The organism is Paraniabella hibiscisoli, assembly GCF_022512515.1.
In the GTDB taxonomy this organism is placed as follows: Bacteria; Bacteroidota; Bacteroidia; order Chitinophagales; family Chitinophagaceae; genus Niabella; species Niabella hibiscisoli.
In genome coordinates, this window is the sequence record NZ_JAKWBK010000001.1 from 674,532 (window position 1) to 730,724 (window position 56,193).

65 protein-coding genes and 3 pseudogenes (1 of these 68 cut by a window edge) are annotated in these 56,193 nt (G+C 42.1%); 23 read left to right on the forward strand and 45 right to left on the reverse strand.

The window, feature by feature from the left end; all coding sequences use genetic code 11:
• From MKP07_RS04370 to MKP07_RS04380, 3 genes are all read right to left on the reverse strand, one after another.
• Nucleotides 1-256, reverse strand: partial view of a GntR family transcriptional regulator gene (locus MKP07_RS04370; RefSeq protein ID WP_240845241.1) — the 5' portion only. The gene continues 116 nt to the left of window position 1, outside the view; the window shows 256 of its 372 coding nt (coding positions 1-256); it begins with the start codon at nt 254-256; the stop codon falls past the left edge of the window.
• Between the two features lie 205 nt (nt 257-461).
• Nucleotides 462-1,088, reverse strand: a complete 627-nt coding sequence (locus MKP07_RS04375) for a hypothetical protein (RefSeq protein WP_240845243.1) — start codon at nt 1,086-1,088, stop codon at nt 462-464.
• Between the two features lie 14 nt (nt 1,089-1,102).
• Nucleotides 1,103-1,942 (reverse strand): ABC transporter ATP-binding protein, encoded by an 840-nt coding sequence (locus MKP07_RS04380; protein WP_240845245.1) that lies wholly within the window; start codon nt 1,940-1,942, stop codon nt 1,103-1,105.
• Between the two features lie 143 nt (nt 1,943-2,085).
• On the opposite strand from MKP07_RS04380, the gene MKP07_RS04385 reads away from it, so the two are divergent.
• Nucleotides 2,086-2,919 carry a serine O-acetyltransferase gene (locus MKP07_RS04385; protein WP_240845247.1) on the forward strand — a complete coding sequence of 278 codons (834 nt, stop codon included), beginning with the start codon at nt 2,086-2,088 and terminating at the stop codon, nt 2,917-2,919.
• A gap of 80 nt (nt 2,920-2,999) precedes the next feature.
• Nucleotides 3,000-3,911 carry a cysteine synthase A gene (gene cysK / locus MKP07_RS04390; protein WP_240845249.1) on the forward strand — a complete coding sequence of 304 codons (912 nt, stop codon included), beginning with the start codon at nt 3,000-3,002 and terminating at the stop codon, nt 3,909-3,911.
• Between the two features lie 116 nt (nt 3,912-4,027).
• Here the strand turns inward: cysK and MKP07_RS04395 are convergent, their stop codons facing one another.
• Together MKP07_RS04395 and MKP07_RS04400 are read right to left on the reverse strand one after the other, a co-directional pair.
• Nucleotides 4,028-5,104, reverse strand: a complete 1,077-nt coding sequence (locus MKP07_RS04395) for an ABC transporter permease (RefSeq protein WP_240845251.1) — start codon at nt 5,102-5,104, stop codon at nt 4,028-4,030.
• 337 nt (nt 5,105-5,441) lie between these two features.
• A complete protein-coding gene (locus tag MKP07_RS04400; protein WP_240845253.1) occupies nt 5,442-6,509 on the reverse strand; it encodes a glycosyltransferase in 1,068 nt (355 codons plus the stop codon).
• A gap of 301 nt (nt 6,510-6,810) precedes the next feature.
• Here MKP07_RS04400 and MKP07_RS04405 point away from each other — a divergent pair, with 301 nt between their 5' ends.
• The 8 genes from MKP07_RS04405 (at nt 6,811) to MKP07_RS04440 (ending at nt 14,272) form a co-directional block, all read left to right on the forward strand.
• Nucleotides 6,811-7,146 (forward strand): MarR family winged helix-turn-helix transcriptional regulator, encoded by a 336-nt coding sequence (locus tag MKP07_RS04405; RefSeq protein ID WP_240845254.1) that lies wholly within the window; start codon nt 6,811-6,813, stop codon nt 7,144-7,146.
• 30 nt (nt 7,147-7,176) lie between these two features.
• The gene (locus MKP07_RS04410; protein ID WP_240845255.1) at nt 7,177-8,982 is read left to right on the forward strand and encodes an acyl-CoA dehydrogenase family protein; all 1,806 of its coding nucleotides are present in this window, start codon (nt 7,177-7,179) and stop codon (nt 8,980-8,982) included.
• 179 nt (nt 8,983-9,161) lie between these two features.
• Nucleotides 9,162-9,563 (forward strand): hypothetical protein, encoded by a 402-nt coding sequence (locus MKP07_RS04415; protein ID WP_240845256.1) that lies wholly within the window; start codon nt 9,162-9,164, stop codon nt 9,561-9,563.
• Nucleotides 9,560-10,264, forward strand: a complete 705-nt coding sequence (locus MKP07_RS04420; RefSeq protein WP_240845257.1) for a glycoside hydrolase family 99-like domain-containing protein — start codon at nt 9,560-9,562, stop codon at nt 10,262-10,264. The genes MKP07_RS04415 and MKP07_RS04420 overlap by 4 nt, the downstream gene beginning before the upstream one ends.
• A gap of 75 nt (nt 10,265-10,339) precedes the next feature.
• Nucleotides 10,340-11,872, forward strand: coding sequence for a DUF3857 domain-containing protein (locus tag MKP07_RS04425; RefSeq protein WP_240845258.1), 1,533 nt, complete (start codon nt 10,340-10,342; stop codon nt 11,870-11,872).
• Nucleotides 11,857-12,351, forward strand: a complete 495-nt coding sequence (locus MKP07_RS04430) for a hypothetical protein (RefSeq protein WP_240845259.1) — start codon at nt 11,857-11,859, stop codon at nt 12,349-12,351. The genes MKP07_RS04425 and MKP07_RS04430 overlap by 16 nt, the downstream gene beginning before the upstream one ends.
• A 119-nt stretch (nt 12,352-12,470) precedes the next feature.
• Nucleotides 12,471-12,689 (forward strand): DUF3857 domain-containing protein, encoded by a 219-nt coding sequence (locus MKP07_RS42105; RefSeq protein WP_394803530.1) that lies wholly within the window; start codon nt 12,471-12,473, stop codon nt 12,687-12,689.
• A gap of 29 nt (nt 12,690-12,718) precedes the next feature.
• Complete coding sequence (locus MKP07_RS04440) at nt 12,719-14,272, forward strand: DUF3857 domain-containing protein (protein WP_394803628.1); 1,554 nt, start codon at nt 12,719-12,721, stop codon at nt 14,270-14,272.
• A gap of 26 nt (nt 14,273-14,298) precedes the next feature.
• Here the strand turns inward: MKP07_RS04440 and MKP07_RS04445 are convergent, their stop codons facing one another.
• Together MKP07_RS04445 and MKP07_RS04450 are read right to left on the reverse strand one after the other, a co-directional pair.
• Nucleotides 14,299-14,820 (reverse strand): hypothetical protein, encoded by a 522-nt coding sequence (locus MKP07_RS04445; RefSeq protein WP_240845261.1) that lies wholly within the window; start codon nt 14,818-14,820, stop codon nt 14,299-14,301.
• A gap of 18 nt (nt 14,821-14,838) precedes the next feature.
• Nucleotides 14,839-15,207: a c-type cytochrome gene (locus MKP07_RS04450; protein ID WP_240850653.1), complete on the reverse strand. Its 369-nt coding sequence runs from the start codon at nt 15,205-15,207 to the stop codon at nt 14,839-14,841.
• Between the two features lie 120 nt (nt 15,208-15,327).
• Between MKP07_RS04450 and MKP07_RS04455 the strand changes: the two genes are divergently transcribed.
• The 3 genes from MKP07_RS04455 (at nt 15,328) to MKP07_RS04465 (ending at nt 18,061) form a co-directional block, all read left to right on the forward strand.
• Entirely contained in the window at nt 15,328-16,353 is a 1,026-nt protein-coding gene (locus tag MKP07_RS04455) for a 2-oxoacid:ferredoxin oxidoreductase subunit beta (RefSeq protein ID WP_240845263.1), read from the forward strand.
• 99 nt (nt 16,354-16,452) lie between these two features.
• On the forward strand, nt 16,453-17,061 hold the full coding sequence (locus MKP07_RS04460) for an L-threonylcarbamoyladenylate synthase (RefSeq protein ID WP_240845265.1): 609 nt from the start codon (nt 16,453-16,455) through the stop codon (nt 17,059-17,061).
• Between the two features lie 100 nt (nt 17,062-17,161).
• Entirely contained in the window at nt 17,162-18,061 is a 900-nt protein-coding gene (locus tag MKP07_RS04465; RefSeq protein ID WP_240845267.1) for a hypothetical protein, read from the forward strand.
• 8 nt (nt 18,062-18,069) lie between these two features.
• Here the strand turns inward: MKP07_RS04465 and MKP07_RS42110 are convergent.
• The 3 genes and pseudogenes from MKP07_RS42110 to MKP07_RS04485 form a co-directional block, all read right to left on the reverse strand.
• Nucleotides 18,070-18,827 (reverse strand): annotated as a pseudogene (locus MKP07_RS42110) (glycoside hydrolase family 25 protein).
• Nucleotides 18,828-18,903: 76 nt separating this feature from the next.
• Entirely contained in the window at nt 18,904-19,515 is a 612-nt protein-coding gene (locus MKP07_RS04480; protein ID WP_240845272.1) for a hypothetical protein, read from the reverse strand.
• Nucleotides 19,516-19,561: 46 nt separating this feature from the next.
• On the reverse strand, nt 19,562-20,374 hold the full coding sequence (locus MKP07_RS04485; RefSeq protein WP_240845274.1) for an enoyl-CoA hydratase/isomerase family protein: 813 nt from the start codon (nt 20,372-20,374) through the stop codon (nt 19,562-19,564).
• Between the two features lie 143 nt (nt 20,375-20,517).
• Between MKP07_RS04485 and MKP07_RS04490 the strand changes: the two genes are divergently transcribed.
• Nucleotides 20,518-21,123: a trimeric intracellular cation channel family protein gene (locus MKP07_RS04490; RefSeq protein WP_240845276.1), complete on the forward strand. Its 606-nt coding sequence runs from the start codon at nt 20,518-20,520 to the stop codon at nt 21,121-21,123.
• Nucleotides 21,124-21,153: 30 nt separating this feature from the next.
• Here the strand turns inward: MKP07_RS04490 and MKP07_RS04495 are convergent, their stop codons facing one another.
• Together MKP07_RS04495 and lpxA are read right to left on the reverse strand one after the other, a co-directional pair.
• The gene (locus tag MKP07_RS04495) at nt 21,154-21,771 is read right to left on the reverse strand and encodes an ABC transporter ATP-binding protein (protein ID WP_240845278.1); all 618 of its coding nucleotides are present in this window, start codon (nt 21,769-21,771) and stop codon (nt 21,154-21,156) included.
• Nucleotides 21,752-22,558 (reverse strand): acyl-ACP--UDP-N-acetylglucosamine O-acyltransferase, encoded by an 807-nt coding sequence (lpxA, locus tag MKP07_RS04500; RefSeq protein WP_114789913.1) that lies wholly within the window; start codon nt 22,556-22,558, stop codon nt 21,752-21,754. The genes MKP07_RS04495 and lpxA overlap by 20 nt, the downstream gene beginning before the upstream one ends.
• Nucleotides 22,559-22,748: 190 nt before the next feature.
• On the opposite strand from lpxA, the gene MKP07_RS04505 reads away from it, so the two are divergent.
• Nucleotides 22,749-23,675, forward strand: a complete 927-nt coding sequence (locus MKP07_RS04505) for a helix-turn-helix domain-containing protein (protein WP_240845280.1) — start codon at nt 22,749-22,751, stop codon at nt 23,673-23,675.
• A gap of 215 nt (nt 23,676-23,890) precedes the next feature.
• Here MKP07_RS04505 and gluP read toward each other — a convergent pair whose 3' ends face one another.
• The 7 genes from gluP to MKP07_RS04540 all read right to left on the reverse strand — a co-directional run bounded on the left by gluP (nt 23,891) and on the right by MKP07_RS04540 (nt 29,086).
• On the reverse strand, nt 23,891-24,940 hold the full coding sequence (gluP, locus tag MKP07_RS04510; protein ID WP_240845282.1) for a glucose/galactose MFS transporter: 1,050 nt from the start codon (nt 24,938-24,940) through the stop codon (nt 23,891-23,893).
• A gap of 157 nt (nt 24,941-25,097) precedes the next feature.
• Complete coding sequence (locus MKP07_RS04515; RefSeq protein WP_240845284.1) at nt 25,098-25,868, reverse strand: MGH1-like glycoside hydrolase domain-containing protein; 771 nt, start codon at nt 25,866-25,868, stop codon at nt 25,098-25,100.
• Nucleotides 25,823-26,359 (reverse strand): hypothetical protein, encoded by a 537-nt coding sequence (locus MKP07_RS04520; RefSeq protein WP_240845285.1) that lies wholly within the window; start codon nt 26,357-26,359, stop codon nt 25,823-25,825. The genes MKP07_RS04515 and MKP07_RS04520 overlap by 46 nt, the downstream gene beginning before the upstream one ends.
• Complete coding sequence (locus tag MKP07_RS04525) at nt 26,302-27,528, reverse strand: hypothetical protein (protein WP_240845288.1); 1,227 nt, start codon at nt 27,526-27,528, stop codon at nt 26,302-26,304. The genes MKP07_RS04520 and MKP07_RS04525 overlap by 58 nt, the downstream gene beginning before the upstream one ends.
• A gap of 406 nt (nt 27,529-27,934) precedes the next feature.
• The gene (locus MKP07_RS04530) at nt 27,935-28,354 is read right to left on the reverse strand and encodes an N-acetylmuramoyl-L-alanine amidase (protein ID WP_240845289.1); all 420 of its coding nucleotides are present in this window, start codon (nt 28,352-28,354) and stop codon (nt 27,935-27,937) included.
• On the reverse strand, nt 28,351-28,533 hold the full coding sequence (locus MKP07_RS04535; protein WP_240845291.1) for an N-acetylmuramoyl-L-alanine amidase: 183 nt from the start codon (nt 28,531-28,533) through the stop codon (nt 28,351-28,353). The genes MKP07_RS04530 and MKP07_RS04535 overlap by 4 nt, the downstream gene beginning before the upstream one ends.
• A 400-nt stretch (nt 28,534-28,933) precedes the next feature.
• Nucleotides 28,934-29,086, reverse strand: a complete 153-nt coding sequence (locus MKP07_RS04540) for a hypothetical protein (RefSeq protein ID WP_240845293.1) — start codon at nt 29,084-29,086, stop codon at nt 28,934-28,936.
• A 78-nt stretch (nt 29,087-29,164) separates the two neighbouring features.
• On the opposite strand from MKP07_RS04540, the gene gndA reads away from it, so the two are divergent.
• The 4 genes and pseudogenes from gndA (at nt 29,165) to MKP07_RS04560 (ending at nt 33,627) form a co-directional block, all read left to right on the forward strand.
• Entirely contained in the window at nt 29,165-30,571 is a 1,407-nt protein-coding gene (gndA, locus tag MKP07_RS04545; protein ID WP_240845295.1) for an NADP-dependent phosphogluconate dehydrogenase, read from the forward strand.
• A gap of 126 nt (nt 30,572-30,697) precedes the next feature.
• Nucleotides 30,698-32,136, forward strand: a pseudogene (zwf, locus tag MKP07_RS04550) (glucose-6-phosphate dehydrogenase).
• A gap of 71 nt (nt 32,137-32,207) precedes the next feature.
• Nucleotides 32,208-32,978: a 6-phosphogluconolactonase gene (gene pgl, locus MKP07_RS04555; RefSeq protein WP_240845297.1), complete on the forward strand. Its 771-nt coding sequence runs from the start codon at nt 32,208-32,210 to the stop codon at nt 32,976-32,978.
• Between the two features lie 226 nt (nt 32,979-33,204).
• Complete coding sequence (locus MKP07_RS04560) at nt 33,205-33,627, forward strand: SRPBCC family protein (RefSeq protein WP_240845299.1); 423 nt, start codon at nt 33,205-33,207, stop codon at nt 33,625-33,627.
• A 100-nt stretch (nt 33,628-33,727) separates the two neighbouring features.
• On the opposite strand, the gene MKP07_RS04565 is transcribed toward MKP07_RS04560, so the two are convergent.
• Nucleotides 33,728-34,366 (reverse strand): DNA recombination protein RmuC, encoded by a 639-nt coding sequence (locus MKP07_RS04565; RefSeq protein WP_262919145.1) that lies wholly within the window; start codon nt 34,364-34,366, stop codon nt 33,728-33,730.
• Nucleotides 34,348-35,259: a DNA recombination protein RmuC gene (gene rmuC, locus MKP07_RS37655; protein WP_262919146.1), complete on the reverse strand. Its 912-nt coding sequence runs from the start codon at nt 35,257-35,259 to the stop codon at nt 34,348-34,350. Before rmuC ends, MKP07_RS04565 begins: the two co-directional genes overlap by 19 nt.
• Nucleotides 35,260-35,428: 169 nt before the next feature.
• Between rmuC and MKP07_RS04570 the strand changes: the two genes are divergently transcribed.
• Nucleotides 35,429-35,965 (forward strand): type 1 glutamine amidotransferase domain-containing protein, encoded by a 537-nt coding sequence (locus MKP07_RS04570; RefSeq protein ID WP_240845301.1) that lies wholly within the window; start codon nt 35,429-35,431, stop codon nt 35,963-35,965.
• A 272-nt stretch (nt 35,966-36,237) separates the two neighbouring features.
• Here the strand turns inward: MKP07_RS04570 and MKP07_RS04575 are convergent, their stop codons facing one another.
• From MKP07_RS04575 to MKP07_RS04600, 6 genes are all read right to left on the reverse strand, one after another.
• Nucleotides 36,238-36,642, reverse strand: a complete 405-nt coding sequence (locus tag MKP07_RS04575) for a hypothetical protein (RefSeq protein WP_240845303.1) — start codon at nt 36,640-36,642, stop codon at nt 36,238-36,240.
• Between the two features lie 232 nt (nt 36,643-36,874).
• On the reverse strand, nt 36,875-37,201 hold the full coding sequence (locus MKP07_RS04580) for a putative quinol monooxygenase (protein ID WP_240845305.1): 327 nt from the start codon (nt 37,199-37,201) through the stop codon (nt 36,875-36,877).
• A 735-nt stretch (nt 37,202-37,936) separates the two neighbouring features.
• Nucleotides 37,937-38,245, reverse strand: a complete 309-nt coding sequence (locus tag MKP07_RS04585) for a DUF4261 domain-containing protein (RefSeq protein ID WP_240845307.1) — start codon at nt 38,243-38,245, stop codon at nt 37,937-37,939.
• Nucleotides 38,242-38,766, reverse strand: coding sequence for a hypothetical protein (locus MKP07_RS04590; protein WP_240845309.1), 525 nt, complete (start codon nt 38,764-38,766; stop codon nt 38,242-38,244). Before MKP07_RS04590 ends, MKP07_RS04585 begins: the two co-directional genes overlap by 4 nt.
• A gap of 382 nt (nt 38,767-39,148) precedes the next feature.
• Nucleotides 39,149-39,631 carry a GNAT family N-acetyltransferase gene (locus MKP07_RS04595; RefSeq protein WP_240845311.1) on the reverse strand — a complete coding sequence of 161 codons (483 nt, stop codon included), beginning with the start codon at nt 39,629-39,631 and terminating at the stop codon, nt 39,149-39,151.
• Between the two features lie 101 nt (nt 39,632-39,732).
• Nucleotides 39,733-40,158, reverse strand: a complete 426-nt coding sequence (locus MKP07_RS04600) for a VOC family protein (RefSeq protein ID WP_240845313.1) — start codon at nt 40,156-40,158, stop codon at nt 39,733-39,735.
• Nucleotides 40,159-40,558: 400 nt separating this feature from the next.
• Here MKP07_RS04600 and MKP07_RS04605 point away from each other — a divergent pair, with 400 nt between their 5' ends.
• Entirely contained in the window at nt 40,559-41,344 is a 786-nt protein-coding gene (locus MKP07_RS04605) for a phytanoyl-CoA dioxygenase family protein (protein ID WP_240845315.1), read from the forward strand.
• Nucleotides 41,345-41,390: 46 nt separating this feature from the next.
• Here the strand turns inward: MKP07_RS04605 and MKP07_RS04610 are convergent, their stop codons facing one another.
• The 8 genes and pseudogenes from MKP07_RS04610 to MKP07_RS04640 all read right to left on the reverse strand — a co-directional run bounded on the left by MKP07_RS04610 (nt 41,391) and on the right by MKP07_RS04640 (nt 45,897).
• Nucleotides 41,391-41,942, reverse strand: a complete 552-nt coding sequence (locus MKP07_RS04610; RefSeq protein ID WP_240845317.1) for a DNA alkylation repair protein — start codon at nt 41,940-41,942, stop codon at nt 41,391-41,393.
• 2 nt (nt 41,943-41,944) lie between these two features.
• Complete coding sequence (locus tag MKP07_RS04615) at nt 41,945-42,106, reverse strand: hypothetical protein (protein WP_240845319.1); 162 nt, start codon at nt 42,104-42,106, stop codon at nt 41,945-41,947.
• A gap of 9 nt (nt 42,107-42,115) precedes the next feature.
• Nucleotides 42,116-42,987: pseudogene (locus MKP07_RS04620) on the reverse strand (AadS family aminoglycoside 6-adenylyltransferase).
• Nucleotides 42,988-43,289: 302 nt separating this feature from the next.
• Entirely contained in the window at nt 43,290-43,580 is a 291-nt protein-coding gene (locus MKP07_RS37660; protein ID WP_262919147.1) for a beta-lactamase family protein, read from the reverse strand.
• Nucleotides 43,577-44,329, reverse strand: coding sequence for a serine hydrolase domain-containing protein (locus MKP07_RS37665; RefSeq protein WP_262919148.1), 753 nt, complete (start codon nt 44,327-44,329; stop codon nt 43,577-43,579). Before MKP07_RS37665 ends, MKP07_RS37660 begins: the two co-directional genes overlap by 4 nt.
• Nucleotides 44,330-44,577: 248 nt before the next feature.
• Nucleotides 44,578-44,877, reverse strand: coding sequence for a hypothetical protein (locus tag MKP07_RS04630; RefSeq protein ID WP_240845321.1), 300 nt, complete (start codon nt 44,875-44,877; stop codon nt 44,578-44,580).
• A 99-nt stretch (nt 44,878-44,976) separates the two neighbouring features.
• Nucleotides 44,977-45,426 carry a GNAT family N-acetyltransferase gene (locus MKP07_RS04635; protein ID WP_240845323.1) on the reverse strand — a complete coding sequence of 150 codons (450 nt, stop codon included), beginning with the start codon at nt 45,424-45,426 and terminating at the stop codon, nt 44,977-44,979.
• Nucleotides 45,427-45,546: 120 nt separating this feature from the next.
• Nucleotides 45,547-45,897: a hypothetical protein gene (locus tag MKP07_RS04640; protein ID WP_240845325.1), complete on the reverse strand. Its 351-nt coding sequence runs from the start codon at nt 45,895-45,897 to the stop codon at nt 45,547-45,549.
• Between the two features lie 218 nt (nt 45,898-46,115).
• On the opposite strand from MKP07_RS04640, the gene MKP07_RS04645 reads away from it, so the two are divergent.
• Complete coding sequence (locus MKP07_RS04645; RefSeq protein WP_240845327.1) at nt 46,116-47,114, forward strand: 2-hydroxyacid dehydrogenase; 999 nt, start codon at nt 46,116-46,118, stop codon at nt 47,112-47,114.
• A gap of 3 nt (nt 47,115-47,117) precedes the next feature.
• On the opposite strand, the gene MKP07_RS04650 is transcribed toward MKP07_RS04645, so the two are convergent.
• Genes MKP07_RS04650 through MKP07_RS04665 form a run of 4 tightly spaced genes read right to left on the reverse strand, consistent with a single transcriptional unit; the run spans nt 47,118 to nt 49,817 of the window.
• Entirely contained in the window at nt 47,118-47,300 is a 183-nt protein-coding gene (locus MKP07_RS04650) for a hypothetical protein (protein ID WP_240845329.1), read from the reverse strand.
• Nucleotides 47,297-48,832 carry an outer membrane beta-barrel protein gene (locus MKP07_RS04655; RefSeq protein ID WP_240845331.1) on the reverse strand — a complete coding sequence of 512 codons (1,536 nt, stop codon included), beginning with the start codon at nt 48,830-48,832 and terminating at the stop codon, nt 47,297-47,299. The genes MKP07_RS04650 and MKP07_RS04655 overlap by 4 nt, the downstream gene beginning before the upstream one ends.
• Entirely contained in the window at nt 48,754-49,557 is an 804-nt protein-coding gene (locus tag MKP07_RS04660; RefSeq protein WP_240845333.1) for a hypothetical protein, read from the reverse strand. The genes MKP07_RS04655 and MKP07_RS04660 overlap by 79 nt, the downstream gene beginning before the upstream one ends.
• A 32-nt stretch (nt 49,558-49,589) precedes the next feature.
• A complete protein-coding gene (locus tag MKP07_RS04665; RefSeq protein WP_240845335.1) occupies nt 49,590-49,817 on the reverse strand; it encodes a carboxypeptidase-like regulatory domain-containing protein in 228 nt (75 codons plus the stop codon).
• 172 nt (nt 49,818-49,989) lie between these two features.
• Between MKP07_RS04665 and MKP07_RS04670 the strand changes: the two genes are divergently transcribed.
• On the forward strand, nt 49,990-50,472 hold the full coding sequence (locus MKP07_RS04670) for a DUF1801 domain-containing protein (RefSeq protein ID WP_240845337.1): 483 nt from the start codon (nt 49,990-49,992) through the stop codon (nt 50,470-50,472).
• Nucleotides 50,473-50,479: 7 nt separating this feature from the next.
• Here the strand turns inward: MKP07_RS04670 and argH are convergent, their stop codons facing one another.
• The 6 genes from argH to argB form a co-directional block, all read right to left on the reverse strand.
• Complete coding sequence (gene argH, locus MKP07_RS04675; RefSeq protein WP_240845339.1) at nt 50,480-51,817, reverse strand: argininosuccinate lyase; 1,338 nt, start codon at nt 51,815-51,817, stop codon at nt 50,480-50,482.
• A 130-nt stretch (nt 51,818-51,947) separates the two neighbouring features.
• Nucleotides 51,948-52,709 carry a hypothetical protein gene (locus MKP07_RS04680; protein WP_240845341.1) on the reverse strand — a complete coding sequence of 254 codons (762 nt, stop codon included), beginning with the start codon at nt 52,707-52,709 and terminating at the stop codon, nt 51,948-51,950.
• Nucleotides 52,710-52,793: 84 nt separating this feature from the next.
• Nucleotides 52,794-53,927 (reverse strand): DUF4419 domain-containing protein, encoded by a 1,134-nt coding sequence (locus MKP07_RS04685; RefSeq protein ID WP_240845343.1) that lies wholly within the window; start codon nt 53,925-53,927, stop codon nt 52,794-52,796.
• Entirely contained in the window at nt 53,894-54,202 is a 309-nt protein-coding gene (locus tag MKP07_RS04690; RefSeq protein ID WP_240845345.1) for a hypothetical protein, read from the reverse strand. The genes MKP07_RS04685 and MKP07_RS04690 overlap by 34 nt, the downstream gene beginning before the upstream one ends.
• A 35-nt stretch (nt 54,203-54,237) precedes the next feature.
• Nucleotides 54,238-55,302 carry a M20 family metallo-hydrolase gene (locus tag MKP07_RS04695; RefSeq protein WP_240845347.1) on the reverse strand — a complete coding sequence of 355 codons (1,065 nt, stop codon included), beginning with the start codon at nt 55,300-55,302 and terminating at the stop codon, nt 54,238-54,240.
• Nucleotides 55,302-56,111 carry an acetylglutamate kinase gene (gene argB, locus MKP07_RS04700; RefSeq protein ID WP_240845349.1) on the reverse strand — a complete coding sequence of 270 codons (810 nt, stop codon included), beginning with the start codon at nt 56,109-56,111 and terminating at the stop codon, nt 55,302-55,304. The genes MKP07_RS04695 and argB overlap by 1 nt, the downstream gene beginning before the upstream one ends.
• Nucleotides 56,112-56,193 lie beyond the last annotated feature (82 nt).

Here is a 56,193-nt window from a genome sequence, read left to right on the forward strand (position 1 = left end):
TGCGGTAAGCAGCCGCAGTCTTCAATCCCTCAGTCGTAATAAAGTACCCGATGCCTCTTTTATCCTGTATAATTTCCTGTTGTTTCAAAAAATCGTAAGACCGGGCGACTGTATTGGGGTTCACTTCTAATAACATCGCCAGCTCCCTCACACTGGGTATTTTAGCATCAGGCGGCCACTCTTTCAACAGTATTTTTTCGCATACATAGTCGGCTATTTGTAAGTAAATAGCCTGTGTATTATTGTCAAATTGCATAAAATAGTTATTTCATTGGGGATTAATCAGATTTGCTTTTCTTTCAGCTTCACCCATGTGATCAACCACAGAAACGGTGCTATCAAAAACTTAAGGAAGAACAGGACACTTTCCTTGATAACCGGCGATAAGGTATATTCTTTATATGTCTCTTCACCCCTAACGTAGGGATCTCTTAATGAAAAAAGATTCCAGTTATAATTTGCTAATGCACTGTTGGCGATCTTTGAAACATAGTAAATAAATAAAAAAGGAAAGCCGCAATAATCACAATGGTAATAATAAATGAGAATCGCTTAAAAGCAACAGAACCTAATAAAAAAGCCGCCTGCACCGCAAAAAAGGCGCTGATAAAATAGGGCAAAACAGCATTAATCCCATTCTTATTATTCCAGTTCAAACGCTTATAAGTATACTTAACAGGATCCTTGTCTATTAATACCTGTATATAGGACTCAACGCCTGCTTTTAATAGTAAAAAACAAACCAGGTACACCACAGAGAATACCAGAAAATTAAAAAACCAGGTGGCTATAAATTTTTCGAGATGGCTGGCCGGGAAACTGATCCAATAGATACCTTTATCCTTGCTGCCTAACATGTTAAAAGCAGTACTCGCGAAAATAGCCCCGGTTATAAAAAGTCCGAACAGCCCTATAATATATGCAGATTCTTCATTATAATGAGAGCCGCCATTAGCAGCCCAAAATCCAAATACAATGCCCAACAACCCTAGCAAAGCCAATACAGACATCAGGTACATGCGCCGGTTCTCGCCCCACTGCTTTCCAATCAATTGAATGATTCTTTTAAAACTAAAATTTGCAGTCATACAGATAATAAGGTTTAAGGTTGGTTTTTAAATACGGTATTGACACTATTGCCGTTGGTAACAACTGCTTTATATAACAATTCCAGGTCTATTTTAGAATCTTCACCATAAGTATTGGGTGTTACAATAACATTACCTTTTAAAGATTCTTCCTTATAAAAAGCCTTTTTTGTTTCCTCATCATCAAACGAAACCCTAAATGATAGTTTAGAGCTAATGTCATTGATATTCTGATCAAACAGGATATTACCCTCGTCAATAATAGTGATCCGGTCTATCAGGCTTTCAAGGTCTTTCACCTGGTGGGTACTAATAATGACACATTTATTATCATCGATAGCTCCGGCAATTACCTTTCTAAACTGGCTTTTACTCATAATATCCAGTCCGTTAGAGGGTTCATCCATTAACAGGATCGAAGTATTGCAGGCCAGCGCAAAGCTGATTAACACCTTCTTTTTCTGGCCATAACTCATTTGCTGCAGACTGTTCTCCTGCGGAATATCAAACTCCTGTAAGTAAGTATTGAACTGCTGACGCGAGAACTTTGGATAAAATGGTGCATTGCAGGAAACAAATTTTTCAATCGCCACATCCGGTAAATAAAACTCCTCGGGAACAATAAACGCATCCTGCAAAAAGGCCGGCTGTCTTTTGCCCGGTTCGTAGCCCAATGCGCTAATCTTGCCCTGGCTGGGAAACAGAGAGCCGATGATATTTTTTAACAAAGTGGATTTTCCGGTACCATTCTTACCCAGCAAACCGTAAATATGTCCTGGTGAAAATGACAAAGAAAGACCGTTAAAGATCTTCTTCTTTTTGTAGGAAAAATGCAGATTATGGATCGTTATCATACTTAGTGATTTGGTGTACTATTTATGTAGTACAGTACAAATGTAGCATTAGTTTTTACTTTTCCAAATTTTATTTAAAAAACCTTCATTTTCCATTTCCCTTTTTATCAGCTATTTTTGTCTACTGTGTTAATAGGATAAAAATGAGTGAAGATTTTATCAAGTTTCTGTTTAATAGAAATTCCAGGTGTTTTTCCGGTTTCCCCGATAAAGGGGCAGTAGAAAGTTTTATTGATGAACTGTATACGGTATTATTTCTCCCGAATGATATCGATCATAAATGTGAAGCACAGCTAAGAGGCCAGTTTACTTCGCTAAAAGATAAGTTTACCCATCTATTGCAGGATGTAATTGAAGATGCGGAGGCCATACAGGATATAAGGGATAGCTATTTTGAATCGCTACCGGCTCTTTTTACGCTCTTATTAAAAGATGCAGAGGCCCTTTTACAATCAGACCCTGCGGCTAAATCGCTCGAAGAGGTAATGGCGGCCTATCCCGGCTTTTATGCTACTGCAGTGTACCGTTTGTCGCATCAGTTACACGAGCTGGCGGTTCCGGTATTGCCACGTCTTTTTAGCGAATATGCGCATGGTAAAACCGGCATCGACATTCACCCCGGCGCTACCATCGGGCATTCTTTTAGTATTGATCATGGAACCGGTGTGGTGATTGGAGAAACCTCCCTGATAGGTAATCACGTAAAAGTTTACCAGGGCGTAACCTTAGGTGCATTGAGTGTTACCAAAACCCTGGCCACTACAAAACGGCATCCAACTATAGAAGATAACGTAGTCATTTACTCGGGTGCCACCATACTGGGCGGTAATACAATTATTGGTAAAGACAGTATTATAGGCGGTAATGTGTGGTTAACCAACAGCGTGCCCCGCAACTCCGTAGTTTATCATAAAAGTGAGGTAAGTGTAAAAGACCTCTTACCACCCGACGAAAATATTTTGAATTTTGTAATCTGATTTATAAGGGCAGCGTTTTAGATAAACAGTTTTTACCTGTCGTCTATCAGCTGCCATCGGTCAACTAAAAAATATATACAGTGAAAGCGCAAAACATCCTGCAAACAATTGGTAATACACCTCATGTTCAAATCAACCACCTGTTTGGCAACACGCATAAGGTTTGGATAAAGCTGGAGAAAGCCAACCCGGGAGGCAGCATTAAAGACCGTATTGCTTTGGCAATGATAGAAGATGCTGAACAAAAGGGTTTATTACATAAAGATTCGGTTATTATAGAACCCACCAGTGGTAATACAGGTATTGGCCTGGCCCTGGTTGCCGCCGTAAAGGGCTATAAACTGATATTGGTAATGCCGGAAAGTATGAGCGTGGAGCGCCGGAAATTAATGAGCGTATACGGTGCTGAATTTGTACTAACGCCCCGCGAAAGAGGCATGACAGGAGCTATTGAAAAAGCGAATGAGCTGGCGGCCACTACACCTCATGCATGGGTTCCACAACAATTTAATAACGAAGCCAATACAGCCATACACCGGAAAACAACAGCAGCCGAAATATTGCAGGATTTTCCGGAAGGAATCGACTACCTGATCACCGGCGTAGGTACAGGCGGACATATAACCGGTGTTGCTGAAATATTAAAAGAAAAATTTCCCGATCTTAAAGTATTTGCCGTAGAACCTGAGCTGTCGCCTGTTATTAGTGGCGGCGCACCGGGCCCGCATCCTTTACAAGGCCTTGGAGCAGGTTTTATTCCGGGAATATTAAAAACAGAAGTGCTGGATGGAGCCATCGCTGTTGGTAAAGATGAGTCTTTCGATTACGCTAAAAGATTGGCTAAAGAAGAAGGCATTTTTGTGGGCATTTCCACTGGTGCTGCATTAGCCGCAGTTGCGAAAAAACTTCCTGAAATTCCTGAAGGAGCTACTGTTCTTACTTTTAACTATGATACCGGTGAAAGGTATTTGAGTATTGAAGGACTTTATTAATAAATGCGGTTGACAGATGACAGTGGACACGGAGAACCGGCTGTATGATTTTTTAAAATGATTATTGAGAAACGGTCTACCTACTATCATCCGTCATCTCTCCACTTTCAACCTCCTTACAACTTTCCCTTCACATTCAATGCATCTCTCAGCCCGTTGCCCAACAGGTTAAATGCCAGTACCAATATCATTATAGCAAAGCCTGGAGCCAGGGCCAGCATGGGGTTTTGCGTGATAATGAAGTTATAATTCTCCTTGATCATCAATCCCCAGCTGGGCATGGGTGGCTGTACACCAACACCCAGGAAACTAAGACCGGCTTCTATCACAATGGCCGATGCAAAGTTGGCGGCGGCAATTACCAATACCGGGCCCACAATATTGGGCCATATATGTACTGCAATAATCCGGATATTTCTGAAACCTAACGCCCTGGCAGCTTCTACATATTCCAGTTCCCTCACGGCCAATACCTGTCCCCGCACCAGGCGCGCTACATTCACCCACATAGTAAGTCCTACTGCAATAAACACCTGCCAAAAACCTTTGCCCAATGCCAGGGTAATAGCAAATACCAGCAACAATGTAGGTATACTCCATATCACATTAATGAACCACATAATCAAATCATCGGTCTTGCCCCGGTAAAAGCCAGCTAATGAGCCCAAAACCAAGCCAATACTGATAGAGATGATCACCGTGATCAACCCTACACTTAGGCTGACCCTTGTTCCCACAATCAACCTGCTCAATATGTCACGGCCATAGCTGTCGGTTCCAACCCAATAAGTTTGGGTGATAACGGGTTCATCTGCAAGAGCAGTTTTCGCAAAGCTGATGCGCTCGCTTACATCTTCATCGATGTATTTTTCCGCAATAATGCTATCGCCTTTTATATTGTACTTGTTAATCGGTATAAAATGACAGGCATCCGTTTGTCCGTAAAATAATCGCTGAAAAAACCCGTACGATTCATAGGACTCTTTTTTAACCTGCAGGAATTGTTGTTGGGTACCTGGCTTTTCTCCTCCCATTTCAAGAATGATCCTGTTGGAATAAGGCGACCCATCCGGCGCAATAAAATAGCAGAAAACAGCAATAAAAACAGCAATGATGATCACTACCAGCCCCGCCATAGCGCCCTTGTTCTTTTTAAGCCTTTTCCAGGCCGGGTTCTTAAATATGCTGCTCATTGTTTTCAAATGTAAATCAAAACACCAAATCATTTACCGAAAGAGAGTGCTGGCTAGGGCAACCGCATCTAAAAAAATATTTCAAGCATGAAAAACTCACATTATTAGAGAAAAGCATCTTTGCAGATATGCCGAAATTCCGAAGGTCAATATTTCACCCCTTCAGGGTTTCTTCAAATGCTCCCGGGCACATTACCAGAACTATTCTATCCCTACGGGAGTGTACAATCAAGGCAAAATAAACTGTAAAATCAGAGGCCGTTGCCCTGGAGTACTGGCAAAAACAATAAACCCTATTTCACCTTTCTCCCCTTCCATTCATAACTTCCAAAAGTTCCTAAAAAGCCCGAAATAATGGTATAGCCAATATGCAATGGCTGGAAAAAAAGAAATACTTCAAAAGATACCGGCGGTTAAAAAACCGGCTCACCCTTCCCACAAAAGATAACTCAACCAGGGTTTTCAACACCACAAAAACACCAAAAGCATACAAATAAAAAATATTAAAAAAGGACAATACCAGCATTGCCAAAAAAGAACAATTGAAGAGGTACACCAATAATAGCACTATAAAAATCCTCTTATCATCGTAGCTGGTAGCTTTGCTGGCCCACCTGATCCGCTGGTTAAAGAAAGCCTTCCAGGTAGGCGCCGTTTCGGTTTCTACAATGGCTTCCTTTGATTTGAGATACCCTATTTGCTCCGGGTATCTTTTCCATATTTTGTGCATCAGCAACATGTCATCTCCTGATGCTATATTATCAATGCCTTTAAATCCATCTACTTCATAAAACACGTCACGCTTATAAGCCAGGTTGGCACCGTTGCACATATTATGCTTTTTACCGGCTACCGAAGCACCGGTTATACCCTGCAGGGTTAAAAAGTCCAATGCCTGGAAAATATATAAAACGGATTCCTTCTCCCCTTTTGACGGATCTGCGGCAAAGAAGCTTACCGGTGCTGCCACAAAAACCGGGTTCGTATCATTAATAAAAGAGGCGAATACCTGTAACCATTCCGGTGTAACAATACAGTCCGCATCAGTACACACCACCCACTCATTTTGCGCAGCCGCTATCCCGGTTTCAATGGCTTTCTTTTTATAAGAGTTAATACGGTCTTCCTTTAATTGCAGTAAACGCACTCCTTCATACCTGTTTACAATAGACGCAGTCTCATCAGTCGAGTGATCATCCACTACGATCACTTCAAATAAATCCTTCGAATAGGTTTGCGCCAGTATACTTTCCAGTAGTGCTGCGATATTACCAGCTTCGTTTCTCGCAGGAATAATAATTGAAAATGTGGTTCTGGGTATCATAATATTTTTGGGTGCGTATTCGGGCATGGAGCGCCATTTACCATTATAGTAAAATATAACTACTGCATACAGTACCAACAATAACAATACAGCGACAAAGAAAAAAACCATGTCGCAAAACTAAAGTCTGACCTTTTATTTATCCGATTTATTTAATGGCTGGAAAATTGCGCCTTACAACCAGGCGATCCCGGTTTCTTAAGCCGGATCAATAAATAATTTTATGTTTTTGTAATTCAAAAATCTTCCTAACTTTAATTAGTTGTTAAAACAACTATATGCCAAACAACCATTTTAAAAAAGTGAGCTTTATAGCTTCATAACAGGGATTGCGAGCACGGCCATAGCACGACGATTACAGAAAAAGTTCAACAATGCGGATTTGAATCTGACTATAGAACAATGGAGCGTACTCTATCACTTGTGGAAGGAAGATGGCATTAGCCAGCAGGATCTTTGTCAGGCCACATTCAGGGACAAGCCCAGTATGACCCGGTTGGTTGACAACCTGGAAAAAGCGGGTTTGGTAACGAGAATTGCGTCAAAAACGGACCGTCGCAAAAACCTGGTGTATTTAACGGATAAAGCAAAAACGATACAGGATATGTGTCATGGCTTTGCGGCGGAGACGGTAGAAGAAGCTTTGGCAGGGGTTAGCCTTGCCGATATTGAGATTTGCAGGATAGTGCTGAAACAGGTGTATGAAAACTTAAAATAATTGATTCCTAAATATTAAATTCTACATATTATGAGTGCCGCCAATGATACCAAAGAATTAATAAAAGGAGCCGAATGGCTGATCAAAGAATCATCGCCCGCTTCAACTTTTACCAGTGAACAATTTAATGAAGAGGAGCTCATGATCCGGGACATGTGCACGCAGTTTCTTGAAGCGGAAGTGATGCCCATACTGGACAGGATTGACAGCCTCGAAGAAGGTTTGATGAAATCGCTGGTGCAAAAAGCCGGTGACCAGGGCTTGCTGGCAGGTGCGTTTCCCGAAGAATATGGTGGGCTGGGTAAGGATTTTATTACCTCTACGATTATTAATGAATACCTGGGTGCAGGGCATTCTTTTTCTGTAGCGATCGCTGCGCATACGGGAATTGGCACGCTCCCTATTTTATACTTTGGTACAGATGAGCAAAAGCAAAAATACATTCCCAAACTAATCACAGGCGAATGGCCGGGAGCCTACGGGCTTACAGAACCTAATGCAGGCAGCGATGCGCTGAGCTCAAAAACAACGGCGAAGTTGAGTGAAGATGGGAAGCATTATATCCTGAACGGGCAAAAATGCTGGATCACCAATGGCGGGTTTGCACAGGTTTATACCGTATTTGCCAAGGTAGTTGGAGATGACGGACAGACCGGATTTACCGGATTTATTGTTGAACGCGGAACAGAAGGTTTTACCAACGGGCCTGAAGAACACAAGATGGGCATCAAAGGCTCTTCTACGGTGCAATTATATTTCCAGGATGCCAAAGTACCGGTAGAAAATGTGTTGGGCGAGATCGGCAAAGGACACAGGATCGCTTTTAATATTTTAAATATAGGGCGTTTAAAACTATGTGCTGCAGCATTGGGTGGTGCAAAAATGGCTTTTAACATTAGTGTTGAATATGCCAAAACCAGGGAGCAGTTTAAACAACCTATTGCCAATTTTGGCGCTATCAAACACAAGATCGCAGAAATGGCGATCCGCATTTTTGCAGCAGAGTCAGCCTTATACCGTACTGCGAAATGGATTGATGAATGGGAGCAAAGACTATTACAGGAGGGTAAGCCCTTCAATGAATCCTTGCTGGGAGCTGCAGAAGAATATGCGATAGAGTGCGCCATATTGAAAGTGTATGGCAGTGAATTGCTCGACTTTGTAGTAGATGAAGGTGTACAGATACACGGCGGAAACGGGTACAGCGCTGAGTACAATATATCCCGCGCTTATCGTGATAGTCGCATTAACCGTATTTACGAGGGTACAAACGAGATCAACCGTTTGCTTACGCTCGATATGACCCTCAAACGTGCTATGCAGGGACGATTAAACCTGATGGGGCCGGCAATGGACGTGCAGAAGGAGCTGATGAGCATCCCTGATTTTGGTGGCGATGACGATACTCCATTTGCCAGCGAAAGAAAACTGGTAGCTAATTTCAAGAAAGCGATATTGATGGTATCCGGCGCAGCCGTACAAAAACTAATGATGCAGATCGAAAGCGAGCAGGAAGTACTGATGAATATTGCAGATATGGCGATCAAAACCTTTCATGCCGAAAGTATATTATTAAGGGTCATGAAAATAGCAGAGGAGAAAGGAAATGAGCAGGCCTCGCTACATATAGATATGATGCAAACTTATTTGTATGACGCCGCAGACGCTATCAATAAAAGCGGGAAAGACGCTGTGAATGCATTTGCCGAGGGCGATGAACAACGTATGATATTAATGGGATTAAAACGCTTTACCAAAGCCGATCCCTTCAACACCAAAGCAGCCCGCAGAAGAATAGCGGATGCTGCTTTAAATGCAGGAAAATATTATTTTTAGTAATACCTATAAATAAACTCATTATTCTTGCCGGTTTAAATTTAAACCGGCATTTTTTTAATCGCCATTGGCCTCAACATAGAAACAAGCCTTTTTCACCTAAGATGTCGCTGTGCAAACATGCCGCACTACCATTTGTAGCATGATTTTAGCTGAGAGAAAGTATATTAATTTATAATATGAAAAACCTTACTGACAGCCTGGTTATTTTGATGATGTTGTTAATGGCATCCTGTAACAGTAATTCAAAAAAGAATGATGTGCCTACACCACCAACTCCCGAGCCCCCGGTGATTGATACGCCACTGGTAAAATTGGGTGCCTATTATTTTGGCGGCTGGTACGAGAACTCCAATCATATAAAACCGGCCCTGGTCAATGATTACCCGGAGCGAAGACCCATTTGGGGTTGGGTGACCAATACCCCCGAGGCTATGAAGGCCCAGATAGACCTGGCAGCAGACGCCGGGTTGTACTTTTTAGCTTTTGCTGGTACTTTAATACGCAGGACCTGTCGGAGAACCGGCTGGCCAATAATGCGATCACGCTTTTCAGAAATGCCCCCAATAAAAACCGGTTGAAATTTTGCTTCCTGGTAGCCAATCATGACGGATACCGTATTACCCCGCAAAACTGGCCCACGCTAAAAGAACATTGGAAGAATGCTTTTAAAGACTCCACTTATTTAAGAGTAGATGGTAAGCCATTGATCATTTTCTTTGACCCGTCCAACCTGGTGGTCAATTTTGGTAGCGCCCCGGCATTGAAAACCGTTCTCGACAATTTCAGGGATGAAGTAAAAGCTATGGGGCTTCCTGGTGCTGTGATTGCCGGCTGCCCTTCTACCTCAGCCAATGGTATTTCCGGGGCAGTAGCCGCAGGGTTTGATGCACTGAGCGGATACAATTATCATAGCTCTGGCTTCTCTTCAGAAATTTCAACACCTATTGCCAATATGATCAATGCAGAATCAAGTGTTATCTGGCCCAGGTTTATCAACTCCGGTGCTTATTATATACCTGTTGCGACGCTTAACTGGGATGTTCGTCCCTGGAGTACCACACCACTGACCGAAAAGTACTACACCGGATTTAGCAAGAGTTCCGTAGAGAACTCCGTTAAAACGATCAAAAAATGGATACTGGATAACCCGGCCACTGCTACCAAAGAGAAACTGGGCATCCTCTACGCATGGAACGAATATGGTGAAGGCGGTTGGTTAACGCCTTCCGATATATTGAAGGACAGCTTATTACAGGGGCTTAAAACCGGGTTGAAATAAATATCCCAAAAACAACCGGCTTTTGTTTAGTTTTGTCCCGCTAATTAAAGTGGACATATAACTAACTGATAACTTATGATATCTATGATTCGTATGGCAATGCTGGGCATTTGCTGTTTTGCTATACAACAAATTTCAGCGCAGGGTAAAAACAATATTAAATTCGGAAAGCTATCGGCAATGGATTTCAATGTGACCTCGCCGGCAATCGATACTTCCAGCAATGCGGTTATCCTGTCCGACATCGGCAGTTCCACGTTGGAAGGGAATAACAAAGGTTTTTTCTCGCTCAAATACACGCGCCTGAGGCGTGTAAAAATTCTCAATAAAAAGGGGATGGACGCCGCAGATGTATCTATTTTGCTATACGCCTCGGGCGATGCTGAAGAGAAACTGGATGAGTGTAAAGCAATAACGTATAATCTTGAAAATGGTGAGGTAAAACAAACCAAACTGGAGAATAGCGGCATCTTTAAAGAAAAGCTGAGCAAAAACGCCGTAGTTAGAAAATTTACATTTCCCAACGCAAAAGAGGGTTCTATACTGGAGTATACTTACACCATCACTTCTGACTTTCTTACGCATTTGAGGCCATGGGAGTTCCAGGGCACCAACTGGCCCCGTGTATATTCTGAGTACACCGTCAAAATACCCCAGTTCTTTAGCTATGTATTCCTGGCACAGGGATATATTATGCTGAAAACGGATAACAGCAGCAAAATGCAATCTTTCAACATTTCGGAGCAGAACGGCACACAGGCTTCCAGGCAGTTTACATTAAACGGCTATCAAAATACCAATCGCTGGATCGCCCAGGATGTACCCGCACTTAAGGAAGAAAACTATACCTCTACTATCGAAAATCATTTGTCGAAAATAGACTTCCAGCTCAAACAAACAGAGTTTCCGGGACAAACCCCTACCGAACACATTGGCAGCTGGGTGAAAGCGGCTGAGAACATGCTGAAAAGAGAGGACTTTGGCAATGAAATTACCCGGGCTAATTTATGGCTGAACGATGATATAAAGAAAATTACGGAGGGCTCCGGTTCTCAACAGGAACAAATAAAACGGCTGTATGCCTTTGTACGTGATAATTTCACAGCCACTTATAACGCCGGAGTATTTATTAACGACAATACTACGTTGAAAGACGTTTTCCGTAAGAGGAGCGGCAACGTAGCCGAGATCAATTTACTGTTGATCGCCATGTTGCGTAATGCCGGCGCTACTGCCAACCCGGTAGTCATTAGTACCCGGACGCATGGGTGGGCGCATCCCATTTACCCTTTGATGACCAAATACAACTACCTGGTGTGCGAAGCCATTGTAGACGGGCAACGTGTTTACCTGGATGCCTCCCAGCCCAAAATGGGATTTGGAAAGTTATCTCCCGACTGTTATAACGGACCAGGCTTTGTTGTAAAGCAGCAACCCTCCAATATTGCCTTCGAAGCTGATTCTGTGCTTGAGCGAAAAGTAACGATGATCTTTCTAACACAGGATGATAAAAATGGCCTGAAAGGAATTTTTAAATCAACCCCGGCTACTATGAATCTACCATTCTTAGAAATAAGCTGGCAAAACAAAACATGGATGAGCTGGTAAAAGACATCCAAAAAAGCTATTCGTTCCCGGTTGCCATTAAAAAACCATTTGTAGATTCGTTAACCCAGTTTGATTACCCGGTGACTGTGGGTTATGATCTGAGTTTTGATTTTGAAGACCAGCCGATTGTATACCTGAACCCAATGTTTTCCGAAATAACCACAAAGAATCCGTTTAGTGCTGCAGAGAGAAAATACCCTGTGGAAATGCCTTTTAAAGTATCCGAAAACTATGTGCTCACCATGGATATTCCTAAAGGATACAAGGTGGACGAAATACCCAAATCGGCCAGGGTAAGATTAAACGAAAGCGATGGTGTTTTCGAATATTTAGTTTCAGCTACCGATCAAAAAATTATGCTCAACTGCAGGATCGACATAAAAAAGCAAACTTTGCTGCCGAGGACTACCAATCACTACGCGAATTTTTCGGTTATATTACCAAAAAGCAAAGCGAACAAATTGTTCTTAAAAAACTAAAATAATGTTTCCCTGCTTATGAAGATTTTTTTATACTCTTAACCTCTATCACCCTTTCATATGCAAGCCGGGCTCAGTATGCCGCTAAAGACATACCGGAAGCGCTGACAAAAAACGCTATGTTGGTAAAACGACTGGATGATATACACGTTGACATAAAAAACCCGGGCAAGGCTTATTATTACCGGCATTATGTGTACACTATTATGAATGAAGCGGCAGACCGTTATGCCTATTTTGTTGACTACTATGATAAGTTTAGAGACATTACCAGTATATCCGGTACGCTTTACGATGCATCGGGTAACAAAATAAAAAATGTAAAGAAAAAGATATAGCCGATGAAAGCGGCACCAGCAGCAGCAACCTGGCCGATGATGCCCGCTATAAAGTGCACAATTTTTATCACAAAAGCTATCCTTACACCGTAGAATACGAGGTAGAGGGGGAAATGAAAGGCATTTTTAACTTGCCCGAGTGGCAACCGGTGTCTGCCCCTGAAATAGCAGTAGAGAAGTCATCACTAACCGTTATCACACCCAAAGATTATGTGCTGCGTTATAAGCAGCTGCTTTATTCGGGCAATGTGGTTACCAAGGAAGAAAAGGCTTTAAAAATACACCAATGGCAGCTCAATGGAGAGGCAGCCAGGCCCAACGAATCATACGCGCCTGAGTGGGATGATATTTCCACGCGTGTTATCATCGCACCATCCCTGTTTGAGTTTGGCGGTTACAGCGGCGAAATGAGCAGCTGGCAGCATTTCGGAAAGTTTATGCTATCCCTGTATAACGGCCGAGATATATTGCCCGCTGATGTTAAAGCCAAAGTACACCAGCTTACCGATCATTTAAAAACCAACCAGGAAAAGATCGCAACGCTGTACCGCTTTATGCAGGATCATACCCATTATATAAGCATACAGCTGGGTATTGGAGGCTGGCAACCTTTAGATGCCACTTTTGTAGCCGACAAAAAATACGGAGATTGTAAAGCACTATCCAATTATATGGTAGCGTTGCTTAAGGAGGCCGGCATTAAAGCCAATAATGTTTTAATTAAAGCAGGGAAAGATGAGACGGATATTTTAAGCGATTTCCCATCCAACCAGTTTAATCACGTGGTTGTTTGTGTGCCGAATGGTAAGGATAGTACCTGGCTGGAATGCACCAGCCAAACAGTAGCGCCGGGCTATATGGGCTCTTTCACTGGTAACAGGGAAGCGCTGTTGGTAAGCGAAAATGGCAGCGCTATCGTTCGCACACCGGTTTATCGTAAAGAAGACAACCTGCAAATACGCCACGTAAAAGCCACCATTGATGGCAATGGTAAGCTTACCGCGAACATAATTACCACCAGCATGGGATTGCAGCAGGACGACTTGCATTCGCTGCTTAACAACAGCTCTCCTGATGAACAAAAGAAAAGGCTGCAACGCATCTTCACATTATCTAATTACGAAGTGCCCAGTTTTACGTACCTGGAAAACAGGGAGGCGGCCTTACCAACGGTAAATGAAACCCTGGAGCTGGTAGCAAACGACTATGCCAGCATTACAGGCAAGCGCCTGTTCCTGCGGCCAAATATTGTTTCTACGTACACCACCAAACTAGCAGAAACTGAAACAAGAACGCATGATATTGTATGTACCTATGCTTTTACAGATAAAGATACGGTCAACATCACCATCCCTGAAGGTTACGGCATAGAGTCTATGCCACCACCCGTAAAGCTTAACACTCCATTTGGAGCTTACAATACGACTTATAAAATTGAAGGCCGTTCTATTTTACTGGTACGTAATTATGAGCGCAATGCCGGTACGTTTCCCGCAAAAGATTATCCTGATTTTGTAGATTTTTATAACAAGATCTACAAGGCAGACCAGGCGCGGATGGTTTTTGTAAAAAAGGAAGAATAAAAAAATTTATGGCTGCACTTGGAAAATTAGTGTTGCATTCTTGTACTGTCATTAAATAGTTCGGATATCAACTGTTTAAAACTTTCCGCAGGTTCTTCTTCATCGCCATAAAGATTAATTTTTAGTGTTCTACTTGAATTTCGAACAGAAAAAATATTATTTCCGTGTCCGGGAAGTCGCTCGTTTGATTTGGAAATGACAAGCCGTTGCATGTATTGGGTTAGTGCTTTTTTAGCATCAGTGTCCAATAGTGGTATAGCCCTGCTAGCAGCAGGAGAAATCGTATCGTTTCCGTAATAGTAATCCAATGAATCGCAGTTATACGGATATACAATATAAGTTAAAGATGCACTGTCTGTTTTCCAATGTGGAACTACTATTCGCTCTTTGTGTCCTCCCCATTCACCACATTCACTAAAACGAGCCTCCAGCGTTAAAGAATCATAAAGGCTGATCTGTTCATCGCAGTCGTTATATCCCTGTTGTTGGGTATTGCAGGACAAAACACCCATGCAAAAAACCAATGATAAAAAGAAACAGAGATTCATTAACCGGTTATTTATCGTTTAATTTCCCTCCGGATATGCATTTCCTTTATGGCAGGTATTGCAGCTGATGCGGGTAAGGAAAGCAGGGTGTACCTTGGTATCGTAATTAAAATAATTCTTATTAATGTCGATCGTCAGCCGCATCATACGGCGGCCCTCCTCCTTAACGGGGTTATCATCTGAGGCAAAATTCAGGGTAGTGTCTCCGTTTTTAACTTCTTGTACATGGCAAAAATCGCAGGTAACTCCAAGCCCTTTGTTATAGGTCTCCATCAGGCTATCCAGCTTTTCCTCGCTTATATCTTTTGGTAACACTTTGAGATTACGCTCTTTGGAAGGTTGTGTGCTTACAAATCCCACCATCAGCAAACAGCCGATTGCCAGCATCACAAATGATAATTTTTTTGAAGCATGTAGCAATTTACACAAAAACCGTCATGCAATTGTCAAGCGTGTAATGAATCCCCCGTTAAAATCTTACCTTTGCGCTCGATTTCAAAAAATAAGATGTCAGAAGTTTTAGCGCCCACATTAACAGCAAAAGATTACGCTACAGACCAGGAAGTAAGGTGGTGTCCCGGTTGCGGCGATTACTCTATATTAGCACAGGTTCAGCGTATTATGCCGGGCCTGGGTATTCCTAAAGAGAATATAGTATTTATATCGGGTATCGGTTGCAGCAGCCGTTTTCCTTACTATATGAATACTTACGGTATGCACTCCATTCATGGTCGTGCTACAGCCATCGCCAGTGGTTTGAAAGCAGCAAGGCCTGAGCTGAGCGTGTGGATCGTAAGTGGTGACGGAGACAGCCTGAGTATCGGCGGTAACCATACCATTCACCTCTTAAGACGCAATTTCGATGTTAACTTATTGGTTTTCAACAACCAGATATATGGTTTAACCAAAGGGCAGTATTCCCCAACATCAGAAGAAAACAAAATAACCAAGTCAACTCCTTTTGGTAGTATTGATCACCCTTTTAACCCGGCTGCACTTGCTTTAGGCGCTGATGCTACTTTTGTAGCCAGAACCATGGACCGCGATCCGAAGCACATGCAGGCCATGCTTTTAAGAGCTAACGGGCATAGAGGCGCTTCTTTCCTGGAGATCTACCAGAACTGTAACATTTTCAATGACGGCGCTTTCGAAATTTTTACTGAAAAAAGCACCAAACCGCTAGAGACCTTATTCCTGGAACAGGGCAAACCGCTGATATTTGGTGCAGAAGCCAACAAAGGCCTGAGATTAGACGGATTCAAACCCCAGGTGGTAACCATCGGTGAAGGTTATAGCGCGGATGATCTTTGGATACACGACGAGCAGGATATTTACAAGGCACAGATATTAACCCGCATTTTTGACGACCCTGCTATTGAAGGTCACTTGCCAAGACCATTTGGTGTGTTTTATGAAACAGATCGCCCTTGTTACGAAGAAATGATGAGCCTTCAGCTGGAAGACGCTATTGCACGCAAGGCGCCGGATCTGAACGCTTTATTGAGAGGTAAAGAAACCTGGACGGTAGCATAAAGCTGGTAGAAAAGTTGAAAAGATAAATAGTTTGTGAGTGGTTTGGCAAGAACGTACACTTATCAACTTTTTAACCTGTAAACTTTTTACCTTTGATACATGTTACTCCGTATCCACCCCAAAGACCCGCAGGAACGCCTGATTAAACAGGTAGCGGAAACGCTGCGTAATGGTGGCATCATTGTATACCCTACCGATACCATTTATGGTTTGGGCTGCGATATTTATCAAACCAAGGCGATTGAACAAATCTGCCGCATTAAGCAAATAGATCCTAAAAAAGCACAGCTTTCTTTTGTGTGCTGCGACCTCAGCCACCTGAGCGATTTTGCCAGGCAGATATCCAATACTACTTACCGGGTTTTAAAAGAGCATCTTCCGGGCCCTTACACTTTTATTTTACCAGCCAGTAAACAGGTTCCTAAAATATTGCAGAGTAAAAAGGATACTATCGGGTTGCGGGTTCCCGATAATAAGATTGTACACGAGCTGGTAAAAGAGCTCGGCCATCCCATTTTAAGCACTACGCTTCCCGGTGAATTTGTGGAAGACTATACCGACCCGGAAATCATCTATGAAAAATACAAAAACCTGGTAGATATAGTAGTGGATGGCGGAATAGGAGGCACCAAACCTTCCACGATCATCAATTGTGTAAATGATGATTATGAAGTAGTAAGGCTGGGCGCCGGCGAATGGGAGCAATAGTCCCTCTCCAATCACTAAAAACAGGTATTGCCAAAATCACTATTTCCGTGATTGTTTAGCTGACCGTTACATCCGTATTTTGTGATATAAACTTCTATACATGAAAAATCATATCCAGCGCTTAATTGCCATTAACATAGCTGTTATTGTACTTTTAACAGCCTGCTCTAATCCCCGATACATCAACTCACCTTCGGTGCACAATGCGGCATTTTTAAGGCAACAGGGCGATTTTAAGATCTCTGCTGCCGGAGCAGGTAACCCTGCCAAAATATTTTCCAGCATTGACAATAATGACAACGATGAGTCTTTGGGCCATTCGGCAGGCTTTGATGGCCAGGTTGCGGTAGCAGTTACCAATCATTTCATGCTAACAGCCAGCGGTAATTACCGGGACGAAAAAGATCATTTTAAAGATGATGATCTGTCGAATATTGACAGGAAAACCGATGTAAGATACAATCGCCATCAGTTCGAACTCGGTGCCGGATTTTTTACCCCGATGGGAAGAAGTGAAAAAGTATATTTTAATGGAGTGGTTGGGGTAGGCTTTGGCAAGATGTCATCTACCGATGCAGTAAACCCCGCTGATGTGGCCCGGTTTAAAAGCTATGAAGCCAACACCTTAAAGTATTTCTTTCACCCTTCTTTTAATTTCTTCTTCAACGACTATATGCGCATGTCCATAGCGCCCCGTTTCTCTTTGCTAAGGCTTAATAATATTCACACCAGTTATACCGATGAGGAAGAAGTAATACTAGGCTATAAGGACGCCCGCAACAAAACATTTGGCCTGTTTGAACCCTCTATACTCTTACAAAGCGGTTTTAAGAACAATGATTGGTTAAAGCTGGACTTTGGTTTCAATTTTGCCAGCGATCCTTTTACCAGTAAAAAATCAGGCAACAGCGACTATCCCGATGTAGATACTTACAATGTACAATCCAGGAATTTCCTGATGTCTATCGGGATCTCAGTTTATCCGGGCAGAAGAAAGTAATTACTTGATCAATAGCATATGAAGGCGATAATATCGCCGTTGAATACGTTAAAATCCACCTTGGCATCAATGCCATTTACATTGCCTTTATCGTTATGTTGCCAAAAGGTCCAGGGGCGGCTGATGCGGGGACTTTTACGCTCATAGTAATGTGCCACCCATAAAGGATATTCGTTAAACTCAGGTCCCATATATTTTTCATAAAAAGCAGCATTAGTGTATATAATTGGCTTTACTTTATAATAGTCCTCTACTATGTTCAGCCATGCCTGTATGCGGGCGCGAAATACGTTTACAGGCAGTATTCCCGCTACTTCGGCGTCTAGCACCGGCGGAAGATCTCCCGGCTCCAGCTTCACGCGGGAGATAAAATATTCGGCCTGCTTTGCAGGATCCTGACTAGGTACAAAAAATGATAGGCGCCACGGGGCATTTCATGTTTCTTCGACTGTCGCCAGTTATTTTTAAATTGCTTATCGGTAAGCGTTACGCCTTCGGTTGCTTTAATAAAGGCAAAATTGAGCTGGATATTCGCCACATTCATCTCCTTTACACCTTGCCAGGCTATTTTTTTCTGGTATCGCGAAACATCAATACCATGAATAGAAAAAGCTACAGGCATATCGATACCAAAAGCCTCGTAGTGCACAAACTTTACCTTTTGAGAATTGATCCATTGAAGCAGGCCAATTACCAGGGCAATTATAAAAATGGCCGAAACAATTAGTTTGATATTATTATAGTTGTATTTCTTTTTCCGCGGCATGGTACGTGCATACAAATATATTACATGCCTGGTAGCCGTTGCCGGCTATCAACAATTTTAACAAGCTAAAAAGGATCTATTGCTGGTTGTAATTAGTGCGAAAACCGTTTTTCCGACTTTCTATTTCATAAAGTATGCTTTCTACTGTAGCAGGTTTGGTGATCTTTACTAATCCGGGCATGCCAATATAATCACGGGCGGAGCTGTATATATAATCGGAAGAATATTGCACCACTCGTTCCTTTACCGGCAATCCATGAATAAACTCTAACTGCTCTGCCATACTCTGCGGTAGTTTCATATCAATCTGGGCTGTTGTATTAATGTCGCCCCAGCAGGACTGTTTGACGGGAGATTGATCAGCGGCGGAAGTGTTTTCAAAATGGGTTAAGAGCCAGGCATTTCTTTCGCTGGGATCACTTTTGATGGCTTCCACAATTTTTCTGCAGGTAAACACAATAAAGTCATCTCTCAACGTTTCCAGGGAAATATTTTCAAGAGATTGACCAATAAAATATAATTTGTTTGACATCAGACACCATCCATATACTACCAGCCCTTTCGCATCGATAAAATGATTTAAACTATGCACGATGATCTGTTTGTACATCGCTTTCGTAAAAATATCTACTGTATCGATAGTCTCAAAGGTGAAGCAATAACATCCATTGTCTTTAATAGGCATCATTTGCTGCTGCGTTTTTCTATACAGTGCAAATCCTATTCCAGTTTTTTTAACAAAAAAGGTTTTGGCTCCTGCGTGTCATTTTATCGGCCTTTAAAAAAGGCAGGTCTTTTTCCATAAATGCATTAACACCCTCCCTGCAGTCATCGGTCTGTAAAAGTTCGCCAAATAGCCGGGCTTCGGCCAAATAGCCTGTTTTATTGACATCATATGCCTGCTGAGCTGCTTTAACCGAAGCCGCTATGGCAAGCGGGGCTTTCGCATTAATAACAGCCAATATAGATTTTGCCTTGGTGATCAGCTGCCCCCTGTCTACCACATGATTCACCAGCCCATAATTAAAAGCAGTCAACGCATCGATCATATTACCGGTTGCCAGCAACTCAATGGCCCTGCCCTTGCCAATTAACTGGGTAAGCCTTTGTGTACCACCATAACCAGGCAACAATCCCAGGTTCACTTCCGGCTGACCAAATTTAGCGTTGTCACTGGCCACGCGGAAATGACAGGCCATTGCCAGTTCACAGCCACCGCCCAGAGCATACCCGTTTACCGCTGCGACAATAATTTTTGGGCTGTTCTCAATTTTATCAAATACTAATTGTCCACGGCGGGCCAGCGCTTCACCGGATGGAGCATCGAGGCTGGTAAACTCACTGATATCGGCGCCGGCAACAAAAGCTTTCTCCCCTGCCCCGGTTATAATGGCCGACCTGATATCTGACCGCTCAATCACTTCATCCAACAGCCTGTCCAGTTCATCAAAAACCGCCTTGTTTAAGGCATTGAGCTTGTCGGGCCGGTTGATGGTTATAAGAGCTATTTGATCCTGGATCTCGAAAACTATTATATCAGATGTCATAAGTATATTTTTATAAAAGAATTTGCCACTACGTAAATGTATAGAAAGCCGTTTAAAAAACAACCGCTGGTATACATTACGTATTGCAATAAAAATAGTTCAGGGATAGCTAATTCTACGCACCACTCGGCTAATTTTGCGGGGTGACTTTCTTAACCATCATATCTTACCTGGGTATTTTTATGTTTGCGCTTGCAGGCGCTTTTAAAGCCCGCGGCGCCAAGCTGGATATTTTTGGGGGATTAGTGGTGGCTTTTGTGTCGGCTTATGGCGGCGGTACCTTGCGGGATCTGCTGTTGGGTGTGCGCCCACTAACCTGGATCAACGACAACCTGGCTTTCGGGCTGGTATTCGCAGGAACGGCGGTTACTTTTTTAGTAAAAGATAAGGTTAACAATTTCAGAAGAACGATTTTCTTTACCGATGCAATGGGTATTGGTCTTTTTACAGCAGTGGGTATAGAAACCGCGCTACAAAATGGCACAAACAATCTTTATTCGCTAATCATGGGTATTATTACCGCTACTTTCGGCGGGCTTATTGCCGATATATTCTGTGGTTACCCACCCTTGCTTTTACGAAAAGGGGAATTATATGCTACCGCCTGCGCCGCAGGGGGACTTGCGTTTATTCTCATCAATAAATACTTCGACTTCAATCGCAGCATTGACCTCAGCATTTGTGTGGTACTGGTAGTGGCGATCAGAATTTACTCTAAGCGCAAAAGACTGACCTTGCCGGAGATATAATTAAAAATAAAAGAATGGCTTTCAGGCGAATTATTTGAACGCAGTAATATCCAGCACTTCTTCGCAAAAACCGTATTCAGCAATATCATTACTGCTTACTACGGCCAGCCTTCCCGAACAATAGGTTTTAATAAGCTGGTTGTATAGTTCTATACCGGCTACATCGAGGTTGGTGCAGGGCTCGTCCAGCAGAACAAGAGGAGTATCAGATAATATGCATTGGGCCAGCTTTACCCTTTGCTTCATACCGCTGCTGTATTCATTTATTTTTTTATGGCGGGCATGAGGCAAATGAACAGCTTCTATTACCGCGGTTACGGACATGCCATTTACAAAAGGCTTAAATGATTGGTGGAAGGTTAAAAACTCGGTGAGGGTAAATTCTTCTACCAGCTCCAGGTAGGGCGCACAAAGCGAGGCATAGTTGAAGATCTTTTCCGGCGCAATAGGGGCATTGTTCAATGCATGGCTGCAGGATCCTTCATTGATGGAAACAGCGCCGCTTAAAACCTGTAAAAGAGTACTTTTGCCGCTTCCGTTAGGCCCGGTGATTGCATAATGCTTCCCCAATTGAAACGTATAATTAAGATTGCGGAAGATCCAGTCCCGGTTATAACGTTTGCCGGCATTATGCAATTGAATCGTCATCGCCATTGGCTTTGCTGTATCGCTTGATGATACCACGGGTACTTTCCTGGATGAAAGTGAGTATTTCGTCTCTTTCTTCTGTTACAGGGAACTCTTCCTCCAGTATCTGAACGGCTTGAGTAACATTCAGCCCTTTATTATAAAGAACACGGTAAATATCAAGAATATGGTTGATCTGTTCGATGCTATACCCCCTGCGCTTTAAGCCCACCGAATTCACACCGGCATAGCTTAAGGGCTGCCTGGCAGCTTTAATAAACGGTGGTACATCTTTACTCACCAGCGATCCGCCGCTTATAAACGAATGGGAACCAATCTTTACGAACTGATGCACGGCAACCACACCACCAAAACCCACATAATCACCCAGTACTACGTGACCGGCTATTTGAGTACTATTGCTTAAGGTACAATAATTACCGATCGTGCAATCGTGCCCGATATGGCTGTAGGCCAGTATCCAGCAACCTTTTCCTACCACTGTTTTCCATTTGTCGCTGGTGCCACGGTGAATGGTCACAAATTCCCTGATCACACAGTCATCTCCAATTTCTACAGTCGTTTTTTCACCTGCATACTTCTTATCCTGTGGCTCAGAACCAATAACAGTACCCGGGAAAATTTTACAGTTCTTCCCGATGGTAGTGCCTTCCTGTATCGTAACGTTGGAACCTATCCAGGTACCCTCCCCGATCTCTACATTTGGGTGAATGACTGTAAAAGGGTCTATTTTAACATTGGTCGCCACTTTAGCGTCCGGATGGATGTATGAGTTGAAATGTATCATTAAACGATGTAATATTTTCTTTCTGCTGTTCGAACACTATAAATTTCCGACATCACCGCACAGGCGGCGTGCAAAATTAAAGATTTGATAATATCCTGCTATTATTTTGGCCCGATAAAGCTTCCAAATTTATAACTAATAGCTGTTAGTTGAATAATTTAACAAACAATATTATTTTTGCACTTAATTAATGAGCAAGCAAGACGAAATAACAGCAGTTACCGGTCCGTGGATACAAGCATTAAAAGGTTTACAACCTATTGTTTGTAAAGAGCAGCATATACCCGGATCCGTAAATTATTCGATCAGGCGTTTTATGCGTGACGAAGATAACGGTACAGAGGATGCAGGGATTGTTAATTATGATTATAAAGGCAAAAGCAACGATCAAAATGGCGTTAAGCTGAGGTTTTGTGTTGCCGGTAATATGTATTGCAGTACCGATGCCTGTCAGAAATGTACTTCGGGAAATACAAAAGCCTGTGCTCAAAGCGTGCCCTCTTATGATGTAGTGGCGGTTGATTATTCAGCACCCCAGCTTTCCCAGTTTGTAAACAGCAAAGTCAATTCCACTGCTACAGATTTGCTGTTACGTTTTAACAAAAAAGATTCTTTTCAGAAAAATATACCACTTTGCTGTAAAACGCGTGGGGTTATTGAGGCCTTGGTGAATCATAAATATACCGGTAGCCTGGAAAATATTTATGTAAACGCTCAACTACAGATGTTGCTGCTCTATAGCATGGACTGGATCTCCGACAAAGAAGAGATACTATCCTGTCGTTTCCTTAACAGCGATGTTGATCGTGAAAAAATAACCCTTGCCCGGGATATACTCATCCAGAGCATTGGCCAGCCTATCACCATTAAAGACCTTAGCCGTAAAGTAGCGATGAACGAGTGCTACCTTAAAAAAGGGTTTAAGGAAATGTATGGTACCACCATTTTTGATTTCTACCAGAATCAGCGAATGGAGCATGCCAAGTACCTTTTATATGAAAAAGGGCTAAATGTTACAGATGTATCTATGATGCTGGGCTATTCTTCCATTTCCCACTTCAGTACCGCCTTTAAAAAACAAACAGGGCTAAAGCCCTGTGAGTTATTACTGCGATAATATTAATTTCGCTTATTATTTCCCTTTCAGGCCGACTTTGTGCCCTGCAATAGCAAAGTACAAGATATATAAGTAACAAGGTAATACAGTGATAAAGTATGCCAGCTGAAAATCCAGCCCTGCTTTATCTTTTAGCCAGGCATATATCAATGGCCATATAGCACCGCCGGCAATACCCATGATCATTATTGCAGATCCCAGTTTGATAAATTTCCCTAAATGATTAATTCCCAGGGGAAAATAGCCGGCCACATTAAAGAGTTAGCCAGCCCAAGTAAAGCAATAAATACAACTGCGGTATAACCACTGCTCAGGTAAGCAATAACAGAAAATAAAATTCCTAAAAGAGCACAAATTCTAAGTGCCTTTTGCTGCGAAAGGTATTTGGGGATAGTTATAATACCAATTACATAACCAATCAACATACCCGTTAACGTAAGAGAGGTAAAGTATTTGGAGATATCAGGACTAATACCCAACTCCTTTCCATATACGCCGATGATATCTCCCGCCATCACTTCAGCTGCCACATATACAAATATGCACAGCGCTCCTAAAAACAGATGCGGAAACTGAAAAATACTTTTATGCTGAATGACCTGACCGCTGGCTTCGTCAATCACATCTTCTTCGGGCTGTATTTCAGGGAGGTGCAGAAACTTAACAAAAACAGCAAACAGAATAAAGATAACAGCTAAAACGATATACGGTGTATTTACTCTTGATAATACATCGTTCAATAATTGCAATTTTGCGTCCCCTGTTGCGGCTTGTATCTTTGCTTCTACCTCGCCCGCATTCTTAAGGAACAATGTGCCCATGATAAACGGTACAATCATTCCTGCAAACTTGTTGCAAATGCCTGCCATGCTGATGCGTTTAGCAGCACTCTCAATAGGACCGATGATGGACAAATACGGGTTTACTGCAGTCTGCAACAATGCCAGGGAAGCTCCCTGCACAAATATTCCGGTAAGAAACAGCCCAAAGGAATGCGAATTAGCGGCTGGAATAAATATTAATCCGCCAAGGGCAAGTACTACAAGACCTAGTACAATACCATTCTTAAAACCCGTTTGCTTTAATATCCATGAAGAGGGAATAGCCAGGAAAAAATAAGCCATATAGGATGCAGTTGCCACCAAAAAGGCCTCTCCGTCACTAAGGCTGAAAGACATTTTGAAAAAAGGAATCAGCGTTCCATTCGCCCAGGTAATAAACCCAAAAATGAAAAACAGCGCGCAGATCGTGATCAGCGGAACCATATAATTTTTTTAAACCCAGGTTGTGTGGCAACACTCATAAACAATTATTTTAAAATGATGAGGTAATAAAAAATAGGGAAGTTGTTGTAGAATGTATCAAAAAAACAAACGGTTGCGCACAATACACAACCGTTTGTTATAAATGTTTATTTGTTTACTATGCCTTATCTGCCAGCTCACTTATCAATTCTGCCACTAAAGCGCTCCAGCCGGTTTGATGGTTAGCGCCCAGGCCGCGCCCGGTATCTCCATGAAAATACTCATAGAAAAGGATGAGCTCTTCATTTTCGGGTTGCTTGTAAAACCAATTGTACGGACCATAAATAGGGCGATTGCCATCTTTATCCTTCTCAAACATGCTGATGACCCTTTTAGCCAGTTCCGTCGAAGTATTGAAAAGATTCATCTGGTTGCCCGATCCGGTCGGATATTCCACCATCAAAGAATCGTGGTAAAACTTGCCTAACCGCCTGATGGATTGGATAATGATAAAATTGATCGGTATCCAAACAGGGCCACGCCAGTTGGAGTTGCCTCCAAACATATCTGAAGTAGAATCGCCCGGATCATACTGAATTGTGTGCACTTCTCCGTTAATCGTAACCGAATAAGGATGCGCTTCATGATATTTAGATAAAGCCCTGATTCCACCACCGGATAAAAACTCCTGCTCATCAAAGAGGCGTTTTAGCATCGATTTTAGCCTGTCGGTCTGCACCATCGACAACAACAGTTCATTTCCATCGCTATGCTCCTCTTTGGGCCAGAAACGGTTGTTCTTGAGCCGATATTTCTTGTACCAGTCAAAACGTTTCGCAAAATCAGGTAATTTTTCAAATACTTCTTTCTTTATAGTAGTCACCGCATATAAAGAAGTAAGCCCTACAATTGACTGAATACGTAACGGTTGTGGCGGCGCATCCCGCATACATAATACATCGTAAAAAACTGGTCTTCTTCATTCCATAAGAAGTGCTCATTCAACGCTTCGGCAATTAAAATAAAATGCTCGAAGAACTTGGTAGCAGCATCTTCAAAGCTGCTATCCACCATAGCGATCTCCAATGCAATGTCCATCATGCTGAGCGCATACACGCCCATCCAGCTCGTCCCGTCAGCCTGTTCCAGCTGAATATCGCCCTGATCGTGATAGCTTCGGTTAAACACACCAATATTATCCAGTCCCAGGAAGCCCCCTTCAAAAATATTGTCCCCCTTCCGGTCTTTCCGGTTGATCCACCAGGTAAAGTTGATCAGCAGCTTATGGAATACCTTTTTAAGAAAGTCGATATCCGTTTTACCCGTGGTCTTTCTTTCTATTTCGAAGATCTCCATGGCCGCCCAGGCTTGTACCGGTGGGTTTACATCACTAAAATTCCATTCGTAAGAAGGAGCTGTCCATCGGGTTTCATATACCACTCCCGCATTAAAAGCAGCAATTGGTTTTTAGCAAATACGGGGTCCACCACCGCCATCGATATACATTGAAAGCTTTGATCCCAGGCCGCATACCAGGGATACTCCCACTTATCAGGCATCGATATCACATCCTGGTTTTTCAGGTGCTTCCAGTCATTATTCCGGCCGCTCTTACGCCTGTCATTGTTCTGCGCAATGCCATCCGAATTAGACAGCCACTTCTCAATATCATAGTGATAATACTGCTTGCTCCACAATAAACCGGCCAATGCCTGCCGCTGCACTTTTGCCAGGTTGCTTTTTACCCCTTTGGGAAATATCTCTGCATAAAAAGCATCCGCTTCCTTTTTCCTTTTCTCAAACAGTTTTTCAAAATCACTGTCAAATGGCTCTTTTTGCTGCTTTTCAGAAAGACGGCAATAGATATCGATGGTTTCTCCTGCTTTTACGGTGTAGTTGTATACCGGCGAAAACTTGGTGCCCGATTTACGCTGGCGCAGCTCATTTACATGCGCTTTATGAATAACGGCCTGGTGAAAAGCATCTTTAGTAAATATGCTTTCATTGGGCTGCCCTGTTACTATCTGGGTATTGGTTTCGTTGTCGGTGTACAAGGCATCATCCGGCTCCTGGTAATAAAAATAATAGTTACCCAGGCGCGAATGTTCAGCAAAAACGGTATTCTTTCCGGCTGGTGAAAAATTTGGCTTTGTTTTTAAACTGCCGTGCTTGGTCCAGCGGTTATAAAACCAAAGTGTAGGTAACACCGTGATGGCCGCTGCTTTTTTATAGCGATTGGTAATGCTTATCTTAATACCGATATCAGTGCTATTGGTTTTGGCATAGGTAATATTTACATCAAAGTATTGACTATTCTTAAACACGTCCGTGTCCAGTATTTCGTACTCCGGCTCTTCCTTCGAACGGTTCTTACTTTCTGTTCTTAGTTGCTCGTAGGGAAAAGCCTGCTGCGGATATTTATACAGGTACTCCATATAGTAATGGCTGGGTATATTATCCATATAGTAATAAAGCTCTTTCACATCCTCCCCATGATTCCCCTCATAATTCCCCACACCAAACAAACGCTCTTTTAAAATAGGATCTTTTCCGTTCCATAGTGCCACTGCAAAACAGAGGTTTTGGAAGTAGTCGGAAATACCCGCCAATCCGTCTTCACCCCAGAAATAAGACCGGCAATAAGCATGATCAAAAGGGAAATACCCCCAACTGTCTCCATACTCGCTATAGTCTTCTCTTACAGTACCCCATTGGCGTTCACTTACATAGGGTCCCCATTTTTCTAAGGGTACTGCTTTTTTTCGTTCTCCTGTAACCTCTTATGTTCTTCTGTCATGTTAAAATCTCTTTTTATAACCCTGCGGTATTGCCCGCAGGTATTTACCAATTAATTCACTAATCACGTGAAGCTAGCCTCCGCGCAATATAACAATTAAAGTAATATGTGCGCCATACACATTGTATATATGGCAATGATGTTCAGAGAGAAAACTGATTCAACATTATCTCATCAAATAAGATAATGCCATTTGTGGTTGATTGGGCTATAAGTAATTAGAATTTGCGGTACACACTGTATAAAACCTTTTTGTCATAATCGCTAAGGGTACCGGAAACGTCGTTTTGAATATAATGCAGCTTAAAGGCTTTGATAGCTGAAGCCTGGTTACTGATATCATAACCTATTACCCGCAGCGCTAATAAAGCATTAAAATCAGCCGGGGGCGTTTGCATATTATAGGTGTCGTACCAATAGCCGAAACCTGCATCAGCAAGGCGTTTCCAGGGAAAATACTTACTGGGATCGCTTTTGCGACTGGGTGCAATATCGGAGTGCGCAATAAAGTTGGATTGCGGAATGCCGTGCTGATCTTTCAGATAATCGAGCAATTTTATGAGCGCCGTAACCTGGGCATCAGAAAAAGGCTCTTCCCCGTTGTTATCAATCTCAATACCCAGGCTGCAGGAGTTCATATCGGTAATGCTGCCCCATTTGCTGTTCCCGCATGCCAGGCACGTACATAGTCGTTCAGCATCTGGTACACAACCCCGTCACGACCTACCACGTAGTGTGCACTGGTTTGGGTTCTGCTTATTGAAAAAGTAAACAAGGTTTGTTCTGCAGAATTTTGTGCGGTATGATGTAATACCACGAAGTTGGGCTTCCTTATATTAAAGTTAACCGAAGCATACCACTGGGCATTTACTGCCGGATTCTTTTTTGCGAAGGATTTTTAGCTATCTGGTTAATGATCTCATCAACCGTTTTTTCGTAAGACGGTTTTGCGTAAAACTGTATGCTATCTGTAATACGTTTATAATATTGCGGAGAGCGAAAACTATATGCCGCTGCATCGTTGCTGGCCGGAGGAGGAGTGTAAGTCTCTTTTTCTCTTTCGGGCCTTTTAGCCTCGGGTATATTGTTCTGCTGATTATTTCTGGTAACCTGTTCAGGCTTTGTAAAAACGGTTTGGTTGGGGGATTGCCGGGAGTTGGCTTTGCCGCCGTATTTTTTGAGGATTTCTATTTAGAACATTGGTTTTTTGAGGCGGCTTATTGCCACAGGCGCATAAAGCCAACAATGCCAAAGCCGGTAATGCTTTTTTGATAAACATCGTATATACTGATCTTTTCTTTACTAAAATGGTTCTTAATACTATATCCGTTCGTATGGTGAAAGTAACGAAATTCATCGTAAAACGCCAACCAGGCTTTAAAATTGTGTGAACAATCAATAATATTTTAAGATTTCATTAATGCAATCCTATCTTTAAAAAAAATTTTATGGACGCACATTTTGGAATGATCGGCCTGGGCACTATGGGCCGGAATCTTGTTTTAAATATTGCAGATCATGGGTTTAAGGTTTGTGGTTACGACCGTAGCGAAGAGCAGACAAAGCGAATGAACGAAGAAGCCGGAGACCGCCCTATTACTACCGTTAGCTCATCAGCTGATTTAATAAAAAGCCTGCGAACCCCGCGCATCATCATGTTCCTTGTTCCGGCGGGTAAAATAGTAGACGCTGTAATTGATGAATTATTGCCCAATCTGGAAAAAGGAGATATCTTAATAGATGGCGGGAACTCTCATTTTGTGGATACCGACAGAAGATATGCAGCCCTGCAAAACTCGGGTATCCATTTTATTGGAATGGGCGTATCGGGTGGTGAAGATGGCGCACGTTTTGGCCCCAGTATGATGCCAGGCGGTAACGAAGAAAGCTATAAGCTGGTACAGGATATTTTTGAGGCGATCGCGGCTAAGGCCGATGGCGAGCCTTGCGTTGCCTTTATGGGTAACAGCGCTGCGGGTCATTATGTAAAAATGGTACATAATGGTATTGAATATGCGGTGATGCAAATGATCAGCGAAGTGTATGGGTTATTGAGAAACGAAGGAGTATCAAATGCCGAACTGCATCAGCTATTTGACACCTGGAACAAGGGTGAGCTGCAATCCTTCCTGATTGAAATAACAGCCGATATTTTCAAACAGAAAGACCCCGAAACCGGTAACGACCTGTTGGACATGATACTCGATAAAGCCAAACAAAAAGGCACGGGTTTATGGACCTCCCAAACTGCACTGGAATTAAACGTACCCCTACCCACCGTAGATTCTTCGGTTTCCATGCGCTACCTCTCTGCATTGAAGGAAGAGCGTACACAGTTTGCCCGTTTATACAATCATCAGAATAGAAAAACCAGCGTAGACGTGGAAGCGCTTAAAAAGGATTGCCGCGATGCTTTACATTTTGGATTTATGATGGCTTACGCGCAGGGGCTGGAATTACTTGCTGTGGCTTCATCCATCTATAAATACGAAATTCCTATTCCTACGGTGATAAAGGTTTGGCGAGCCGGATGTATTATCCGTTCGCTCATGCTCAACGACCTTTACAAGGCTTTCTCAGAAGACGCTACATTAAAGAATGTAATTGCCTCCCCGGTATTTGTACCGCTGTTAAAAGAAAAGAGACCCGGACTGGTAAACTTCCTGAAAACAGCTATGGATGCCGGTATACCGGCCCTGGCTTTTTCAGCATCATTGAATTATTTTGATGCCTATGTTCAGGAGAGACTACCGGCCAACCTCGTACAGGCGCAACGCGACTACTTTGGAGCGCACACTTACGAGCGTATTGACAAGGATGGTGCATTCCATACGGACTGGACGCCAGCAACGTAGAAAGATGATGGTTCATGGATGATAGTTCATAGATGATGGCTGATTGCGATCCCATTTATCTTTCATCAAGCATCCTGAACCTACATCAAGCATCAAATATCAAGAACCCAGTATCAAATATCTTTTATGAGCTTTAAAAGTATACCAGCCAATATTGTCATCTTCGGAGGTTTTGGAGATCTTGCCTGGCGCAAGCTGATCCCTGCATTTTACAATTTATATATCAGTGGCTACCTGCCTGAAAAATTTGCCATTTATGGTGTTCATTACCAGGGCTTACCAGAGGGCGCTTACGAAAAGCATATGCTGGAAGGTGTAAATCTTTTTCAAGACGAGGCAAAGCGAAAGCCGCAGAATGGAAGAAGTTTACTGACAATCTATACTTCTTCCAGGGAGATTTCACCATAGATGAAACTTATACCCGGCTTAAGGCCACGCTGGATGAGAACGACAAAAAATGGAAGACCCGCGCCAGCAGGCTTTTGTATTATTCAGTTGCACCCAGCTTTATCGAAGTGATATCCAATGGTGTAGCGCAGCATAATATTGCATCCCAAAGAGACAAGGACCGTATTGTAGTAGAAAAGCCGTTTGGTACCGACCTCGCATCCGCTAAAGGTTTGAACGATCTGCTTAATAAACTCTTTTATGAGAACCAGATCTATCGTATTGATCATTACCTGGGTAAGGAAGTGGTGCAGAACATTGCAGCCTTTAGGTTCGCCAATTATATTTTTGAGCCTTTATGGAACAATAAGTTTATCGACCAGGTACAGATTAGCGTTACTGAGAGCGTAAGCGTTGGAACCCGTGGCAGCTATTACGATAAAAGCGGCGCTTTAAGAGATATGGTCCAAAACCACCTGCTGCAGCTGCTTTCTTTAGTGGCTATGGAATGCCCGGGCAACTATGATGCAGAAGATATTCGCAGGCAGAAAGTAAAAGTGTTAAAGAAGGTGAGACCATTTACCACCGCAACCGCGGTACAGGACGTGGTAAGAGCCCAATACACCAAAGGTGAAGTAAAGGGAAAAGAGCAGGTGGGTTATAAAGAAGAAACCAATGTGGCCCGCAACTCCACTACAGAAACTTATGTGGCCATGAAAGTGTGGATCGACAACCCACGCTGGAAAGGCGTTCCGTTTTACCTGCGTACCGGTAAAAGCCTGGAGAGGCAGTCTTCGGTGATCGTTGTACAGTTTAAAGATAGTCCGCATAAGATATTTAAAGATGATGTGGTACCCAACCGACTGGTCATTAGCATTCAGCCTGAGCAAAAAATAAGCCTGCTTTTTGAAGGAAAAGTACCGGGACTTGAAATGAAATTAAAGCCACTGGAGATGGACTTTAGCTATCATGATTCTTTTATAGAAGAAGCGCCGGAAGCCTACGAAACCTTATTACTGGATGCCCTGGAAGGCGATGCTACACAATTTATACGTGCCGACCAGGTAGAAACTGCATGGAGCATTGTAATGCCGATATTAAATGCATGGAGCAAAGAAAAAGGAGATATGAAAAATACAAGGCTGGTAGCTGGGGCCCCAAAGAAGCTGAAGAGCTGATAAAAGACGGTAAGATCAAATGGCTGATGCTGCCGGAAGAAGTTAAAACAAAAACCACGAAAAAGAAATAAATGCAACATATAAAATTGATTTGGGAGAATGCCGAAGCGTTAAGCATTGCTGCGGCTTATTATTTTGTAGAAAGAAGCAATAAAAGCATTGCAGAAAACGGTCGTTTCACTGTGGCTTTATCGGGAGGCAGCACTCCAAAGGCATTATACAGCCTGTTAGCAACTCCAAAATTCTCAAGAAATATTGATTGGAAAAATGTGCACCTGCTTTGGGGTGATGAACGCTTTGTGCCTCATACTCATGAAGACAGTAATTACCGTATGGTAAAAGAAGCCTTGCTGGACCATGTAAAACTGCCACGTAAGAATATATTGGCCATGCCTACTAAAGGTAATGCCAGTGATTGTGCTGCACAATATGAAAAAGCAATAGCCGATACTTTAGGCAAAAAAATGCAGATAGATCTTACCCTGCTGGGTATGGGCGATGATGGCCATACAGCTTCGTTATTTCCCGGTACAGATATCTTGAACGAAAAGAAAAAATATATTAAAGAAGTTTGGGTGGAGAGCAAGCAAACCTTCCGTTTAAGCTTTACGTATCGCTTAATAGATAATAGCAAAGAAGCCATGTTCCTGGTAGCGGGTGCTGCCAAAGCTCCTGTGGTGAAACATATTTTTTCCAAGAATGCGGCGTCTAAATTCCCCGTGCAGGAAGTAAACCTGAAAAAGGCTCCGCCATCTGGATGCTGGATGAAGCAGCAATGGGCAAGTAAGGTCGCGTACCTATGGCACGCCGACATTCAGTTGATATCTTGGTTACCGATATAAAGTCCCTAACGGGACTTTTTACATTTCTAAAACTGGCCGCAAAGTATTTTTTTGCCTGATATGCACGCCTTGATCCGGCACGGACAAAACATGGGTAGTAGCAACATGCAGTGCATTTATATTGCGTGCCGTAGGTACGCAACTTTACCTACATTTGGCTTGGAGAAAACTCCCGATCTCTCAATTTCTTAACGGGGATCGCGCAATGCTCCATAAATAAAGCGATATGCCGGTTATCGAATTAGAAACATTGATTCATGCTGATATCAACACTTGTTTTGATCTCTCCAGGAGCATCGACCTGCATACCTTATCAACAGCTAAAACCAAAGAAAAAGCTATTGCAGGCCGAACGAGTGGCTTAATTGGTATGAATGAAACGGTAACCTGGCAGGCTACTCATTTCTTTATACGCCAAAAATTAACTTCCAAAATTACTGCTTATCATCGCCCTTTTCATTTCAGGGATGAACAGCAACAAGGCCCCTTCCGGTTATTTGCCCACGATCATATTTTTACCGAGGTAGATAGAGGTACCTTAATGAAAGATATTTTGCGTTTTCAATCGCCAGCCGGATTATTAGGCAGCGTGGTTAACCGGCTTTATACTGACACGATACCTGCGAAATTTTTTAATAGAAAGAAATAAGATGATTAAGCATTTTGCAGAAAACGGACAAGGAACCGTTTTGTTACAGCAATAATAACAGCACCTTCCGTTATCGCCATTATTGATATTTCACCAACCATCAATCCTGGCCTAAATCATTATCCTCTCCCAGATCCAGCTTCGCCTGCTGAAAATCTTTTGGCTTATTGTAATTCAACAACGACTTCATTTTACCTGCCTGCGAAAAGAAATTGTCTTTCCCCGTGTGCAGCTGTTTTACCGCATCATCATATTTACCACGGGCATTGTCCAGGTGTTTACCCACAGCATCCAAGTTTTCCACAAAGCTTACCAGCTTATCATACATTTTTATAGCACGATCTGCAATCTCCATGCTGTTGCGGTCGTTACGTTCCCGTTTCCATAGATCGGACAGGAGCTTTAAGGCTGCAATCAGGTTGGTAGGACTGATCAAAAGGATACGCCTGTCATATGCATATTCCCAAAGGTTGGCATCGCCCTTCAGGGCCGCAAAATAAGCCGCTTCATTAGGCACGAACATCATTACAAAGTCCATCGACTTATCGTAGTCATCGTAAGCCTTCACATGCAATTGCTCAATATGATTTTTTACTGCGCGGGCATGCGCCAGCAGCTCTGCCTCCTGTGTTGCTTCATCTTCTGCCTCGGCATATCTTATAAAGGCGTTTAATGAAACTTTGGCATCTACAATCACATGGCGGTTATCGGGATAAACGATCAGAGCATCGGGCCGCATTTTTTTCCGCTAACGGCACTTAATAGGGCTTTACCATCAGGGCCAAACAGCTGGTACTCCATAAAGAACTCCTCGTTCTTACGCAGGCCTGATTTGTCCAGTATTTTTTCCAGTATCAGCTCGCCCCAGCGGCCCTGTGTTTTCGATTCACTTTTTAAAGCTTTTGTAAGATTTTGCGCTTCCTTGCTTAATTGCTGGTTGAGCAGCACCAGGTTTTTCACTTCGTTCTGTAAAGAGAAACGCTCATTGCTTTCTTTGCCATAAGCATCCTGCACCTGTTGCTTAAACTCGCGGATATTCTGTCCCAGCGGTTCCAATAAGTTTTTCATATTGTTCTTATTGAGCTCGGTGAATGTGCTGGTCTTGGTTTCCAGTATACGGTTGGCGATATTCTCAAATTCAGTATTGAATTTTTTGCTCATCGCTTCCATTTCTTCCTTCTGCGTTTGGAGCTTCTCTGTGAGCGCTTTATTGGTAGCCAATGCGGTCGCTAATTGCTGATGCAGCGTACCCTGCTCGGCTTGCAGATTTTCACTTAGCGAGCGCGTTCTCAGGTACTCATTATTTTTTTCAATAAGGGTTTGCCGGCTGGTATCATAAGCAGCTTTAACCGAGGCATATTGCTGGCGGCTGTTATCCAGCTCGGTGCTTAAAGCTAAAAGATCGGCTTTAATGGTATTAAATTCCTGCTGGCGATGAGCCATTTGTTGCTGTGCCGCTGCCAGCTCGGCTGCATACGTGGCTTTGAGCGATACCAGTTCTTTTTCCAACCCACCATATTTCATTTGAGCTTCATCTTTAACGGCCTGAATACCAGACGCCGCGCGGCTTTTCCCTAAAAGCCACCCAATTAGTAGTCCTGCAATAGTGCCGATCGATACGTAAATAATCATTTCCATTCTTATAGTATATGCTGTCTACGAAAATAACAATTGTGCCATGTAAACCATTACGGTTTCCCGCTTTTGAATTTATTTAACAGAATACCCGGTGCATTTGTTTTTTCAGGTGTGGTTTTTGGACCACTAGTTCTGGCAACAATACATATTGAACCTTTAAATAATGAGTAAGAAAATAGCCATTCTGGCCACCCACGGTTTCGAAGAAAGTGAACTAAAATCTCCCAAAGAACACCTGGAGCAACAGGGCTGGACTACACATATTGTAGGACTTGAAGCAGGTACTATTAAAGCCTGGGCCAATAAGAACTGGGGACAGGAATATATAGTAGATGTTACCATCGACCAGGTATCGGCCGACGATTATGATGCATTGGTATTACCAGGCGGAGTGCTGAACCCCGATAAGCTAAGGGTGAATGACGCCGCTGTTAGTTTTGTGCAGGCATTCTTCGGGCAGGGCAAACCCGTAGCCGCTATCTGCCATGGCCCCCAGGTGTTGATCAATGCCGGTGTAGTAGAAGGCCGCCGTATGACCTCCGTAAAGGCCATCAGCCTAGATTTAATTAATGCCGGCGCCGATTGGGTGGATGAAGAAGTAATTGTAGATGAAGGATTGGTAACCAGCCGTACACCGGAAGACCTGCCTGCTTTTAATAAGAAGATGGTGGAAGAAATCAGCGAAGGCGTGCATGCCTGATTATTCAGTTTACATCTGCTGTAATCCCCGACTGTACTGAAGAGACGGAGGGATTTCTAATGAGCCAGTTGCATGGAGGATTTTTTCCTGGATGCAACTGGCTTTTTATATTAGCCACATTCTAATGTTAAGTCTTATTATCTGCTCTTCCTGAACTGTGTTTGCTGAGTAAATCATTAAAAAAGATTCCAAGGCTCCCCTTGTTTCGACCGGAATGACGATCTATACTAATAGCGGCTGTTTTACGTACCACAGTATACCATTCGCAACGCCTATTCTTTCATATCACGGAACTTTTTAACCACCTCATCGGTTGGCAGCCCGAGAGCCTGGGTAGCATTATAAGCCACCAAATAGTCCGTGTGATTACGATAATTGTGATGTAGCTCAGTAATATTTTCGTCTTCAAAATCCGGCAGAAAATACAAGATATCAATCAGCTCAAATGGATTGGTAATGGTCGGCATCGTGTTCAAAACAATGTCGACCATTTTTTTATCCCGACATATTTGAAAAATGGAATGGGCAATAGTCACTTTTATAGGGCCGATGCTATCTTGCAATAGTTCATATAATTTCGGCAGCGCGGCTTTGGATTTTATATGTCCCAGCCCGATGATCGGCCAGTGATCTCTAAGACTTATCACATCGATCAATTCTGCTTCGGCAATCTTCAATTCTTCTTTTGTTAGCTTGTCCAACAGATCGATGGGAACCCCATCCTTTCTTTGCGCCCAGGTATTGGCTCCTAAAAAAATTTTCTGAATAGGTTGATATTTTTCATCACTTTTTAATAATGTCGGTCTGCATTTTCATTGTCGAACATGCATTTCAAACTCCCAGTGCTTATCATGGTACTGGAAGTTAAATTAGCTAAGCATTTGCCGGCTGAGGTCGGAAGCAGGCTTTTTACAGGCCCATTTTTTTGAAAATCCTCGGCATTGTTTCAGTATCTAGGGCATTCATATCAACCAGATTTAATGATTTGACCATTTTTAGTGTCGCTGTTTTATAGTGTTGGAAATGGGGTGTTTTTAAATGAGCTTCGTATGCGTCCTGGCTTGCATAGATTTCTAAAATTCTTATTTCGTTTACTTGCTTTTTTTGAAACATAGGATAAATTGCAATAACACCACTTTCCAATCTCACAGATGCTTCGGCTTCTTCTTTAAGTATGGCAAGATATTCTTCAAGATAGTTTGGTTCAATTTCTATTTCCGAAATTCTTATTATCATATTGTCGTATTTCTGTTCTTCTTTTTTATTGCAGGAACTAACAATAAAAAAAGTGTAACCATCAAAATGTATGTACTAATTGTTTCATGAATTTTCTTTTATAAGATCTGTTTTGCTAACTATTGTTGATCTATCACAATTAGGTGCTAATTTACTAAAACTATCATCTGTCAATTTATTTCGGTTTTTGAAACCTATCCAAGACACAGCATTTAAACTGGCAGCATTGTCCAGGCCATTTAAATTCCCTGGATACTTCGGCCCTAGCGGTTGAGTATCTTTAGGGACACCGTCAAATCATACTTACCGGGAACGATAGAATCTCTGGCTTTTAAGAACTATATCCGCTGCCATCCGTACTGGTGCTGGTTATAGTTGTTTTACTTTTCAATTAGTTCAATAATTCTTTCCGCTACTTTCTCCGCTTTTCCTGTTGCCGGAGCTTTTCAGGTTCAAACGCCAGTCCCCTTGTATTTCTAAAATATTCGCGAATCATAATTGAAAGTATTAAGATGTCTTTATTGCTTGTTGCCAGGGGATTGATAGCCGGCAGCTGGCTAGTTGTAGTACATCCTGTAGTAAACAATATTAATATGATTATGAGTTTATGCATGTAGCGAGTGATTGGGAATTCTATTAGAAAGCATTTGATACCAGAGTTGATGGAAACCATGCAAATATTTCGTCGTAGTACCTTAATTATCCAGCTGCTAAACGACGCTAATACCAAGGCTTTCAATATTCAATTTTAAAAGTTTTTCCGGCTGTAAACTTGCCTTCAGACTCGGTAATTTTTAACTTCTGTTCAGCAGAAACTCCAATTGTTTCACCGTCTTTCAATATTACATCATAAGCTATTACATAATGTGCCAGGTTGAACATCATTTCATTCAGCTCTTCAAGTGACTTTTCAGAATCAATAATTTCCATTTCTTGTTTTCCAAAGTCAGCAAGTCCATATGTGTAAACAGATTGTTTTCCTCTTTCTTTTCTCAAACCAAAGCAAATCCAATTGTACAGAGGGAGATCTTCTTCACTCATCATTTCCACATTCGCTTGGTAGAAGTTCTTTTTAAAACCAAAGTTCTACCGCCGATATAAATTCCAATTGATTTACTATTATTCATAACAGCAGAAGCTATTTTACTGAACAACAGGTTTTCCAGAACAGAATTTTTCCCGGCATTCATAATCGATAAGACAATGTGTCCTTTATGTTTTGAAGTTTCTTGAACTCCGTTCTCCCAGAAATAGTTGTATGCTGCGGTTTTTTCAACCTCCCTTTCCGGAATTGCAGCAGGAACAGTTGCTATCGCTATATTATATCCGCCAATTACTAATACGGCTGCCTCATCATCTGCTTCACTGTTAGTTATTTTTAGTTCCCATTTTGTCCTTAATTCATTTAGTGTCCCTTTTAGGTCAAATGAATTCAGGTCTTCTAAAAGTACCATTCCTAAAATGGCTGAATCCATATTTGATGAATCCCGGTTCTCTTTTTTAAAAAAACTAAAAAATCCCATTAGTAAAATTCCAATTAATATTATACTTATCGTTTTTCTCATTTTGTGAAGAACTCAAAAGCAGGTGATGCGAGTGTCTGTTTTAAACATTTATTAATAAGCAAAACGCCTACCCAGTTTACTTTAATTGTCTATACTGTTTTTAAGAGCTGTCGGAAAACCTTTAGTGTTCCATTGGCCTCCCCAGGTAGTTTTTGCTAATGTACTTATTTTTGGTAAAGCTACATATAGCTTTCTGCGATATACGTATTTAATAACCATTGAAAAGAGATTCCTAGCCAGCTTTGCAGGTATCGGATGGCGGAAGTGTACTGTGGTATCCGTTTTATTCACGGCGGTATATCATTCGTGTATCAGTGGTGGCATTCGACATCCCGAAAGGGATTCCCCGGTGTCGGGTGATGAAATGTAGCGACATCAGTTATCAGCTTAGCCGGTAAACAAACTCTTCTATTTCCATTTGCCGGGCATTGGCAAAACCTTTATCGGTACCGGTTTTAATAAAGCCGGATTTTTCCAACACTTTTTGCGAGCCCAGGTTATCGAAGGCAACGCGTGCAACAATAGGCCTTGTAGTTTCTATGTTCAGAAATTGTTGCAGAGCCCGGGTAGCAATACCCTGCCCCCAAAATTTCCGATCGATCCAGTAGGTTATTTCTGCATGACCATCCATCACAAATTTAGCCATACTCCCTATAATGTTATCGTCCAATAGAACTGTATGATTATTGGTAGTAGGATCTTCTAAAATCTTTGTGTATTTGGCAATATAAGCTAACTTATCTGTCGGGTCCTTCGGTGTAAATGCCGCTAAATAAATCGCTTCCGGATCCGTTTGAAATAAAAACAGATGCTCCAGATCTGCAATGGTAGTAGACCTGAGTTGTAAATAGGTATCAGCGCTCATTGTATTAAGTGGGTTGCTATCAACAACCCTAAGGTACAACGGCCGGGCGACAGTAAATGCATTGCCACCCCATCAACCCGGCCGGGAATCATAAGTTGCTTCTATTGGTTTGAAAAGTCCACCATCCACTCAATACCATATTTATCTCTGAACATGCCAAAATAAGAACCCCAGGGACTGTCCCCAATAGGAAACTCCACTTGGCCGCCGGCTGAAAGCCCGTTAAACAGCTGATCAGCTTCTTCTTTGCTATCTGCCTGGATCGCAATCTTGCTCCTGTTTTCATTCTCATTTACTTTCCCTAAAAATGAAGGAACATCATTTCCCATCAGCGTATTGTTTTTACCAATCGGCAGTGCGATATGCATGATCTTATTTTCATCTTCTGCTGCTACGGGAAACTCGGCACCGGCCATATCTTTTAAGCGTACGAGCCTGATAAACTCTCCACCGAATACCGATTTGTAAAAGTTGAATGCTTCTTCGGCATTTCCATTGAAGTTGATGTGAGGATTGATAAGTGCCATGATTTTAAATTTTTATTACTATTCAAAAGTACGTTGTTGTCAAAGACAAACAGGGTAGAAAGACGTCAATTGAAAGGGAGTTTGCGTCAAGGGGATGTGTACTAACAATCAAAGCTGCAGAGTTGCATGGGCGTAGCGAGTAAGATGATATTCCGTAAGCTATTATAATTGCCATACAATGTTAGATGCCCTTCTTTTGGCCGGGTTATTAATAATTTCTAATTTTATGGTATGAGAATGACTGTAATGCTATAATATCCCCCGTTTTGTTTGTTTTTCTTAGCAATGAGCTTTGTTGATACAAAGCGTAGTTTTCCTGTTCACCCATTTTATTAAAAATATCAAATCAAGTCCATCGGGAGACCGCAATTATTGCCGTCTGCGGGTGGCTACCAGAAATATGTCACATCTATTAAATAAAGAGGAAATAGAACATTTTATTCATCGTGGCTTTATTAGCCTCGATCACTCATTTTCAAAGGCACTTGCAGACGAGGCTTTGGAAATTCTTTGGAACGATCTCCCCTATGACAGGTCCGATCCGTCAACCTGGACCGAGCCTGTATTTCGTTTGGGAATGTACACAAATGAACCTTTTGTTAAATCGGTAAATACGCCAAAGTTGCATGATGCTTTCAATCAGTTGATCGGTAAGGACAAATGGATTCCTTGTAAAAGCGTAGGAACATTTCCTGTCAGGTTTCCAACCAACCGGCAACCTAATGATACAGGTAAACACGTGGATGCCGGTTTTCCTGGGGCTGACCCGGATAATTTTTTTGAATGGCGTGTCAACGTCAAATCGAAAGGACGGGCTTTACTGATGTTAGTCTTGTATTCCGATGTTGGCGAACACGATGCGCCTACGATCATTTATGAAGGCTCTCATATAGATGTTGCAAGGATACTATCAAATGAGGGAGATTCAGGTCTTTCTTTCATGGAGCTTGCAGGAAAATTAGACGAGTTGCCTAAAAGAAAAGAAGTGTATGCAACCGGCAAGGCAGGCACAGTTTATCTGTGTCATCCGTTTTTGATTCATTCAGCTCAGCCACATAAGGGAAGCCAACCCAGGTTTATGGCGCAACCGCCTTTGTTGTTAAGGGGTGAATTATTGATTTCAGACGCTGATGTAGTATACTCTCCTGTTGAGGAAGCTACTCGTTTAGGAATAAATAAGGCATAATAGGTCTCAGGTTGAAAGAGGTTGTTAATTTAGCAGCCTCTTTCTTTTAGAATGAAGCGGCCCCAGAAGTATCCGGAAGAAACATCAGGTGATCATATTTTAAGCAAACGCACTTTACCATTTTACAAATTCCGTTTAGCGGCTTCAATAGCAATAAACTCGGGTAAATAGTCGGGCGTACATCCCTTGGATACCATCTCGCCTTTGTAGAGCCCCGTTGTTTCACCAATAGCAACACAACGCTTGCGATACTTTTTTCATAAACACCTATCCATGCAGCTGTAAAATTCATAGCCCATTGTACCTCCGGTTGCTCACCAGCAATATTGCTTTCTATGGCAGCCAGCAGTTCTTCAGTGTTGCCGGGAGGTGTTTGCCCCATCCATCTTAACCTGGCCTGGTAGTACCAAAAAATCCGCCTTTGAAGTGCGGAGGGGCTATTTTCCCATGATTCGATTAAAGCTATTGTTTTTTTGTCCTTAGTAAGTTGGTTGGCCATTAGCCAATCGATTAATTGGTTTCTTTCCTCCGACGAGTGTGTTTGCATGTCTTTATCCAACTCGTTAATCACCTCCTGCGATAATAATTTATTATCCATAATTAAAATGGATAGCTGCCGTGGCAGAAATTTACCGAGGCCCAAAGCTCCATAGCAAGGGAGTGATCTTTTTTGATTTCTTTCGCCATTTTTCTCAGGTCACCCAGTTTTGTGCGACTATCAATTTGTTTTAAAATGGCTACGGCTCTTGATGATACTTTCATATTCATTAATTATTTTGTCGATGTCCCCAAACGCACTTGCAAAAGATAGTTCCTTATATTTTTTCCAACTCATAAGGATAAGTATAACCTAATGTTTGAGCTAACTCAGCTCCTACCTCCGCCACCAGGTCTGCCATAGCCCACAAGGCATTCCAATTGTCTGCAATAACGCTGCCCGAAAATGTCTGCTGTGCTTTCAGCCAGGTTGCCGAGTCGAGGTACTTCTTAAAGAGCCTTCCATACTTGTTGGTGGTGATGCCCCAATCGTGCCGATTGGCAATATGCCATTCAATTAGCGGAACCAGGTATTGTGTACGAATATTGGTTTCCGACATAAATTTGGCGTAGAATATTTCATCTCTTGCCAGGCATTTAGCTACATAAGTGGTATCCCACCAAAAGTCGTTGATGACTTGCTGAAATCTTTGGGCTGATGGCTTTTTGATAATGGAAACCTGATAAGTGGGTGGTTGCATAGCGTGGGTAATGCCATCTTTATCCATCAACACCTGATAGCCAATATCCCAGTCTTCAGGTAAATCTTTTTGTTGCAGATCTTCTAAAAATTTATTTACGCTGTATAATTTAAAATCAACCTTTACACCATCATCATATAACACCATTTTCATAGCATGCCGGTTATCGAAGCAGCTTTCATCCTCCTCGATCATGGCAATAGGTTTGCCAAACTGCTGCAGCCAGTTATTATCAGATATGTAGGATGCATTGCTTTCGAAAATAAGTTCAATATCCAGGTCGCTGAATTCATCAACCGGCGCAGACGGATTGGCCAACGAGCTGGTGAGCAAAGAGGCCTTTATGTCTTTATTGTTATTTGCCCAATGGATGATGGCTTTTAATTTCTCGTCTCTTGTTTTCATCGTTCGTATTTATGAATAATTTGCCTTGAGCTACTCTTAAAAAACATTCTTAAATTCAACCTGTAAGCGATGTCTGTTTATCTTATATCCCTGATAGCATATACTGAAATCAAAGCCTTGTCCTGGTTATTTGTGCGGGATCAACTGTTGTAGGGTTGCCTAAACCAAGACTAAAGCACTTGATTAAAAGAAAGCCTAAAATGGCGACAATCAAAATTCCATTTATTAATGGCTTTATGATCATGGCAGAGATATTTACATAAAAAAACTCATTCGATTTCAACATAATCATACTTAAAATCTTACTTTCTAAAATAATAATCAGCCAGCTTGTTCGCGATTATACGTGGATTGGCTTCATCGGTGTTCGTAAGAATAATAATAGAAAGTCCATCATTCACAAAATGCATGAATACCGACCTGAAACCTATATTAGCGCCTCCGTGCTGAACTAAAGGATGTCCTTTATACTCTTCTACAAACCAGCCAAACCCATAGTATTCTTTTGCATCAGCTTTATCTGAGGTTTTAATATAGGGCTGCCAAAGTTTCTCCCAATTCTCCTTCTTAAGAATAATCTTCTTTTCTCTCATAGCCTTTTCCCTTGTATCATATCGGTAGAAGTAGAGAGAAATCCGCCGCTGGGTCTTATGGCATACATAGCGGTAGCGTTGACCAGCGTGTCTTTAAGGTGCATGTATCCGCTGGCACGGTGTGGAATGATGGGGTAAAAATCAGTGAGATAACTATTGTGCATGCCTGCCGGTATAAATAATGCAGCGCGAATATAGTCCTGCCAGGGCATACCGCTCACCTGCGTTATAATTTCAGCGAGCATAAAATATCCAAGATTACAATATTGGAATTTTTCTCCAACATTAAAAACAAAAGGGAGATTATAAGCGGACTTTATAATATCAATATCCGGCTGAATTTTGTTATTGTCATAAGCCGGTCCTTCTCTTTGCAGCCCAGATGTGTGAGACATCAGGTTGTTTATGGTTATGGGTCGCCAGGCCGCCGGAGCGTCCGGAAAAAACTTGTGTACCGAATCATCAATACTCAGCTTACCCTCCTCCATTAGTTTTATAATGGCGGTGGTAAAAAACTGTTTACTTACCGAGCCCAGCCGGATAACAGTTTCAGCGTCTACAGGCACATTCAATTCTACATTGGCTAATCCATACCCTTTGTTAGCCACTGTTTGGCCATTTTTTATTACAGCTAATGAAAGCCCCACGATTTTTTGCTGTTCCATCATTTGCTTAACTATGATGTCAGTACTGTCAACCTGTGCAAATGACAAGGCGGGTATTAGTAGACAAAGCAGCAATTTGTTCATTTAGTATTTGTTTAATGATTGAGGATAGAAGTCCTGCAAAGAAAATAATGGTTGTAACAGAATGATCTCCTGGCGTATATCCTGTAGCATTTAGCCCAGCCACTTTGCTAATGTAACCATTTTTCGGTCATGGATTGTGGATACAATTAATGGCATCCAGGTTGCGCACCTACGGCACGCGCGTCCTGGCGTTGAAATTCAGCTACCAACCAGTAGTTCCTGACGGGACTTAGATCTACAGGGAAGTGTTAGATCAATTTTCTCTTGTAGATGTCTTCCACTTTAGCGTTCAGCATTTCAATTAATTCTGGTTGCATATAATCATAGTCGTCTGGAATGTATAAGCAAACAATCTTTTTGTTTTGGTAAACATCTGGAAAATGCTTTCTGATATGATTTCTGTGATGCCTTTCCATAACTATAATGCTATCTGCCCAGCCTAATATTTCTTGTGATAGAACTGTATGGGCAGTTTTATCAGTTCCCGCTGAGCGAACTTCGAACCTCTTGTCTTCTTTAAATATCTTATTAGCAGTAGCACTTCGCATTCTGTTTACCGTACAACCAAAAAGTAACCTGAGCTTTGATCATTGACCTTTACAATTAGTGGTTGTCATAGAGAATCCTGAAAGTGTTTTTATTAACGCTTATGAAACCTTCTCAAAACAAATACTGCTTTTCACATTTTCATAAGGTCCATAATTAGGAATAACCTGATAGCCCGTTTTACTGTAAAGCCCAATGGCTTCGGGCATTTGGTCCCCGGTTTCTAAAACACATTTAGCATAACCTAATTCTCTAGCCCATGCCTCCAGCTCCTGCAATATTGAAACTGCTATGCCTTTGCCTCTTCTGTCAGGTAGTACATACATCCGCTTTATCTCCATGGCCGATTGGTTGTAGGGTTTCATGGCGCCACAACCCACCGGGACTGCATCATCAAACGCTACTACAACATTTTTAATGAGGTCCATTTTATTGAACTGTGCAAAAAAGTCGTTCGTGTCACCGTTTCGTTTGGCTAAATCCTTGTCTAGTTCAATAACCAGCCCCTTAAAACTGGTATCTTCTGAGTTAGTTCTGTGAATTGTGATCATATACTTTTATTACTTTTATTCAGGTGTTACCTGCTGTAAAATTTATGACTTCTCATTTGTTTTACCGTCATTGCCTTTGCAGTAAATCAGTTCAACCTGGAGCGCTCTGTCGCTGCACGGTTACTCATAATACCAATAGATAAATACACTGTCCCTGTTTTCACAAATTTCTTCTACCGGTTCGTCTTTGATATTGTCATAAGCTTCAAATTCACTTAATATCTTCCCTATTTCAGTTGCATGTTTTTTATCCTTTGTAGCTATGTATTTTTTGCAAAGACATTTAGCAATATCCATTTTTGCATTATGATAATTATAACCTTCGTAGGGCCGGCCGAATACAGACATTTTATATTTCCCCTCACAGCGCAGCACCGTCATGCTTTTGGTGATAGTCGGGTTTAACAGCCTGAAAACCAGAAACAGGCATAAAATAACCGATGCTATTTTGAAGATAGTTTTAATTTTCATAAACAACGCAATTTATGAAATATGGTTTATTGTTTACCCCAGCCGATGCTCATTTCAAACCTTGCCATCAAAGGCCAGATCATTAATACTTAAGAGAGGAATATCAGTATCCCACCCCAAAAGGGAGCATTTCGTATAGTTTAATAATTCAATCTGGTCATGAAACCGTCGTATATCCGAGATTACTAAATTTGTCTTTTAAATTTATAACCGTCTATATGAAAATTACATTCTTCTCTGCCAAACCTTACGATAAAGAAAGCTTCGTTCATGCTAACGAGTGTTATGGGTTTGAATATGAGTTTTTCGAAACAGAACTGAATGCAGCTACTGCCGAAGTGATTCAAAACAGTATAGCGATCTGCGCATTTGTAAATGACCAGCTCAACAGGCAGGTATTGGAAGTACTTGCCACAAAAGGAGTGAAGATCATTGCCCTGAGATGTGCCGGTTTTAATAACCTGGATATAGAAGCTGCGCATGAGCTGGGTATCAGGGTGTGCCGCGTACCTGCTTACTCACCAGAAGCGGTGGCCGAACATGCGCTTGCCATGATCATGACGTTGAACCGGAAAACTCATAAGGCTTATAACAGGGTAAGAGAACAAAACTTTTCTTTACAGGGACTACTGGGTTTTAACCTGTATCAAAAAACAGTTGGCGTAGTGGGCACGGGCAATATAGGTAAAGCGTTTTGCCGGATGATGTTGGGCATGGGATGTAGGGTGCTGGCTTTTGACCTGGTAGCTGATAAGAGCCTGGAAGCGGAAGGAGTCGTATTTCTTCCATTGATAACTTTGCTGCAGCAAAGCGATATCATCTCCCTGCATTGTCCTCTCAACGAACAAACTACTCATCTTATCGACCAACAAACCATCCCCTTTATGAAAAAAGGTGTGATGATCATCAATACAGGTCGCGGTAAGCTAATAGATACCAAAGACTGTATAGATGCTTTAAAAACCGGCCATATCGGCTACCTGGGTATCGATGTATATGAACAGGAGGAAAAGCTGTTCTTTAAAGACCTTTCTTCCCATATTATCCAGGATGATATGATACAACGCCTCATGAGCTTTCCCAATGTACTGGTTACCGCCCACCAGGCTTTTTTTACCAAAGAGGCCCTTGAACAAATAGCTATGGTAACGCTTGATAGCATTGAAAAGCTTGGTAAGGGGGAGCCGCCTGCAACCAACGGGGCTCTTGTTGTATAGTTTTTAAAATAAAGACCATGATCCCCCAACCTTTCCTTTAGCGCCCGATGGCCTTAGGTTGTAAGTAAACGTAGCCATAAAATACTGGCCTATAATATTGCTATAAATGGTGCGCACCGTATTCTGATTGGGAATGATGTCTGTATTACGGGTTTGATTTAAAATATCGTTGGCAAATATTCTCAATACGGCTCTTTCATCTTTGAAAAAGTAAAGTTGACACCTGCATTCCACATAAACATGCGACGATACTCCGGATTGGCAAAAGCATTATTATTAAGATAACGCAATTCACTATCGAAGATCACATGTTTGATATAGCGCATAACAGTTTCGATGCCTATCGTCTGGTCGAAACTACTTTGTGTTGTAAATAAAGGATTGGTATTTTTTACATTCATATAGGAAAAAGAATAGGCGGGAATAACCTCCAGCTTATCGTCCCAGTTAAAACCTATGCTGCTCCATATATTGCTGAGCAAGCAAGCGCGCTGCTGCCGGCTTTCCTGGTTATTAAAATAAAATGGATTTTCCCGGTACTCTGTCCAGGTACCCCAGTTCCATGAAAGCGTAAAACTATTTTTGTATTTAATATCCTGGTTCAGGCCAAAATTGGCAGCCACACGTTTGCTTCCATTAGCATTAATAGGCTTAATGGTTTGCAGGCCGCTTGCATCCATAGTAATGCTTTGCACCACATCATTCTCGGCGATCCAGGCTTCGCCCCAGCTCCATACATTCAAATTATTTTTAGGATTAAAGGTATTGAGGTTCACAGAGATCCTGTCCATAACAGCAGGTAACAGGTCGGTATTCCCCAGGTTTACCAGGTAAGGATTGGTATTGTTTCTTACAGGTATCATGTACGTATAATCAGGCAACACAATATCCCTGTTGTAGTTTACTGTAAGCTTACGATAAGTGATTTCCAATTGTGGCAGTATATTATTTAATCTTTGAACTACCGGGTTGGCCATAAAAGAAAGTTTATTATCAAAATGCTGGTACTGGTATCGTACACCGGGTGTAATAGCCAGGTCTTTTAGCTTCAACTCTAAGCCTGTACTTAGGAAGTACCGATTACTATTCCTTGAAAAATCGCTGCTGAGTTCGTTGTTCCTTGTATTATAAACCGCACCTTGCTTATCGAGCGTAGCAATGTCATTCTTCAGGTTTTCATATTCGTAACGGGCGCCGGCACGCAGAAATAGTTTTTTACTTAATGGCTCCCGGTAGTTGAGGCCCGCATAGGCAAACCAGGTGGGTACGCGCTCCTGCCTTAACTGGTTAATAAGGCTATCATACTGCCTGGGCTGGCGATAGTTGATTTCGGCGTCAGTATAATTATCTACCGACCGGCTGTTCCAGGTAAGGCCCTGGGCCAATGAAATGCGTCGACCGGCTTTCTTTTTGGATAAACGGGTAATAGAAAAATTCTGCCTTAGTATATTATTGCCTGTTTTACCATTTATACCAACCACTCCTTCATTCAGTAAGCCCAGCAGGTTGTTCTCGCCGCTTTGATTATTAATGCTGTTGGTTCTTTCGGTAGCCAATATATAATTGGCCGTAGCATTAATGGTGGTAACAGTATCCGGCTTAAGGTTAATACCTGCGCCAATCGTATGGGTTAAGCCCTTCACCTTCGCATCATACAAAGAACGGTTGGTGATGATGGTGTCGCCATTGGATATTCTCGTAGTCGTGTTGCTTTCCACATCTGTTTTAACACCTCCCAGGTAGTATTGAGCAAAAAAGCTTTTTTATTATTGGGAGAGTGGTTAAGGTTAAACCCGAGGCCGCTACTCGTAGTTACCCCACCCAGGCGGGACATACCTCCGAAGTTGATCCCATTAATAGAAATCGTTGAGCCGAAATTAGAATTATTGGTATTGTTGTTACCACCACCACTTACATCCCGGTTACGCTGCAGTCCTCCAGTTTGCATCAGGTCGGCCCAGCCAAATCCGGGGCGGTTAAGATTGTTGGTATATCCTAAAAGGCTTACCTGCAGTGTATCTCTGAATATATTGGCAATAGCGCCCCCTTCATAACGGCCTCCATTGATACCCGTTCCGCCACCGCCATAGGCCTTACCAAACATACCTTTCTTTACTCCTTTTTTAAAGGTGAGGTTGATCACTTTTCCTACGTTATTAAGGTTGTCATCACCACGTTCCAGCAGTTCATCCTTATCATCTGTAACCTGTATTTTATCGATCACATTGGAGGGAAGATTACGCGAAGCCATTTTAGGATCGCTGCCAAAGAAATTCTTACCATCCACTAATATCCTATTCACCCGCTTGCCGTTAACCATAATATTCCCCTGTTTATCTACCTGTACACCGGGTAGCTTTTTAAGCAGGTCTTCCACCATTGCGTTGGGCAGGGTCTTAAATGCATTGGCGTTAAATTCTACCGTATCCCGCCTGATTACCATGGGCGGTCTTTCTGCAATAACCAAAATCTCCTCTAACTGCGTAGCGGGGGATGTAGCGTAATTGCCCCCAGGTCCATATCCAACGAATCTGCTTTCAGCTGAAATTGCTGGCGATGCACCGCATAACCACTAAAAGATACAAGAATACGGTAGGGAATATTGGCTGCAAGTCCTGGTAATCTAAAGCTTCCATCCTCAGCGCTCAGCCTGTAGGTAACCAAAGAAGTATCCTGCGCCTGGAACACCGTAACGGTGGCCATATATAAGGGCTTTTGAGTGCGGCATCCAGCAGTTTACCTCTGACAGAACCCTGGGCAAAGGATGATGCCGAAATAAAAAGGCAGGCAACTGAAGTTAGCAAATACAAAAAATGTCTCATTAGTGGTTTGGATACGATAAACATAACTAGTAGTAATCGTAAAAACTTCAAGAATGTTACAGTTGCAACACAAACTTTCTACAAAAGGCGTAAATTCCCCTACAAAAGGCATTATGCATAAAGACATTGAAACATATAATGCGGCACAAACGGCAGAAGATGCGGCTATTTGTATGGAATTGTCCCGGCAAATTGATAAGGGTTTACCGGAGGCTGAGAGTAAAATATGGCATGCGCACCCCGTTTGGTTTTTAGAAGGCAACCCCGTAGTGGGCTACAGTAGACTCAAAACCGGACTTCGTTTGATGTTCTGGAGCGGAGCTGATTTTGAAGAGCCTTTTTTAACACCTGGTACAGGAAAGTTTAAAGACGCCTCTATCACCTATGAATTAAAAGACCAGATAAAGACTAAAGACCTGAGCCGCTGGCTGAAAAAGCACGCGATATTCAATGGGACTATAAAAACCTGGTTAAGCGCAAAGGCAAGCTGGAACGACTTAAATAAAAGAGCCGGGGTGTGTTTCCCGGCTTTCTGATAATGATCTATTGCAATAGGCTTTTGACAGCTTCATGTACTTTTTCAAAATTAAAATCACTCACTGCTGTATCCATCAAGCTCTTTATTTCTTTGGTACAAAGGTTTTGAACAGAACCTTCATGCGGGTTATTGATGGGTGTTTGTTCGGGCACCCGGTAAGTACCATCTTCTACCGATCGTCCTACCTGTATGTAAGCATCGCGAAAGGTAACACCTTGTAATACCAGCTGATTCACCAGATCTACCGTAAACAGGTATTTATATTTTTCGTCTGTTAGTATATCTTTTTTAATATCGATATTAGAAAGCATCAGTCCCGCCATTTCAATACAATCCTTTAAGGTTTTAAATGCAGGGAATAAATGTTCTTTTAATAATTGAAGATCCCGGTGATAACCTGATGGAAGATTAGTGGTCATCATGGCTATTTCATTGGGCAACGCTTTAATGCGGTTGCAATGAGAGCGGATGAGCTCGAATACATCAGGGTTCTTTTTATGTGGCATAATGCTGCTTCCTGTGGTTAACTCAGCGGGGAAGCTTACAAATGCAAAATTCTGGTTCAGGTACAAGGTCATATCCATACTCAACCTTGATATGGTGTCGGCGATATTAGCAAGGGCCTGCGCCACAACACGCTCTGCCTTACCCCGTCCCATCTGCGCATATACCACGTTGTAATTAAGGCTGGAAAAGCCTAAGAGCTCCGTGGTCATTTGGCGGTTGATAGGGAAAGAAGAGCCATATCCTGCGGCTGACCCCAGCGGGTTTTTGTTTACTACTTCAAATGCAGCTTTCAGGGTTAGCATATCATCTACCAGGCCTTCAGCATAAGCGCCAAACCATAGTCCGAAGGAAGAAGGCATTGCCAATTGCAGATGCGTATAACCCGGGTACAAATGGTCTTTGAATGTTTCACTCTGTTTTTGTAACAGCTCAAAAAATGGGAGAATAGTATTCACCATACCTTCAATCTCACTACGTAAAAACAGTTTAATATCTACCAGAACCTGGTCGTTTCGGCTTCGGGCGCTATGTATTTTCTTACCTGCATCACCCAGCTTTTGGGTAAGCAGTAGTTCTACCTGCGAGTGAATATCTTCTACATTATCCTGCAAGGTAAATTCGCCTTTTTCTATTTGCTGATAGATCTCCTTCAACGCTGCCTGAAGATCAGACAGGTCTTTTTTATCTAACAATCCAACCGATTCCAGCATGCGTGTATGGGCCAATGAGCCCAGCACATCAAAAGGCGCCAGGTATAAGTCCATTTCCCGATCCTTGCCTACTGTAAAAGTTTCTACCTCTTTAAGCGCTGCTGTATCTTTTTGCCAGAGTTTCATGCTGTAATAATTATGATGGCGTCAAAATATGTATGACCCATTGTTAAAAAGCCGTAGAACGTTTAATACGATTTACGGCTTACAAAGAAACACAATCTGTGCTTATACCAGTATGTTTTGAGGCTAAAATTTAATATTCTTCGTATTCCCAGGTATCGTTCCAGCTACCGTTTGTATACGAGATGGTTCTTTTAGTAGGATACCCAAAGCTATTGTACTCGTAGCCACTTACTGTGTAAGGATCAGTTCTGTCAGGATTTTTAAAATAGTAAGTATAGGTAACTACGTTTGCATCATTACCCGGTCTTGTGTAGCTCAAATATCCCGTCGGATACAGATCCGTTGGGTTCTTTTTATCATCGAAAGCATCTACCGTATAATGATAAGACAGTACGTTAGCCGCTGTATAAATTTCGTTGGCAATGATCCTCCCGGTGCTTCCAAACTTATACTTGGTAATTCCCGTTAACACATCCAATTTATTATAACTTCTTACAATAATAAAATCGCCCTCATAAGTAGTTTCGCTACTATTTAGCTTATTGCCGGTGGTTAATTCAGAGTAAGTTTTTTTGAAAAGCTTTCCATCTTTATACTCAATCACCAGCTTTTGATCGGCAGTAGCAGGCTCTTTGTAGTCAATGGTACCTTCTAAGAGATTACCATTATTATCATACTTTGTAAACGTAAAAGTATATACAAAGCCCTGCGATTTACTGGTGTATTCCTGGGTTCGCATACGACCATTGGCATCGTAGGTATAGGCGTAACTAGCTGTTTGAGTAGTGTTTTTAACCAGTCTTACTTTCTTCTCAGGAGGGGCATCCGACTTATCTTTACTGCAGGATACCAGGCATAGGGCTGCTAATGCCATTAAAAATATTTTTCTCATACTGTTTTTAATAAGCAGCGAAAATAATCAACCTGCCAACGGCAGACCATCGCGTAATCTAGCTAGGCAATGGAAGTGAAAAGGTTAGTCCTGCCTGGAATTGATAAATACATTAGTATTAGGGAAAAGAGCGAAAATGCGCCGTTCTTCCTCTTTGGTTATTTTCCCATTGAGGAGCAATTGTTCTATCTGTATTTTACCCATGGCTTCCGGTATCCGTATGCTGTCGGTAAAAGTGATGCTTAACCTTTTAAAACGATCGATTTGCAGTATTTCAGCCGGCACTTCATTTACCCGTATTTCTATGCCGCCAAATCCATTGTCTTTTTCCCTTTGCAGCCGGTTGACAATTGCAGGATCAGGAAGCGTATCCTTTCTTTTGATCAGCCAGCCTATTTCGGGAGTCAATGCATAGTTGGTTTTATTCTGGCTTAAACCAATAAATCCCGCCCAAAGTTCAAGTGGTGTATCTTCTATAACATTGCCCGCATCATCCAGCACCAGGTAGCGCAGATCAACTTTTGCTATTTCATCGGGGAGTTTTGAACTTCCTGATAAACTGTCCAAATTGTTACGTTTGCCTTCTTTATTATAAGGAAAAAATTTAACGAACCAGCCATCAATTGTCTGGCTTTTATAAACTCCTTTTACATCATGGTATTTAAACATATTGCGCCAGAAATCAGTGTTTACCTTACCAGCTGATGCATTTACAAATTCCTGTAACAAAGGTTCAACTTCTTTCAGCCACCAATCCAGTTCATATTTTTTAAGTGCATGGGTTTTATCCAGTACCTTTTGCCAATCGGCGGTAGTACCTTCGAGTGTTACTTGTGGTATACCACAGCCAATGCGCATTACGATGTACTCGAAATATTGCTTCATGGCATCCATAATGGTAATTTGCGATGCTATGCGTGTAATGGGTGTAGTGGTGGTAAAATCGGCAGTCAGCGCATCAATCAGGGCTTTGCCGGTATAGCTTTCGATCTTTTTCGTAAAAACGGGAAAAACATCCTGCCAGGGGCTTTCAGGATTATTGAGCCGGATACGGTTGTCTTGTACTATTAATGACACCCTCCCTTCATGCTTTACAAAATGCTTGCGTAATGCCTCAGCGTTATTATTTACATGTTGTGCAAACCCTTGTGAAATTAATAACCATATAATATCGGGCGATAGCACTACCGGCCGGTGTTCTGCATAAGCATGGTACATGCCATCAAAAAAGAATGATACCCAAAATTCACTAACGGGCCGGGTGCTTTATATCGTGCTACAAGATCGGAAAGAGCATGAGTTTGATTGGCCATTACAGGGATCGATTCTGTTGCAGCCGCTGATTGCAGGAGCCGTTTGTAGATGTTGGTATCCCGGTTCTCCTCTAAAAGCCTTTGGGGCGGCGTTAATTTTTCAATATCAAAGGTGATGCCTTTTTGCGCGTTTGAGCCCAAAGCCAATAGCAGGCAGCAGGCAAGACAAAGATTTCTCATTAGCATTTTTTGTAATGATGAAGAAAAGGAAAAGATTACATAATCTTTTCTAAAATTTTGATATAGTCTTTTATTCCTTTTTCAATCTCTTCGAGGTAAATAAACTCATCAGCTGAATGACTGCGCGCGCTGTCGCCTGGGCCCATTTTTAAAGCGGGAAAAGGCATTAAGGCTTTGTCTGAAGTGGTGGGCGACCCATACATGGTTTTATCCATGGATAACCCTGCTTTAATAATCGGATGGTCTGTAGCGATGGATGTAGATTTTAAACGCGTGGATCGGGGTTTGATCTCACTTTCTACCTGCTGCTCAATTACTGCAATTACTTCATCAAAAGTGTAGAGCTCATTTACTCTTACGTCCACTACATATTTACATATAGCAGGCACTACATTATGCGCCTTGTTCTCTGTTTCAATTACCGTAACCGACATTTTATTAGGCCCCAACAATGGAGATACTTTTTCGAACTGGTAGCTATGAAACCAATTAATATCTTTCAGGGCATTGCTAATGGCGTTTTCACCCTCGTTGCGCGCGGCGTGACCCGCTTTGCCATGGGCAGTTGCATCCAATACCATGAGGCCTCTTTCGGCAACGGCCATTTGCATGAGGGTAGGTTCGCCTACGATAGCAAAATCGATAAGTGGCAATTCTTTTACTACCGCTTCAATACCATTATACCCCGAAATCTCTTCCTCGGCGCTGGCAACCAACATCACATTATATGGTAACGACTGCGCTTCATAAAAATGAATAAAAGTGGCGATCAACGATACCAGGCAACCACCTGCATCATTGCTTCCCAGGCCAAATAACTTTCCATCTTTCTCAATGGGATCGAATGGATCTAAAGTGTAATTCGGGTTGGGCTTTACGGTATCGTGATGCGAATTAAGTAAAACTGTTGGTTTAGCCGGATCGAAGTATTTATTCTTTGCAATGATATTATTACCCGATTGTTCGGCAGTAACACCAAACTGTAATAAATGCTGTTTAATATGCCCGGCTGTTTCCTGTTCTTCTTTACTGAAGCTGGAGGTTCGTATTAATTGCTTCAGTAACGTTACAGCACTACTATATAGAGTTTGTTCATTCATTAGCGGGTGATTAATGTTCCTTCGGTTGATTCAGTTGTATTTTTTACCAAATCGGCAGCATGGCCAATCAATACTTCTTTCACTCCTGCATTGATCGCATCAAACGCGTTATCTATTTTAGGAAGGATGCCTTCAAATAATTTATTCTCGTCTAGTAGTTGCTGATACTTTTCTTTGTTGATATTCCTTATTACAGATTCATCATTGTTTACATCTTCTAAAACGCCCTTCTTCTCAAAGCAATAGATTAACCGCACATCATATAGTGATGACAAACCTACAGCCAAAGTAGCAGCAATGGTATCGGCATTGGTATTTAAAATATGTCCCTGCCCATCGTGCGTAAGAGGCGCAAACACTGGTGTAAAGCCTCCATCGATAAGCGTTTTCAAACTTTGACTTTCAAACTTTGAAGGTTCAACATCTCCTACCCAACCAAAGTCAACATTGGCTCCATCAATCACCTTTAATGGTCTTTTGGTTGCCGGTATAATATTAGCGTCCGCGCCGGTAAGGCCAATGGCGTTGGTTTGCAAGGCTTGTAACTGCGCTACTATTTTTTTATTGACCAATCCTCCATATACCATCGTAACAATATCAATCGTATCATCATCTGTAATACGCCGCCCATTGATATATTTGGATTGTACACCTAGCTGATCTCCTATTTTAGTAGCGATCTTACCACCTCCGTGGATCAGTATTTTATGCCCCTTTACCTGTGCGAAATCCTTCAAAAAGTTTTTCAACGCTTCAGGATTATCAATAACGTTTCCACCTATTTTTATTACAAAGAGTGTTTCTGACATTGTACTTCTATATAAAGTTTATTTATTTTGAATTCTTGGGACAGTGTCCCAAGAATTCAAAATCACTTCAAACGTTGTATTT

Coding starts and splice junctions, on each gene's coding strand:
- MKP07_RS04585 (WP_240845307.1), bottom strand. CDS start 38,245: ATGATGAGTGAAGAAGATCTCCCTCTGTACAATTGGATTTGCTTTGGT.
- MKP07_RS04480 (WP_240845272.1), bottom strand. CDS start 19,515: ATGATGCCTATTAAAGACAATGGATGTTATTGCTTCACCTTTGAGACT.
- MKP07_RS04665 (WP_240845335.1), bottom strand. CDS start 49,817: ATGGCCACCGTTACGGTGTTCCAGGCGCAGGATACTTCTTTGGTTACC.
- pgl (WP_240845297.1), top strand. CDS start 32,208: ATGCAACATATAAAATTGATTTGGGAGAATGCCGAAGCGTTAAGCATT.
- MKP07_RS04380 (WP_240845245.1), bottom strand. CDS start 1,942: ATGATAACGATCCATAATCTGCATTTTTCCTACAAAAAGAAGAAGATC.
- MKP07_RS04495 (WP_240845278.1), bottom strand. CDS start 21,771: ATGACGATTCAATTGCATAATGCCGGCAAACGTTATAACCGGGACTGG.
- MKP07_RS04465 (WP_240845267.1), top strand. CDS start 17,162: ATGAAAAATCATATCCAGCGCTTAATTGCCATTAACATAGCTGTTATT.
- MKP07_RS04415 (WP_240845256.1), top strand. CDS start 9,162: ATGAAAAACCTTACTGACAGCCTGGTTATTTTGATGATGTTGTTAATG.
- MKP07_RS04645 (WP_240845327.1), top strand. CDS start 46,116: ATGAAAATTACATTCTTCTCTGCCAAACCTTACGATAAAGAAAGCTTC.
- argH (WP_240845339.1), bottom strand. CDS start 51,817: ATGAAACTCTGGCAAAAAGATACAGCAGCGCTTAAAGAGGTAGAAACT.
- MKP07_RS04560 (WP_240845299.1), top strand. CDS start 33,205: ATGCCGGTTATCGAATTAGAAACATTGATTCATGCTGATATCAACACT.
- MKP07_RS04640 (WP_240845325.1), bottom strand. CDS start 45,897: ATGAAAATTAAAACTATCTTCAAAATAGCATCGGTTATTTTATGCCTG.
- MKP07_RS04615 (WP_240845319.1), bottom strand. CDS start 42,106: ATGAAAGTATCATCAAGAGCCGTAGCCATTTTAAAACAAATTGATAGT.
- rmuC (WP_262919146.1), bottom strand. CDS start 35,259: ATGATTATTTACGTATCGATCGGCACTATTGCAGGACTACTAATTGGG.
- MKP07_RS04590 (WP_240845309.1), bottom strand. CDS start 38,766: ATGAGAAAAACGATAAGTATAATATTAATTGGAATTTTACTAATGGGA.
- MKP07_RS04605 (WP_240845315.1), top strand. CDS start 40,559: ATGTCACATCTATTAAATAAAGAGGAAATAGAACATTTTATTCATCGT.
- MKP07_RS04670 (WP_240845337.1), top strand. CDS start 49,990: ATGTTACAGTTGCAACACAAACTTTCTACAAAAGGCGTAAATTCCCCT.
- MKP07_RS04450 (WP_240850653.1), bottom strand. CDS start 15,207: ATGCTGGCAATCGGCTGTTTGCTGATGGTGGGATTTGTAAGCACACAA.
- gndA (WP_240845295.1), top strand. CDS start 29,165: ATGGACGCACATTTTGGAATGATCGGCCTGGGCACTATGGGCCGGAAT.
- MKP07_RS04600 (WP_240845313.1), bottom strand. CDS start 40,158: ATGGCACTTATCAATCCTCACATCAACTTCAATGGAAATGCCGAAGAA.
- MKP07_RS04630 (WP_240845321.1), bottom strand. CDS start 44,877: ATGCGAAGTGCTACTGCTAATAAGATATTTAAAGAAGACAAGAGGTTC.
- MKP07_RS04580 (WP_240845305.1), bottom strand. CDS start 37,201: ATGATAATAAGAATTTCGGAAATAGAAATTGAACCAAACTATCTTGAA.
- MKP07_RS04530 (WP_240845289.1), bottom strand. CDS start 28,354: ATGAACTCCTGCAGCCTGGGTATTGAGATTGATAACAACGGGGAAGAG.
- MKP07_RS04690 (WP_240845345.1), bottom strand. CDS start 54,202: ATGAGAAATCTTTGTCTTGCCTGCTGCCTGCTATTGGCTTTGGGCTCA.
- MKP07_RS04660 (WP_240845333.1), bottom strand. CDS start 49,557: ATGGTAATCAGGCGGGATACGGTAGAATTTAACGCCAATGCATTTAAG.
- MKP07_RS04385 (WP_240845247.1), top strand. CDS start 2,086: ATGAGTGAAGATTTTATCAAGTTTCTGTTTAATAGAAATTCCAGGTGT.
- MKP07_RS04515 (WP_240845284.1), bottom strand. CDS start 25,868: ATGCGGGATGCGCCGCCACAACCGTTACGTATTCAGTCAATTGTAGGG.
- MKP07_RS04595 (WP_240845311.1), bottom strand. CDS start 39,631: ATGAGCGCTGATACCTATTTACAACTCAGGTCTACTACCATTGCAGAT.
- MKP07_RS42105 (WP_394803530.1), top strand. CDS start 12,471: ATGTTGGTAAAACGACTGGATGATATACACGTTGACATAAAAAACCCG.
- MKP07_RS37660 (WP_262919147.1), bottom strand. CDS start 43,580: ATGAGAGAAAAGAAGATTATTCTTAAGAAGGAGAATTGGGAGAAACTT.
- MKP07_RS04460 (WP_240845265.1), top strand. CDS start 16,453: ATGTTACTCCGTATCCACCCCAAAGACCCGCAGGAACGCCTGATTAAA.
- argB (WP_240845349.1), bottom strand. CDS start 56,111: ATGTCAGAAACACTCTTTGTAATAAAAATAGGTGGAAACGTTATTGAT.
- MKP07_RS04410 (WP_240845255.1), top strand. CDS start 7,177: ATGAGTGCCGCCAATGATACCAAAGAATTAATAAAAGGAGCCGAATGG.
- MKP07_RS04375 (WP_240845243.1), bottom strand. CDS start 1,088: ATGACTGCAAATTTTAGTTTTAAAAGAATCATTCAATTGATTGGAAAG.
- lpxA (WP_114789913.1), bottom strand. CDS start 22,558: ATGATACATTTCAACTCATACATCCATCCGGACGCTAAAGTGGCGACC.
- MKP07_RS37665 (WP_262919148.1), bottom strand. CDS start 44,329: ATGAACAAATTGCTGCTTTGTCTACTAATACCCGCCTTGTCATTTGCA.
- MKP07_RS04695 (WP_240845347.1), bottom strand. CDS start 55,302: ATGAATGAACAAACTCTATATAGTAGTGCTGTAACGTTACTGAAGCAA.
- MKP07_RS04425 (WP_240845258.1), top strand. CDS start 10,340: ATGATATCTATGATTCGTATGGCAATGCTGGGCATTTGCTGTTTTGCT.
- MKP07_RS04485 (WP_240845274.1), bottom strand. CDS start 20,374: ATGACATCTGATATAATAGTTTTCGAGATCCAGGATCAAATAGCTCTT.
- gluP (WP_240845282.1), bottom strand. CDS start 24,940: ATGGTTCCGCTGATCACGATCTGCGCGCTGTTTTTCATTTTTGGGTTT.
- MKP07_RS04610 (WP_240845317.1), bottom strand. CDS start 41,942: ATGGATAATAAATTATTATCGCAGGAGGTGATTAACGAGTTGGATAAA.
- MKP07_RS04685 (WP_240845343.1), bottom strand. CDS start 53,927: ATGTACCATGCTTATGCAGAACACCGGCCGGTAGTGCTATCGCCCGAT.
- MKP07_RS04565 (WP_262919145.1), bottom strand. CDS start 34,366: ATGCGGCCCGATGCTCTGATCGTTTATCCCGATAACCGCCATGTGATT.
- MKP07_RS04635 (WP_240845323.1), bottom strand. CDS start 45,426: ATGATCACAATTCACAGAACTAACTCAGAAGATACCAGTTTTAAGGGG.
- MKP07_RS04505 (WP_240845280.1), top strand. CDS start 22,749: ATGAGCAAGCAAGACGAAATAACAGCAGTTACCGGTCCGTGGATACAA.
- MKP07_RS04680 (WP_240845341.1), bottom strand. CDS start 52,709: ATGAGAAAAATATTTTTAATGGCATTAGCAGCCCTATGCCTGGTATCC.
- MKP07_RS04570 (WP_240845301.1), top strand. CDS start 35,429: ATGAGTAAGAAAATAGCCATTCTGGCCACCCACGGTTTCGAAGAAAGT.
- MKP07_RS04430 (WP_240845259.1), top strand. CDS start 11,857: ATGGATGAGCTGGTAAAAGACATCCAAAAAAGCTATTCGTTCCCGGTT.
- MKP07_RS04395 (WP_240845251.1), bottom strand. CDS start 5,104: ATGAGCAGCATATTTAAGAACCCGGCCTGGAAAAGGCTTAAAAAGAAC.
- MKP07_RS04455 (WP_240845263.1), top strand. CDS start 15,328: ATGTCAGAAGTTTTAGCGCCCACATTAACAGCAAAAGATTACGCTACA.
- MKP07_RS04445 (WP_240845261.1), bottom strand. CDS start 14,820: ATGAATCTCTGTTTCTTTTTATCATTGGTTTTTTGCATGGGTGTTTTG.